A 57,671-nucleotide genomic window follows, 5' to 3' on the forward strand; every position below is an offset into this window, starting at 1 on the left:
CTGGTATCAACTAATATGCTACGAGAAAAATTATTATTAGTATTAGCATTTTCTTTAGACAAAGAACTGGCTGCCCGGTTCATGCCCAGAAACTCAAAAACCTCGCGTTTACGCATAACCATTATGGATACGCCTAGATAGCCAAATACAATGGCGCCTGTGACAGGCAGAATATTTCCGAGCAAGCCCGGTAATTGCGCGAGAGGGAAAGTAAGCAAACCTGCTACCACTAAACCTAAAGTCAGCCCAATACTACTGGCAATCAAATCTATGGCAGGTAGCATTTTTACCCATTTACGAGCGTAGCTGAAAGGCACAATGGTAAAATATGGGGCAGCAGTAGCGCCTATTGCCGCGCCAGCCAGCATCAGCAGTACAACCAACTGCCTTTGCTCCGGCGCTTGCAATTCCTGTGAGATGGCGCTGCCCAGTTGCCAGCCAAGTATCCCAAATACCACCATTCCTAACAGGCGGAAAAAAAAACGGGTATTCATGGCTAAGACTCCGTATAATAACAGCGCCCTCGATGGTCAGGTTCATCGGAGTGTATATAAAACTTAAGATAAATTTGAATAGCGCATTTAATAAAGACTGCATTTTCTTTGTTTCCATTTTCCGAAACGCGACCTGACCTCTACCAAGGGCGTTTTTAAAAAATAGCCAGTGACCTGACGGCTCTCCCAAGTTACAATTGTGTCTATTTTGGGAGTTAAACTTTGTCCGAGTCAAGTCGCTATGTGGCAGAAAAAGTCTAGTATAATATTACCATTCACATAAAAGGGTGTCAAAGCCTTATCGTAGTATTTAGAAGGATGCTATGTCGAAACCAAAGGTTTTAATTTTAGTCGTATTTATTGTTTGCGCTTTAATTCTGAACGGGTGCGGCGATTCAATACAAAGTGTATCTCAGCCTACCACTACCAACGTAGTGATTACCACAACTTCAATTTCTGCAACGATACCTGCCACGACTCCAGCATTTGCCACATCCGGTCAGTCTCAGCTTACTGTTTCTATGGCTGCAATTCGCAAAACTAACGGCGAAGAAATAAAAATGACAGTCGAGTTAGCGCGTACTTCAAGAGAACAGGAAACAGGTTTGATGGGAAGACAAAGCTTGCCAACCGATAGGGGTATGCTTTTCATTTTCCCAGAGACCGGAAAATATAGCTTCTGGATGAAAGATACGCCATTGGCACTTTCTATTGCCTTTATCACCGCTGACGGCAAATTGGTAGATATCCGAGATATGAACCCGTTATCAGAAGAAATAATAACGCCCAAAGCTGAGCATCTTTATGCGCTGGAGGTAACACAGGGTTACTTCACGCAAAAAGGAGTCAAAGTGGGCGATGTTTTCAAATTAGGCTAGTTCTGGGAGAAACGTTTACCAATATTGAAGGCAGAACGGCGACCTGTACCATTTTCCACACCATGTTCAGTTTCTTCCGAGTGTTGCATAATCTTGTGCAGAAACTCGGTTTCACTAATAAGCAAAGTCAATTCATTGTGCAAACGTTTATAAGGGTCTTCATTTTCTAAAAGATTTTGTTTGTCTTCCAAACTAATTTGGGGCAGCCAATGTGGTATAAGGTAGGAAAGCACTGCTGGGTCTTCAGGAATATCCAAATCCTCGATGCGTTTATGAGCAATATTCATAAGCACATCTAGGTAATTCTGGAAAACCTGTGTAACGCGCCCAACTAATTGGTCGGTTTCAGCAGAAGAGGCGCTAAGCTGACCATCGGGCCAAAGCTCAATATCGGCGGTTACATAGGGCTTTTCTTCATGATATTGAAGCAAACGAAATCGCTCAGTGCCGATTGTGCTGATTAGCATGCGACCGTCATCAAGGCGGGTAACATCGGTGATTTTCGCCAAAGTGCCTACACGATGCAATGGCGGTAAGGAATCTTGCAATTTATTGCCTTGCATATCTTCCTTCGCGTCCGAAAAATCACCATCTATAAGCACAATGCCAAAAGGTTTATCATCACGCAAGCACTCATTTATCATTAAACGGTAACGCGGTTCAAATATTTGTAAAGCTTGAAACATCTGTGGGAATAACACAGTGTTCAGCGGAAAGAGCGGTACATCTTTTATAATCATTGCCTGTTGTAATCCTGACTAAGTAGGTCTTATATGACCTGAATAGCTTAAAGACCTTGCTATCAGAAGTATAGGAATAAAACTACCTTGTCGCAACACATGTGATGGTAAAGGGCTGTGAAAATTGTGTTAGCACTAAGTAAAACCGGGCGCTATCGAACTTGCCATATAACGGAAATGTAACTTATAATATTAATAATTAAGTTAAAAGGTAGTATAAACAGTTACATTTAGCCTTAATAGAGTTTGTCATTATAGAAAAGGTATAGTTACCGGAGTAATCTTAGATAATAGGGCTAAATAGTCGTTGATATAGGAAGCATTTCAGGTTTTGTATTTTGGATAAACTCAAATCAGAATCTTGAAATTTCTTTTTTTAATTTTCGAGCTTGGAAAATAGGCGCAGGAGCATAGAGCAGAACATTCACAAGCTTTTCTACAACGCTCAAATAGCGGAAGGGTAAGCAGTACAATAGCAGAGCTGCTTAAAATCTCATTCGGCTAAAGGAACTACTATTAATAAATGTTCCATCTGTTTTTCAGAAAATAATTTGCCTCCATATTTCAATATAATTGTTCTTTTAATGGTACAAGTTTGAATGACTAATTCATTACAACCACCTAAAATTCTCATCATTGACGATAGCGAAGACAATGTCGCGTTGCTACGAGGCTTACTTGAGCGTGAAGGTTATAAAATAGAGACTGCCAGCGATGGTCTGACTGGGTTGGATAAGGTTCGCACCACCGACCCTGACCTTATACTTTCGGATGTTATGATGCCCGGTTTGAACGGATTTCAACTAACTCAGCGCATTCGTGCCGACAAAACGTTAAGCTATATACCGATTATTCTGATAACTGCCCGGAACGATAATAATGATAAAATTCGCGCACTCGAAACCGGCGCAGATGATTTTCTGGTTAAACCTATCCAACGGCTCGAATTAATCGCACGGTCACGTTCGCTAATTCGCTTAAAACGTACCACCGACCATCTAAACCATACCGCTGTAGAAAAAGAATATCTCTATAAGCAAGCAGAACAACGCGCCCTTGAACTTGTCACACTCAATGAAACCTCGTTGGGCATTGGTTCAAAAATCAGCTTGCAAGAGCTATTGAAACTGGTGCTGGCTAAAAGCTGTGAACTGATAAAAGCGCAAAGCGGTATTATGTATCTGGTCAATGGTGAGGAAGGCAAGTTACAGATTGCAGCCATTCATAACCTTGACTACAAATATCTGGGCGAGAGCATTATGTACGGTGAGGGTGTTGCCGGTTTGGTAGCAATTACCCAGAAACCGATGCGGATTAATAATTATTACGATTGGTCAGGCAAAGCCTCGCTATTTTCAAACGACTCTAGCATAACCGCTGTACTTGGCATGCCCTTAATCGCTAATGGGCGAACGGTAGGCGTTCTGGAAATACTCGACGATTACCGCAAACATGTTTTTACAGATGAAGATGTACGTCTGCTCAATTTGCTTGCGCCACAAGCTGCCACTGCCTTGAGCAACGCGCTACTATATGAAGATGTGACTCGTGAGCGCGACCGCTTGCAAGCATTGCTTAACTCGGTTAAGGACGGCATCTTGATGCTGGATCGTAACTATTCGGTAGTGCTGGCAAATCAGCGATTCAGCGAATTAATGGAACTTCAAAGCGAGCAAGTTACCGGGCATAGTATTAGCGAAGTTGCCGATTTGCTGGCAGATGTGTTAGAAGCAGAGCCACCTTTTAGTAGTGACAATATGAACCGTATTTTGCGCGAGTTAACCCGCAATCCAGAAAAGGGCTTTACGCGCAAGATAACTATAACAGACCCGAAACTGCGTAATATTGAATGGAGCGGTGCGCCAGTTCTCGATATAAACCGTGAACCGATTGGCTGGCTCAATGTTTTTCACGATTTTACGCAACAGCGGGAATTGGAACAATTGCGCGAAGATTTCATCAATATGCTGGTGCATGACCTCAAAAGCCCGCTTACCGGCGTTATAGGTGGAATTGAACTGGCAGACAGCCTCTTTTCCGAAGAGCCGCAGCCCGACTCCGAAGTCCCACAACAGCGTGAATTCCTGCAAATGGCTAGTAATAACTGCCATAGTATGCTCACGATGGTCAATACCATGCTTGAAGTGAGTAGGCTGGAAGCGGGTCGTATGCCCTTGGATATGAAGCTGATTAATACAGAAGATTTGGTACAAGCCAGCCTTGCAGACCTTGAGCTAAACGCTCGCGAGAAACAAATAAACCTACGCCGCAAGCTGCCACATGAACCGCTATGGATGAAAGCTGACATGTCGCAAATGAAACGGGTGCTTATGAACCTGCTTGCAAATTCTATCAAATTCAGCCCAGAAGGTAGCGATATACTGGTAACGGTACAGGTTGAGCAGGGCTTCCGGCGGCGTGGTACCACCAGTAGTCTCGATACCGGACACATACGCCCAAGTGCTACCCAACTTTTGCGCGAACGCGCCGAAGACCCTAAGAAATCTATTTTGATTACCGTAGCAGACGAAGGTCCCGGAATACCACCAGAAGACCTCGGCAGAATCTTTAACAAATTTGTCCAACTGCCTAACAGTCGTGGCAAAATTGGTAGTGGGCTTGGACTAGCCCTTTGTAAGTTGGTAATTGACGCACATGGTGGGCGTATTTGGGCTGAAAGTAACTACGGTCAAGGCAGCACCTTCTACATATCCTTACCTTACACCGAATCCGAATGAGCAAAATTAAAAAAGACGGGCGCTATGCCCGCCTTTACCTGAATTTTAGCTTTGAATCTTTGGTTCTTCCAAAGCATTCAATACAGCCGATAATGGCGCATTATCACTAGCCAATTCCGATTGATGAGCAAACAGGATTGTACCATCGGTATCAATAACGAAAGTACCGCCAAGTTGCGCTACATCACCTTCGGGAATACCCAAACCGTATTTAGAAGCTACCGAAATAGATTTGAATATTTCGCCTGCGGACTTTACCGGGTTAAAAAGGTCGCCAGTTTCAGTAAAACGCTTCAGTCCATACGCCCGGTGTACAGCATTTCCACCGCTACCATATACCTTGAAGCTGAATTTACGATCGGTCAAAAATTCTTTAACCGCACTCTGATTACCCATCATAATCGCCGCTACGTTCGCGCCTTTTTCACTGAAACGAGCATAATTTTTTTGAAATTCGCCTAAATACTGGCGGCAGAACGGGCAACCTTTGTGGCGGGTAAACACCAACACTAGCGGTTTTTCTTCCCACAAATCAGACAGTTTGAAAGCATTGCCGTCTTTGTCAATCACACGGGCGTTGGGGGCTTTATCCCCAACTCGCACATCACTTTTACTCTGGGTAGCCATTTTGCTTACTCCTATTTTATTTCAGGAGGAAATCCTCCACAAAAAATGTATTAGATTTGCCGAAATACCCTTCTATTTTAATATACCAGTAAAGTATGTTGAAATTACAAATAAAAGACTAACAAGCGGTGAATATTCGGTTAAGCTATTGAGTATAGACAATTTAAACAATGATTTTTTGTCTGTGTTGTGCTTTTAGACACTTGCATGCCTTTTACTCAGGGTGTTATACTTTACAGAGTCTTTTTAACGTGCATTTTGCACAATTCTATTAAGAAAAATACCAGCTAGGTATAGCTTATAGCTCAAACCCTAGGAGCGTAAATAGTGGCTGACAGCGAGAACATGTCAAATGGTGGGCAGCCGCCAAGCCAAAATGTAGGCAAAATAAACAAATCAATTGATGCTACCAAGACGGATAAAGCTACTAGAGTCGAAAAATTGGAAAACGACGAGGTAATTGCACGCGCCCGTGATATCGGAATCCGTTTCATTGACATGCAATTTACCGATATTTTCGGCTCGGTAAAAACTGTAACAATACCCATCAGTCAGTTAAGCGCGGCTCTAGAAAATGGCGTATGGTTCGATGGCTCTTCGATTGAGGGTCTAGCGCGTATTGCTGAACATGATATGTATCTAGTGCCGGATACAAGCACCTTTACGGTATTGCCATGGAGTGACCCAGAAATACGTGTTGCTCGCCTTATTTGCTGGGTGTACACCCCTCGCGGTGAGCGTTTCCCCGGTGACCCACGCCATGTATTGGATAAACTCCTAAAAGAAGCTGCCGCTCTGGGCTATTTGTACAACACCGCGCCTGAGCTAGAATTTTTCCTCTTTAAAAAGGACTTGGTAGGCGGTTTGCCGGTAACCGAAGAAAACGATCGCGCTGGATATTTTGACCATTCAAACGATAGCTCTTCTAGTATCAAGCAGAAAGCCGCCTATGCGCTAACCCAAATGGGCATAGAGTTTGACAGTTTTCATCATGAAATTGCGCCGGGACAACATGAGCTTGATTTTTCAGTTAACCAAGCTTTACGCTCTGCCGACCATGTGATAACCGCGAAAAGCGCAATCAAAGCGGTAGCGCGACAAAACAATCTACGCGCCTCTTTTATGCCCAAACCACTGTTTGGTATTCCCGGTAGCGGGATGCACACCCACCAAAGCCTTATTTTTAATGGTGAGCAAGGGCAGCGCAACGGCGCAAATAAAGTTATTCCTGCCCCTTCCAGTGAAAATGTTTTCGCCGGTTTGACCGAACAATACGGGCTTTCACCGGTAGCACGCCATTTCATTGCCGGGCAACTTTATCACGCAAAAGGCATGGCGGTAGTGTTGGCTCCCATAGTAAATTCTTACAAACGGTTGGTAGCCGGTTATGAAGCGCCGGTATATATCAGTTGGGCGCGAGTCAACCGAGGCGCGTTAATCCGCGTTCCCCACAGCGGACCCGGACCCAATCACAAATATGCAGCCCGTCTTGAATTGCGTTGCCCTGACCCCGCTTGTAATCCTTACCTTGCTTATGCGGCAATGCTGAAAGCAGGACTAGATGGAATCAAGCGTAAATTACCCTTGCCTGAACCGGTTGAGGAAAGCATCTACCAGTTTGATGCCAGCGAACTGCGCCGCCGTAATATTGAAACCTTGCCCAGCACTTTGCGAGAAGCATTAGATGATCTCAAGCACGATGATGTAATACAGGAAGCGCTGGGCGACCACGTATATGAGAATTTAGTTGAGGCAAAAATGGAAGAATGGGCTGAATTTAGAAGGCATATCAGCCCTTGGGAAGTTGATCGCTATCTTGACTTATCATGATTACATTCGCTGAACTATATCAAAAAGTTTTGCCCCCGCAAGCGGTACTACTGACTGAAAACGAAGACCTCGGACGTGAGGTTTCGTGGGTAGTAGTCAGCCGTAGTCGCACGCCCTTGTTCGATGACCTCAAGGGTGGTGAATTAGTATTAATCAGTATGCGCTCGCTGCGTCTTATTGACGAAGAAATAGATATTGACCGCCTTTTTGGTTATCTGGCAGAAAGAGGCGTTAGCGGCGTAGCCATAATGGGGCAAATAAACGACTCTGCCATTTCTACTGCTAAGGAATTTGCGCTACCATTGCTCAGTTTGCCGGAAGGCACAAGTCTCAGCGAACTCGAAAGATCGCTCACGAAATATATTGTTGAGCATCGCCAGATATTGCAACAGTGGACTCAGGATGTGATTCGCCAATTTACCGAATTGGTAATCGAAGGCAAAGGTCTTGCAGCCATTGCCGAAAGGTTGTGCCAACTAACTGAGAGCGCTGTTATAATCGAAGATAGCTCATTCCGGCTACGCGCCCGCAGTTTGCCCGATTTAAGCCAGCCAATAGCGGCAAATAATAGCCGCCCAAAAAGCGGTTACACCAGTGGAAATAGCCAACTGATTTTTCCAGAAAATTACGTTTCAGGGTTACGAGAACATGCACAGTCGGTGCGTGAATGGCTAGCCAGCAAAGATTTGCGTGCAGCCGACCCGCCACTGCATACCTTTGAAAACGGGGCGGGGCTGCTGCAACTTACTGCCCCAATTATTGTGCAAGCGACTATTTCCGGTTATGTATCTATTCTTGGCAAAGATTTTACCAACATCCACCGGGTAGCAGTAATTCGGGCGGCTTCTGCCTGCGCTATTGAACGCTCCCGTGAAATTGCAGTAAGCGCAGTGGAAGACCGTTTCCAAGCAAACGTGCTGGATGAAATCATTGATGGAACTTTCACTAATGCAGATGCGGTGGTAGAGCGCGGCAAACGCCTAAGCTACAATCTTAACTTACCATATTGCGTTATCACGTTTGCTTTCAGGAATAGTGAAGCCAAAAATCGCAAAAAACCCCTCACAATTGTCCTAGATGGTCAAGAATTGGAACTTGACTTGCCGATTAGCGAAAACATGGCGCGTGAATTACAACGGTTGGTTGAGCAAGAAGCGACACGCCGCCAATTAAGCATTATCAGCCGGGTTCGAGATGACCGTTTTGTGCTATTTTTCGGTTCAGGCAAAGATAAAGCCAATCATATCGAACTAAAGAAAAACGCTAAAATCTTCCACGACCGGGTGCAATCACATTTCACCGAAATGTCGGTCAGCGCAGGGTTGGGGCGTTTTTACGAAGGCATCGAAGGCATCAGCCGGAGCGCACAGGAATCAGAAAAATCGGTAACGATGGGTTTGAAGCTCTTCGGCGCGGGCAACCTCACCTATTTTGGCGATTTGGGGGTTTATCGTCTGCTGCTAACCATTAGCAACCAGAAAGAGCTACGCGAATTTTATCAGGAAGTATTGGGCAAACTGCTAGAGCATGATTCGCGCAATGGCGGAGAACTGATGCAAACCCTTGAGTCCTATTTCAAATATCACGGCAGCCCCAGCAAAATGGCAGAAGGGATGAGCCTGCACCGCAACACCTTGTTATATCGCCTGCGTCGAATCCAAGAAATTCTCGGCGTGGAATTTGAAGAGGATGCCGAAGCGCGACTGGGCTTGCATTTGGCATTGCGTATTGGCGAAGTGTTAGGCGAGCGCCGTTAAGCCCAACCCCATTAATGATATAATGCACCCCGGTGATATACATAGCGCTTTAAATTAACCTGATTGGTATTATTTCAAACTAAAATGAAAATTGAAAAAATGAGCTTTGAAGAGGCGTATCAGCGCCTCTCCGAAACTGCTGCCGCGCTTGAGAACGGCAACCTGTCGCTAGATAAATCGCTGGCATTATATGAAGAAGGGGTTGCTCTGGCAGAACGCTGCAAAGAACTGCTGGATAAAGCCGAGCTACGGGTAAAACAAATTTCACCCGTAGAGCCTGAGCGGGAAACCCGGCAGGCTACTCTTGATTTGGGTGAAGACGATGACTTTATTTAGCCGTTAAATCACGGTTGGTTGGTATGTTCTCAAGTTGATAGCGACCGTTATAGCCTTCGCCTTCCGCCAACGGTTCAGCCAATTCCCAGAAGCAAAGCTGAATAATTCGAGCATTGCGAGAAATAGTCATTCCAAAAGGATTATGCACTACCAGCAAAACCTCACTGCGCCCGCTATAACCCGGATCCCATAGTGCCGTTACCACCGAACCGCCGCCACGCGCAATAGTAGAGCGCGGACGCGCCAGACCTACAAGGTTGCGGGGAATATGCACAATCTCGTTCAAAATAACCTTATAAGGTCCGGGCGCAAGGTAAACCTTGCCTTCCGAATCCCATTCCAGTTCTTTATAATCGGGCAGTTTCGTTTCTGCCTGTGAAAAGCCGATAATCGCACCATTGGTAGGCGCAAGCACTTTTTGCACCGATAGGTCGATTCCGGCAGGCTGCACCTGCACTTTAGGATCGAGTAACCCTTCCACCAGCGGCAAACCGCTTTCAGGCATAAGTAAGGGTACAAGCTGGTTTCTGGTTAGAAACGAGGGCAGGTTATCCGGCAAAATTATTCTCCTATTCCACTTCTAAAGTTACTTTGCTTGGTCCCGGCAAAGTTTGTCCCGCATACTTGTTGCCGGGTTTAAGGCGATACGGAACTTGAGCAGGCGAGGTAAGTTTTTCAAAATGGAAAGAGCAAATACGCATGCCGGGATAAAGCGCCACCGCTATTCTACCCAGATTGCCCAGTTCCATAGTAGCTGTACCAATCCAACCCGGCTCAAACAAGGCGGCGGTACTATGCACGATAATGCCCAAACGAGCAAGGCTGCTGCGCCCTTCCAACCTACCGACTAGGTCATCCGGCAATTCGAGAGTTTCAACGGTGCTGGCAAGCACAAAATCGCCCGGATGCATCATAAAAGGTTCGTTATCTGCTACGACAATTTTACGCATAGATTCGGCGATGGAAACCGGGCTGCGCGGGTCAATAAAGCTGAAACGGCTATGCTCAAAAACCATGAAAGTATTGCTCAAGCGGAAATCTACCGAGCAACTACTCAACGCTTTATCGTAATCAGGTTCGGGCGTAATGCGAATCTTGCCCTGCTTCAAATGCTCAACAATATCACCATCGCTTAAAACCATCAGCAAATCTCCCCTTTTACAGCATAAATGGTAGTTTCGGGAATTTTCGCACAGTTTCATGGGGTCGTCAAATCTAAAACTTGAAAGCCTTGCCTTGCTGTGCTACACTCGATTTATGGTAACTAGCTCAACAACTGAAATGCTTCTGCGCCTGCTATTTACTGTAGTCATATATCCGGGTTTCTTTTTCATTGTTATTATTGGGCTGCTGGTAGAAGGCTTGCGCCGCATGTTCCAAGCGCGTGTCGAAGGCAGACTTAGCCCGCATCTTTTACAACCTCTGTACGACCTGCTAAAGCTTTTTAAAAAACCGACTCCGGTTCCAGCGCCTGCGTTACCGCCTAACGAAACATATGTAACCGACTATGCGCTAAATATGCAACGTGCCACCACTTGGCGTACTCTCCAATTTTTTATGCCAGCTTTGGCGGCGCTGGCAATAGTTGTAGCGGTGGCGTTCATTCCAGCCCCCGGTAATCTCTGGACGGCGCAATTTGAGAATGAGAGCAAAGGTCTGGGAGCGGATTTACTGGCGGTAGTATTATTGCTGGAATTGCCAGTGGCAGTTAGCATTATATTCGGCGCGATGGGTCCCTCTATCTACACGCAGGTTGCCGGTTCGCGCACCGCTCAACTGGCAATTTCTTACTTGTTACCTTACGGAATAGCGGTTTTTGGTCCCTCGCTGGTGTTAGGCAGTTTGAATCTTAATAAAATTGCCGCTGCAAACCAGTTCGTCTATATCCCGGTAAAACTGGTGTGTGGCTTGCTTTTTCTGGTAATGTTGCCACCCAAATTGCGAATCAGCCCCCTTGAAGCAGGACAGGGCGAAGCGTTGGAAGGTATAACTACCGACCTTAACGGACCGCCACTTGCTTTCTACCGACTAATGCAAATGCTAGAACGAGTCGCCGTTGCAATACTATTCTCGGCTCTATTCGTGCCTTTTGGTAACAATCCGTTGGTTTTTGCCGGGGGCGTATTGCTATGTCTAGGCTATACTGGTATTGCAGAAGTATTATTCAGCCATGTAAAATTAAATATAGCTTTAAAATTTTATCTGGTATATGCTGGTGCAGGAGCGACAGTTTGGCTATTGATACTTGCTTTTCTAGTTAAAGTGTAAGGTATGTTCGATTTTCTGCAAAACGGGCTTCCGGCGCTTGCGCTGTGGGTTATAAGCGGGATGGCAGCGCTCTACGGGCTGGCATATTTGATAACGCATATCACACATGGCGGATTGGTACGGCAGAACCTTTTACGCTTAAACCGGGTGCAATTGCCAGAACTAGCTAAGAATGCCGCCATCTCAGGTAGCGGCACAGGTGATGAGACTACGCAAGCGTTGGTTATGTTGCCATCACAAGGCTTGGGACCAAGCGAACGAGGCGGTATTATTTACCCGGCACAAGGGCGCAACGGCTTGAACTTTAAGCCGGGACTCTGCACTGGTTGCGGTTTATGCGTTTTTGTTTGCCCTGCTGCTGCCGTTTCCACCAGCCCAACTACCAAAGGCTACTTGCGAAAGTTTGACCTAGGTAAATGCGTGTATTGCGGTTTATGCGAAGCGGCTTGCCCAACTCAGGCGATTCACCTTACCATTCAAAATCGGGGAACAAATGACCTCTCCGAATTTGTAATCGAAGAGGAACTGGAATGGGAGAAATGCGCCGAATGTGGCGCAAAAATACCTGCTCTCAACTTGTTTTCGGCACGCATCTACGACCTAGAAACGGCTAAACCAACAAGCAAGAAAAAAGGCAGAAAAAGTAGGCAGAAATGCGAGGAATGTACCCGCCGGGTGCTGGCAGCGGAGGAAACGGTATGCGAGTAGTGGTAACGGGTATAAACGGTCAGTTGGGTAGCGCGGTCTTGAAAGCGGCAGAAGAACGCGGTTTGGAAGCTTGGGGTATGTCGAGGGAACACGGCGATATTACTAACCGCACTGGCGTTATGAACTTCATTATGCACCATTCGCCCGACCTTGTGATTCATCCTGCCGCCTATACCTATGTTGACCAATGCGAAAGCGACCCGGATACCGCCTACAGGGTAAATGCGCTCGGCACCCAAAACCTCGCTTTGGCTTGCGCTAAAAGCGGCGCGACCTTACTATATGTCAGCACCAATTGCGTCTTTGACGGAGAAAAACCCTATCCCTATGAGTATTACGAATACGATGCCACCAACCCAACCAGCGTGTACGGACGTAGCAAATTAGCGGGAGAGTGGTACACCAGCAATATAGCTCACAAATTTTACGTGGCACGCACCGCTTGGGTTTTTGGTTCAAAACCTGTGCCGGGAAAAGTCAATTTTGTACAGCGCATGCTACAAATCGCCGATGAGCGAGGGGCAGCAACGGTAGTTGAAGATGAACGAAGTAACCCTACCTATGCGCCTGACCTAGCAGAAGCCCTCTTGGACTTGGCAGAAACCGAAGCATATGGCATTTACCATTTGACCAACACAGGCGTAGCCAGCCGTTACGAATTTGCACAGGAAATTTTTCGCCTGAGCGGACGTAATGTGCCGATTACCCCTACCAGCTTAAAGGACTTCAAACGTCCTACCCCACCTCTTTACAACAGTGCTCTTAAAAACTTCGCCGCAGCCAGCCTTGGTGTAAAGATGCGCCCTTGGCAAGAAGCATTAGAGCAGTATATCCGGGAAGCAATCCTTAACTAAATCAAGCTAAATAGTAGCCAGAAACGAGTGTGGTATGCGAACGGTAAACTTACATTCTAAAGAGGAAATCGAACACTTCCTGAGAAAAAACCAAGCTTTGCGAGTCTATGAACTAGGCGACCTTGATGATTTTTTCTGGGAAGATACCGAGTGGTACGGTTTGAAGGAGGATGGGGAGTTACAGCAGGTTTTGCTGCTATATTGTGGCTCAGACCTTCCGGTGTTAATCGGACAGGCGAACGGCAATGTGGCGCAGCTGAGCGAATTGCTGGAAGCCACGCGCCCACGCTTGCCTTCTCGCTTTTACTCTCACCTCAGCCCCGAAGTTGTTACAGTGTTACAAGAGGATTACCAGATTGAGTATCACGGGGCATACTATAAAATGTCGCTTCAGAATCAGGCACTTTTGGGAAAATATGATAAAGCCCACTTAGTGAAGTTAAGCTGGCAAAATCTGGAAGAAATTGAACAACTTTATATTGAAAGCTACCCGCAGAATGGGTTTGACCCACGCATGCTGGATACCGGATTCTACTATGGCATTTGGAATAATAACAAGTTGGTAAGTATAGGCGGAGTGCATGTCTATTCGCCACAATATAAAGTAGCGGCGATAGGCAATATAACTACCCACCCGGAATATCGAGGGCGCGGCTTTAGCCTTGGGGTATGTTCTCATATATGCCGCGAGTTGCTTAAAACAGTTGATACCATTGGGCTGAACGTAAAAGCGGACAATCCGGCGGCGTTGGCGGCTTATCGCAAACTGGGCTTTGAAATTGCCGGAGAATACGCCGAATACACGCTGGAGTTGAAGTGAGCTTTACTTATTCTATTATCATACCTAACTACAATGGGGCAAAGTTGTTGGGAGCATGTCTTGATTCCATCGCCGCACAAACGCGCCAGCCCCTTGAAACGATTGTAGTGGATGATGCCAGCCACGATAATTCGATAGAATATCTTACCGAGAATTATTCATGGGTGCGGCTGATAAAACGTGAGCGCAACGGCGGCTTTACTGCCGCTTGCAACAGTGGCTTCGACAAGGCGAAGGGTGATGTTATGATACTCTTCAACAACGACGCGGAAGCCGCCCCCGGCTGGCTGGAAGCGATTGATTGCGCCTTGCAGCAACGCCCTGAAATTGACATAGTGGCATGCAAGATAATGCTGCGTGATCGCCCTAATGTTTTCCATGCAGCAGGCGATTTTTACCGGCGCAACGGCGTACCCGGCAATCGGGGAGTGTGGGAGGAAGACAAAGGACAATTCGATAAAGCAGAAGAGATTTTCGGACCATGTGGCGCGGCGGCTGCCTACAAACGCGAGGCACTGGACGAGGTGCGCCGCGACAATGAGGACGGCAAAGTGCTGGACGAAAGCCTGTATATGTATCTCGAAGATGTTGATTTGAACCTACGCATGCACCTGCGCGGCAAACGCTGCCTGTATGTTCCCGATGCGTTGGTATATCACCAATTGAGCGCGACAGGTGGCGGCAAACGCGCCGCTTATCAGTGTGGGCGTAATTTTCTATTGGTGGCGGTAAAGGACTTGCCCGGCGGGGTTTTGCAGAAATGCTTGCCCGGTATAATTAAAGCGCAATTAGGTTACGCCCTAAAATCTCTCCGGTTAATCAGGCTGGATACCGAGCGAGCGCGTCTGAAAGGGCAATGGCACTCCCTCAAAGCATTGCCGCGCACGTTGCGACAACGCAAACGGGTACAAGCCTCTTGCCGGGTTAGCCGGAATTATTTTGAAAAGCTATTGCAGGATTAGGCAGTTTGAGCAAAAGCAAACCTATTAAAAAAATTCTGGCGATAAAGCTGGCGGATTTGGGGGATACGTTGGCAATTACCCCTGCCCTCCGCGCTCTACGCGAGGCTTACCCCGATGCCACCATCGAAGTGTTGACCACCAACGGCGGAGCGGTGTTGGAAGATTTGCCCTATCTCAACCGGGTAATCTATTTTAACAAATACCTCTTTGACGAACCGCGCCAAGCCTTAAAACCCAATAACCTGTGGGTAGCTTTTCGCTTTTTGCTGAGCCTGACTCTGGCGCGTTACGATACGGTTATCCTGTTCCACCATCTCACCTTGCGCTTTGGCGTGCTAAAATACGCCGCGTTGCTGCTTTCCACCCTTGCAATGCGCCGGGTTGGGCTAGATAACGGGCGAGGTTGGTTTTTAAACCTGAAAATTGCTGATAGGGGCTTCGATGCTGCTACTGAACGAGCGTACTGGCTGGAAGTGGTTAGCATGCTGGGAGCTAAAAGCGATAATACACGCCCGGAAATCCCCTTGAATGAGAAGCATTACCGGATAGCTTCCGAACTGCGCGACTCAATTATAAGTCAAGAGCAAACCCTACTAGTGGCAATTCACCCTGGCAGCGGTGGCTACAGTCTGGCAAGACGTTGGCAACCGTCTGGATTTGCGGGGGTGGCAGATGCGCTGGTAGAGCGGTTTGGCACTAAAATTGCTCTAGTGGGCGGTTTGGAAGAACATGAACTTTGCGAACAAGTAATAAAGCAAATGCGCTTTTCAGATAACGCCGTAAATCTGGCGGGTAAAACAGGGGTACGTGAAGTTACCGCCTTCCTCGGCATGTGCGACCTTTTTATCGGCAATGATGCTGGACTGATGCACTTAGCGGCAACCGTAGGCGCACCGCTAGTTGGGATATTCGGACCAACCAATCCGCAAGCGTGGCAACCATACGGCACACAGGGGCATGAACTGGAAAGCGAAACAAAAGCAAGGCGCAGCGGGTCTATCATTGTGAGAGCAGAGCTTGAGCTACCTTGCCGCCCTTGTCTGTATCGGGGCATGGAACTGGGAAGCCGCACCGGATGCGCCCCTCGCCCCTGCCTGAGTGAAATCAAAGTGGAACAGGTAGTAGCAGCAGCGCAAGCTCAACTTGAAAAACATCTTCAAGTTTCTATGAAACCTGATGCCCAAACCAGCGTATATAGCTGAGATGAGCGGGAAAATTCCCCAATGTTTGGAATTATTATCTATAGCAATGGCTTTCCAAATTTGCTAAAATATGAAAGCACGTGCGTTAAACTGGAAAAACAAACGGAAGGCATAAGGACGTACCCGGCACGTCCATACAGCTATTCCCGTAGTAATAATTAATAATAATCTAAAAGCTTTTAGAGGAGGCTGAAATGGGCATTCTCGACCGAATTTCTACTATTCTCCGTTCGAACATCAATTCGGCGCTTGATAAAGCCGAAAACCCGGAAAAGATGCTCGACCAAATCATCCGGGACATGTCGAGCGCAATTGAGGAAGCAAAGGGGCAGGTTGCTGGAGTTATAGCGCAGGAAAAACAGACCGAAGCCGAAATGAACAGTAATTTGCGCCAGTCGCAAGAATGGTCGGATCGGGCGGAAAAAGCGGTTAAAGCAGGTCGGGATGACCTTGCGCGTGAAGCATTGCGTCGCAAAAAAGACCTTGAAGGAATCGCTACTACTTACAAGCAGCAATTTGATACCCAGCACCAGATGAGCCAGCAGTTGCGAACCCAACTCGATGCGCTTATTCGTAAATATGAAGATTCGGTGCGAAACCGCGATGTGATGTTGGCACGCTATCGCACTGCTCAGGCGCAGCAACAAATCAACAAGCAAATGTCAGCGATGAGCGGTTTGGATCACAGCAGCGAAATTGGACGCATGGATCGCCGCATTCGCGAGATGGAAGCCCGCTCCTCTGCCGAAGCCGAACTCAACAAGGGCAGTAGCACGCTAGAAGACCAGTTCGCGCAGCTTGATGCCACCGATGACATGGACGATGATTTGAAAGCCCTCAAATCCAAAATGGGCATGGGTGGTAACGCCTAGTACCCATCCTAAACAAAACATCCGTTTCAGGCAAGGGGCGGCTTAAGCCCCTTGTTTTTTTATTTTAACGCTGCTTTGAGTTTATTCAGTTCCAGCGTATTGAGTATATCAGAGGCACGCGCCGCGCCCCTTCGTGCCGTCAAAACCCCGTATTCAAGGTGCGCCAATGCTTGAGGTGAATGCGCCCCGCTTGAAATCACCAATTTAGCCTTTTCTTCCAACGCTTGCCGGATATGCTCCGATTTCAGGTCAAGGCGATCAGGATTGCCATTAATTTCAAGGACAGTACCTGTCTCACGCGCTGCCACAAAGATTTTCAGCATGAAAAGGTCAGCGGGTTCACGCAAGTTCAAAATTCGTCCGGTGGGGTGCGCCACTATATCTACATGTGGATTTTGCATGGCTTTGATTAAGCGTTCGGTAATTTGCTTGCGTTCTTGGTGTAAGCCGGAATGTATAGCCGCAATCACAATTTCCAGTTGCGAAAGTATCTCGTCCGGCAGCGAAAGTGTACCATTGGGCAAAATTTCCACTTCCGCGCCCCATAGCAAGCTAAAGTTATAGCCCTCTTGCGCCAATACATCGTTTACCCTGAAAATCGCGGCGCGTTGTTGGAGCAACTTATCAAGATTCGTACTTTGCCCGGCGTGGTCTGCCAGTAACAGGTAGCGATAGCTCCTTTTTGCCGCAGCACGCGATATTTCCTCGATAGAGGCGCTACCGTTACCCCAATTTGAGTGAGCATGTAAATCGCCCTTGATTTCCGCGAGCGTTACCAAATCAAGCGACATTTCACCCTTCTGGATAGCTTCTATTTCGCCGTTGCCGTTACACAATTCGGACGGGATGTAGGGCAAGCCCAGATAGCGAAAAACCTCAGCCTCATCTTTGGCTGGCCAAACGTCATCCCGTTTCAGAAAACCGCCCAGACTGAGTTCGTAGCCGTATTTGTAAGCAAAATTACGCAACTGGGCGCGGTGTTCATTTGTGCCGGTAGTAAGCACCCATGCTGTAGCGAATTGCTCAGGGAAGCAAGTTATAAACTCTAGTCTAAGACCGTTTTGCAAAGTTACATCAGCTTTGTAATCCCGGCGCTTTCGCACCTCGACAATTTCAGGCAATTTCAGGAAAGCTTCAAGGGTATCGTAGGTATCGTTGCTTACCGCAATCAAGCTAACCTGTTCCACCAGTTCTTCGGCACGGCGCAAGGCTCCGGTAACTTCAATACGCACAATGTTGGAATCAAGCGCACTTATTTTTTCGGCAAATTCTCTTGCACGTGCCAACGCAGAACCTAGCGACATACTCTTGGTTGCTTGCCAACGTTCCAAATTCTGTTTTAATTCGTGCAGGTCGAGGTCGGGCAACATTTCCAAACGCCCCTCCTGTAACGCTTCAAACAATTCAGTCGCGCCAAGTATTCCCGCTTTTTGTTCGAGCATGGCAGCAACGTTCTGGCGGATACCGGGCAAAACGCTCAAGGGCAAGGGTTCGTTTGTATTTATATTTTCGAAATTATTATCATTATTCATAACCAATCTCCTGAATGAGAAACTATACAACCATTGTATGTTAGCATACGTGGCGTATTCTGGTTGTTATTTTCAAGCTGTTTGCTATAATCTTAATTAGACATAGCAAAAATTTTAATAATACATTGGGTTGAAGAAGTGATTAATACGCTAATTGGAGAACATTTTTTAATAGAACAAGAGTTGGGGCGAGACCAGTTTGGTCTGGTTTATATGGGGCGAGATACGCGCTGGAGCAAGGAAACCAAAGCGGTAGCAATTCGCATACTGGATCAAAGGCTCTGTATGTTACCGGGATTTGCGGAAAGGTTCGCAGAAATTGCCCCCAAATTGGCAAGTTGGGATCAGATTTATATAAACCGAATACTGGCACAGGGCGTTAGCCGAGATGTACAAAGCGGCACAACCCTTCATTATCTCGTAAATGAACCGCCCGGAACTGAAACTCTTTACACCTATGTTCAGAGAGTGCGCTCCCAACTTTCGCCCGAACTAATAGCAGTTTTAATTGAGCAAATTGCCGCCGCACTGGAATATGCCAACCGCCAGAATATCCTACATGGCAACCTAAACCTGTGGAATATTACCATGCGTGAAAGAAGTGGCGCTGCCAGCATCGAGGTTGCAGATTTCGGACTGGTGCAGTTGCTTACGCCTTTTACCCAAAAAGAGCAGGAGCAAATGATTGGCTGGAAAGTACCGGCTGGTATTCCTGAATTTATCGCGCCGGAAAGGTTCAGGGGTGAACCACCCGCCAAATCCAATGATGTGTACGATTTTGGAGTGATTCTCTACTTTATCCTGAGCGGACGTTATCCCTTCACCGGCACTTACGAGCAATTGATATTGGCGCACAGTTACCAGAATCCACCATCACTGGGTCCGCTAGTGCCGCATGGACCTGAAATCCACACTATGATGATTCGATTGCTCTCCAAAGCCCCCCTTGACCGTATGAGCGTGCAGGACGTGTGTATCCGTTATCGCCAGATAAACAACTTGCCTCGCACGATGCTGCCAATATTCGACTCTCATAATCCCCTGCCGGTTCCACCCCCTAAAGATAGTGGCGACATGAAGAAAAAAAGCGGATGGTTCGGTCGGTCATAGATATAGTTTCTCAATAAACTAAACAAAAAAAAGCCCCCTCCTTGAGCGGAAGGGGCAAGAGCGAGTTTTTTCTAGCTCTCTTTGGTTTCCTCAACCACTATTTCGGCATCTACCACTAACGGTTTACCATCAGGTAGTACAGGCACAGCAGCGGTCAGTGGCACGCTAGTAATAGCCAATTCGGCATCTTTAGTTTCAACGAGTACCCTGTGGTTGGGCAGAACACTGCCGGAGAGCAAACCCTCTGCCAGTTTATCCTCAATCTCGTTTTGGATAACACGGCGAAGCGGACGAGCGCCATAGGTTTTATCGTAACCCTTCTCAGCAATCCAGTCCATCGCTGCTTCGGTTATTTCCAGCGTAATTTGCTGCTCAACAAGTTGGTTTTGTACCCGCTTGAGTAACAGATTCACAATCTGGCGAATTTCCGGTTGGCGCAGCGCGTGGAATACGATGATGTCATCTACGCGGTTCAGGAACTCAGGGCGGAACATTCGCTTGAGTTCTTCCATAACCTTAGATTTCATCTCATCGTAATCAGTTTTGGCGGTTTTATCCGCGTCGCCTTTTTGCCGGAAGCCGAGCGTAACCATGCTGCGATTAATGAACTCCGCGCCCACGTTGGAGGTCATAATGATAATGGTGTTACGGAAATCAACCCGGCGACCCTTCGCATCGGACAGATAGCCGTCATCCAAAATCTGAAGCAGCATATTGAAGGCTTCAGGGTGCGCCTTTTCAATTTCATCTAGCAGAATCACGGAATAGCTTTTACGCCGAACCGCTTCGGTTAGCTGTCCGCCTTCTTCATAGCCAATATAGCCGGGAGGCGCTCCAACTAGGCGACTGACGTTGTGACGCTCCATGAATTCGCTCATATCAATTTTGATGAGCGCTTTCTCATCGCCAAACATAAATTCGGCTAAAGCTTTCGCCAGTTCGGTTTTACCAACACCGGTAGGGCCGAGGAACATAAACGAACCAATCGGGCGTTTCGGGTCTTTCACCCCGGCGCGACTGCGCTGTACGGCTTTGCTGACGCGCTGTATTGCCTCTTCCTGACCGATTAGGCGCTTGTGAAGTTCTTCCGCCATATGGAGTAAGCGTTCGCTTTCCTCACCCGCAATACGCATCAAGGGGATACCGGTTTGCATCGAAACGATTTCGGCAATATCCTCTTCGGTTACGTAAGGGCGCTCGTTTTCCTGAGCATTCTCCCACTTGTTTTCCATCTCGGTGATGCGTTCGCGCAGACGGTCTTCACGATCCCGCAAGTCGGCAGCAAGCTCAAACTGCTGAGCCGCTATGGCAGCGTCTTTTTCCTTGCGGATACTGTCAAGACCACGCAACGCCTCTTTTAGAGTGGGCGGGCTACTGCTACGGTGCATACGCACGCGGCTGGAAGCTTCATCAATCAGGTCAATCGCTTTGTCAGGCAAATAGCGGTCGGTAATATAACGCGCTGCCAATTCCGCCGCCGCCTTAATGGCGTTATCGGTAATTGTCAAGTGGTGATGCTCTTCGTACTTGGACTTGATACCTTGCAGAATGAGGACGGTTTCCTCCACCGAAGGCTCTTCCACCTGAACTGGTTGGAAGCGGCGTTCGAGAGCAGCATCGCGCTCAATATACTTGCGATACTCATCAAGGGTGGTTGCGCCGATAGTTTGCAATTCGCCACGGCTAAGAGCCGGCTTGAGGATGTTAGCGGCATCCACAGCGCCCTCGGCTGCGCCTGCACCTACCAGAGTGTGCAACTCGTCAATGAAGAGGATAGCGCCTGTATTTTTCACCTCAGCTACTACCTTTTTAAGGCGTTCTTCGAACTCGCCGCGATACTTAGTACCGGCTACCAAGGCGCCGATGTCAAGCGCCAGCAAGCGCTTGTTGAGCAAATTTTCAGGAACATCACCGCTGATAATACGCTGGGCAAGACCTTCAACGATAGCAGTTTTACCAACGCCGGGTTCGCCAATTAAAGCGGGATTGTTCTTGGTGCGACGGCTTAAAATCTGGACTACACGCTCAATTTCTTTTTTGCGCCCGATAACAGGGTCAAGTTTATCTTGGCGAGCTTGCTCTGTCAGGTCAACTCCCATTGCATCAACGAAAGGGGTCGAGCTAGTCTGTTTAGCCGATTGGTTGCTATAGGTGCTTTGGTTTAGCACCTGAATAACCTGCTGACGCACTTTCTCAAGGCTTACGCCCAAGCTTTCCAGCACACCAGCAGCAATGCCTTCTCCTTCACGTACCAGCCCAAGCAACAGGTGTTCGGTGCCGATATAGTGGTGGTTGAGGCGGCGGGCTTCATCTACAGCCAGTTCAATCACCTTTTTGGCACGAGGAGTCAAGCCGATTTCACCTTGAGGAGCGCGATCACCACGCCCTATAATGAATTCAACGGCACTGCGTACTTTATGGAGTTCTACACCCAAGTTGTTGAGAACGCGGGCAGCAACACCATCACCTTCACGCACCAAACCGAGAAGTAAATGCTCAGTACCTATATAATTATGGTTAAAACGCTGCGCTTCTTCCTGTGCCAGCGTCAAAACCTTGCGTGCGCGTTCAGTGAATTTTTCAAACCTGTCAGACATTATGGTTTCTCCCACTAAACTAAACTGAGTTTTGCCGCAACTCTCTATAATCGTGTGACTTTATTAGTAGAGAAACGACCTTGCTGCCCCATGCCATCTCAGTTTTATTACTAATAAATCTACAATTCTGGTGTAATTGGGTCTATTTATAGGGGCTTAATAAGTAGTATGGTTTTTTATAAAAGATTTTTTTAAGTATTATATACATAACGGGGACTATCATGTTAAGTATAATCCCCGCAGTAAGGCTATTTTACCATACTTGCCAAATAAGGGTAGTATCTTTTGCGTTAGTATAGTGTATGAATCGACCCAATTTTTACCTCATTTAGATTTAATCAGATTCGTCCAGTTCTTTATCTAATTCTTCGGGAGTTTTACCGGTTATGCCTGCTACTATTTCCAGCACCTCATAGGCAGTTACCGGACTCTCGCGGATTTCTTTTAACACATCTTCTTTTCCGTTTTTCTTTAGGATTGGTTCACGCCTAAGCGCAACCATCGCACAAGCTTCATCTAACAAATCCATTGCTGCACCCGGCTGTACGCGGTCGCTAATATATTTCTCAGAAAGCAGCAAAGCCATTTCCAGCGCAGCATCGTCTATAAATACCTTATGGTGTTGTTCATATAACTTGTGGGAGGAGCGCAAAATCTGCATGGTTTCAACTTCATCCGGGGCTTTGACCGCTATAGCTTGGAAGCGACGCAACAGTCCGGGGTCTTGCTCTTTGATATTGTACATTCCGGAGGGGGTTGTAGCAGAAATAATTCTTACGCCATGCCGATTTACCAAGTCATACAGTGCGGCAAAAAGGCTGAAGTTTAGCAGACCATCCGGTACATACAAGATTATTTTTCCGTTGCCGATATCCTGTTTCCAGCGCATTCCCGGCAGCGATTGCGCTAAGAAAAAGTGATTTACTTGTATTATATCTACTCCTTCAAAACCATGCGGTGGCTCTTCGGCAAGGCGCAACGCCACGCCGTTTACCAGAGCAGTTTTGCCTGAGCCGCTTTCTCCGACCAATAATACATGCGGATCCTGTCGCCGCAATAAAAGTCGGAAAATACGCGCTATTTCCTCATCACGCCCTACCAGAGGGTCGAGTTCCCCCGCATGCGCCCGCTCAACTAGGCTAATTCCGGCAGAGTACATCGTACCACGCGCGGTAGATTTTGAGAGCATAGCTGTGTCATCTTGGGCTTTTTCGGGAGTATTAGGATTGACTTTATTGCCGAAATCCATAACCTGTTCCTTCGCTTTCTGAGGCGATAAACCATAACCTACAAGAGTTCTATCGCCAACACAAGAAGTTAATATTATCAAATGGTGGTGCATTTTACCAGTTCAAGCACCTATCAAAGCAACGCCAAGCTTGAACAAAACTTATCCGGCTTTTTCATCAGCGCGTTCTTTCAATAATATGTCCGATGTAGCAGTGGTTAAAACGGTAGGCTTCTACTTAATACAGCATGTTCATTAAAGCTGGGGTATTTGCTGGACATATTATAATTTTAACAGGACAGGAGTGTATATCTAAAATAAGCAAACGAATTTTTCGCCGGACGCTTACAGGTTGATTTTAACCCGAATCAGCACGCAAATTTGTACCTTGTACTACAAACAAGGTGAGCCATACAAATTATGCATAGCTCACCTTGTTTTTTTCTCTTTTCCGATTGTTAGGTAAACGCCGAGAAATTATTCCTCTGTTGGCTCAGCTTCCTCATCTTCCGAAGAGTGAGATTTGCGGGGGTGGCTGCCCTCGTCTTCGTCATCAATGAGGCTACCGGCGTAATCGGGCGCGGCGCGTTTGAGGCTAAGACCCATGCGCTTGCGCTGCGGGTCAATGCGGATAATCCGCAACTCTACTTCGTCGCCTTCCTTTACTACGCTGCGTGGGTGCTGAACCCGACCTTCCGCCAGTTCGCTAACGTGTATCAAACCTTCGATACCATCGGCAATTCGGGCAAAGGCTCCAAAGTTGGCTAACTGGGTAATCACGCCTTTAACCAATTGTCCGGGCTGGTAATTCTCCATCACGGTAGACCATGGCTCAGCTTGGGTACGTTTAATCGAAAGCGCGACTTTCTTGTCGGCTTCGTCAACGCTCAGTACGAACACTCTAACCTTATCGTTGACTTTGAGAATTTCGCTGGGGTGATTGATTCTGCTCCAGCTAAGTTCGCTCAAGTGAACCAGACCGTCTGCGCCGCCGATGTCCACAAAGGCACCAAAGTCACAGATGCTAGTAACCATACCTTCGCGTACCTGACCGGGTTCAAGTTCCTGCATCAAGCGATCTTTTTGGGCATCGCGCTGTTCTTGAGCAGCAAGACGCTCACTCAAAATCAAGCGGTTGCGGTGCCGATTAATTTCGATAATCTTGAGAGGTAGATGAGAGTTGACCAACCGGGTCATTTCGCTCTGTTTGGCAGCTTCATTGGTGGTAGCCAAGCCGGATACTTGAGAGGCAGGTACGAAACCGCGCACTCCTTCGAGGTTGACCAGCAAACCACCTTTGTTATAACCGGTGACTTCTGCTTCAATAATTTCCCCACCCTCGAACTGCTTCTGGAGTTTTCGCCAGCTTTTCTCCATCTTGGCTTTATCAATGGAAAGAACGGCATGCCCTTCCTGATTTTCAGCCTGTACCACGAAAACCAGAATTTGATCTCCAACCTTTATTTCGATCAATTCCTGCTGAGTAAGAGTTTGCAGTTCTTTGTTTGGTACGATGCCTTCGCTCTTTGCGCCTATATCAACCAGTATCTCGTCACGGTCACGATGCATGACGATACCTTCGATGACCTCACCGTAGTGCAAGGCTTTGAGGGCGCTGCCCGGCTCGCTTAAAAGTTGTTCCATCAACGAGAGGGGAGTAAGGTTTTCTACCGGAGTAGCAGCTTCAAGTTCTTCACTTTCAGCATCCTCAGATGCGTTAGTTGACTCGGTAGCAACTTCAAGTTCTTCAGCTACTTCTTGAATGGTGCCGTTGCCATTGGCATACTCGGCTACCGCTTCTGTTTCGAGGTTTTCAGGATTCTGTTCTGCCACAATAGTCATACCGTGCTGTTCGACAGCCTCACCTCCTACCTCGCTACCTTCAATTTTGTTTCTTTCGACGTTTTCTTCCATATGCCTTCCTTAGAAAAGAGAGTTAGACCGACCTTTGCCGAGAGGATTTCTCTCGCAACTCTTTCCAAGTCTTAATATAAGGCTTGCAGATGCGATTGAATAAATTTCGGGTAGGCGTGTCTCAGGCGGTATTATAATGCTTATGTGGAAAAATTGCAAGTGGAGTGAACTAAATTATCCGCAAACATAAAGATAGCGTCGTACAGTTGTATTCACAGAGTATAGCTTACTCCGAGAATCAACTGTGCGTCGGTAAAACCTGTGATAAATAGTCTCAGGTTTTCAGGCTTTTTCTTGAAGACTAATTAGACCTCTTCTTCTTCGTAATCGAGAAGTGAGTCTTCGGTATTTTCTGCATCGAATTCCTCTTCGAGAAATTCATCGTTGAAAAAGCCAACCTCTTGACCTTGGTAAACCCATACGTTTAGGTCATCTCGTTTGACGGTAGCAGTAACCACCAAATGTTCGTCAATTTCCTCAATTATGTGGGCTACTTCGTTTTCAGGCAATTGCACTTCCAGCACTACTGTAGCGTACACGCTTTCGCTGGCGTAATGCAAATCTACCCGACCGATGCGCTGGCTATTTTCGAGAATGAGGAAACCCTCGCTGCTGCTGGTGCGAAACTGCCGTTGAAAGTTAAGACCTTGCAATTTTCTGTTTCCTTCCGCAATACCAGACATAAAACTGAGAGTTAATACAGTGGTCTATCTCAAAACTGAAATTTATATTAGCACGATAGCATGACCATGTCAACGCAATTTTGACAGCCGTTACCAATAAAGGTCGTTGCCGGGACCGCGCTTTTTGCGGGAGGCGCGTCTGGATTGTCCTTTCTTGCGGGTAGAATTGTTCCAGCCTGAATCTTCGCTATCGTCATCTTTTTTCGTGGGGGAAGCAGGGTGGCGTTTTATCATGCCGGGGTTTGCGCCGCTCAATCCAACGGTCATACGCAAATCGTTATCGCGGGTAATGACCCTCACCTGATTGGCTTGCGGGTGAGCAGATACCATACGTTTGATTACATCGTCCGCCGACTCGCCCAATTTGCTGTAGATAACGGTGATGCGCCCTTTTCGCTCTACCGTTTCGCGCTCTTTTCCCTCGTGATGTCCATCAAATACAATCGTGATGCTGACGGCTTTTTTGAGTCCGGCAGCGCTATTCACCCGTTTTATCACCGCTTCACGAGCAAATTCCAGCCCCGCTTTCTGATATAACGCCAGTTCAGGGTCGGTTTTCATCAGGTTGTAGCCATCCACAAATACTATCATTTTCTACGTACTCGCTCATCCCCCACACGCTGGGTTAGTTTAATTTCGTCCAAATGCTCTAGCAAGCTTTGTACATATTTGCGACTGTTTCCGAACATATCGCGCCCCTCCGCCAGTGTAATTTTACCCTGCTCGTCCAACCGCTTCAAAATAAGCGAAACCATAGTCTCATAAGCTTCGCTGGTAAAATATAATGTGTCCGAAACCTTTTTGATTCGCCCGTTATCAACCAACGCAGCAACAATATTCAAGTCAGCGCCGAGTTCAGAAATGCTAGGCGGCGAATAGGGATTTTGCCGGAACGCTGACAGCAAAGTATCTACTTGCTTTTGCTGCGCCGGGTTGAATTGAACCACAAATCCCGACAAGCTCAAAGCCACTCCTCCGCCACCTTTACCCTCACTCTCCATTAATAACTTCTCTGAAATTAATCGCGACAGCAACAGGTTAAAGATTTTGGGGCTGCCGATTGCCAGTTTGCTTTTCAATTCTTCGCGTCCCATACCACGCTTTAGCGGAAACTGGGCGTGGAATTGGCGCAGCAACACTACGCTTTTATCGGCAATTTTTTGCCATGCAGCAAGCCCTGTATAAAAAGGCGCGTTAGTATCGCCTAACAACAGTACGCTATTTTGCGCCAACAGTTGCGTTAATGCCTCTTGAAGAACTGGACTCGGTAATTTGGTAGCTTCTGACAAGGCTTTAAGGTCGCGTGGCAAGCCAGAATCGCTATTCAAAGTTTGCAATAGCATTTCGGCGGGTGTGCCTTTCTCCAGCGTTTGCAAAGTCTGGATTACTTGTACCTGAAAACGCTTGTGACGGCGTGGTTGCGGGTCAATTACGATGCCACCGCCAACCGTTTGGCTGGGAGAGGGAAGGCGCAGGATAAAACGATCATTTTTTGCCAGCGCCAATGGCTCGCTCAAACGCAATTGTAGCAAGCCCTCATCACCCGGCAAGATTTTTTCTTTATCAAGAATGGTGACTCCGGCAAGCGCTTCCGCCGCGCCGCTGAAAAAATCAAAGCGGCTGTTCTGAGTAATTTCTACGGGCGAATCAGGTAGCAAGTGCAAGCGCACATCCACCAAGTCGGTGGCATGCAACCATGCCGGAACGGTCAATACCATGCCACGCCGTAGGTCAGTCACTTCAAGTCCGGTCAGGTTCACCGCTACCCGATTACCGGGAGCAACAATTTCGGCTTTGGTTTTGTGCATCTGCAAACCGCGTACCCGACTTTTCAGATTTCCCGGCATAATTTCAATTTCCTGACCCACTCTTAAGCTGCCGTCCACCAATGTACCGGTAACTACCGTCCCGAAGCCTGTCACGCTGAAAACCCGGTCAATGGGAAGGCGAGGCTTGCCTATATCAGGGCGAAAGGTGGTATTTTGTAGAATTTCTTCCAGTTTCACCACCAGTTCTTTAAGACCCTGCCCTGTACGCGCCGATACAGGTACAATAGGAGCGTTTGCCAACACACCCCCGGCAAGTTTCGCTTTCACCTCGTCCGTCACCAGTTCAAGCCATTCCGCAGCCACCATATCGCACTTGGTCAAGGCTACCAGACCGCGCTCGATTTGTAACAAGTTGAGAATAGCGAGGTGTTCTTCGGTCTGGGGCATAATGCCTTCGTCAGCCGCAATCACTAAAAGCGCTGCATCAAAACCGCCCACTCCCGCCAGCATGTTCTTGATAAAGCGTTCGTGACCAGGCACATCCACGATGCTAATTTCATTGCCGCTTGGTAGCTTGAGCCAAGCAAAGCCCAAATCTATGGTCATTTCACGGCGTTTTTCCTCTTCCAGCCTGTCCGGGTCAATGCCTGTCAGAGCTTTAACCAGAGTGCTTTTTCCGTGATCTACATGTCCTGCCGTACCTACCACGTACACTTGCACAATCCCCCATTGTATATAAGACCTGAAAAAGCTTAACGTAAATCCGGTTTCCGGGCAAGCCATTATACCCCTAACCTTGCCGCAATTTTTACGTATAACATGCGACAAAAAGAGTCGAAGAAAAACGCGCTTCTGCTATAATATCTAAGGGTTTGAAAGTGAGCCAGCCCTTACTTAAAGTGAAAAGGATTAATTTAGAAGTATGGAAATCAAAACGGCGAAAGAAATGGGTTTCTGCTTTGGAGTACGCAAAGCGATAGAATTGGTGGAAAAAGAAGCCAGTACCCGCATAAACGCCAACATCACCACCTACGGCGCGGTAGTGCATAATCCGGTAGTAGTGGATAGGCTGTTGGGGTTGGGCGTAAAGTACACCGAGCGCGAGATGCAGGAAATATCCGGCGGAACGATTGCCTTTACCGCGCATGGCGTTGCGCCAGAAGTGATTGAAACCGCTCTCCAAAAAGGGCTGGAAGTGCTGGATGCCACTTGCCCGCTGGTTACGCTTATTCAGCAATCCGCTATGGAAATGGTAAAGGATGACTATTTTGTTTTTGTTTACGGCGACCGCAACCATCCTGAAGTAATCAGCATTCTGGGTTGGGCTGGAAAAAACGCGCTTGCCACTAAAGATTTTAACGATGTTAAAGACATGCGCCCGCCTAAGCGCATCGGAATAGTATCCCAAAGTACCACCATCCTGAAAGAGTTCAAAGAATTTGTCTTAAAGGTAAACGAGCATTTTCTGGGCAAAACAAAGGAAATCAAGGTACATAACACTATTTGCGCCCCTACCACTCGCCTGCAAAGCAACGCAGAAGAACTGTCGCAAGAATGCCAAGTCATGGTGGTAATCGGCGGCAAGAAAAGCGCCAATACGCAACACCTCGCCGATTTGTGCCACGAAAACGGCGCGATTACCTACAAAATCGAGCGTGCCGATGAAATAGACCCGGCGTGGTTTGAAGGGGTCGAAAGCGTGGGCGTAACTGCCGGAGCCAGCACGCCCGATGAGAGCATCGAAGAAGTGGTCGCTGCCCTACGTGCTATTGATTTGAAACAGCAAATGAAAAGCAAACCTGCGGTATAAATCAAGCTCTCACCACGGTTTAAATCTCCGGTGGTGAGAGACTTTTTATTTAACGGATAGCTTTGAGAAATTCAAGAGTGCGGGGCAACACCAGTTCGGGAAACTCGCGCTGCGGGTAATGCCCGGAATCGTTCAATACTTCCACCTGCGCCTGCTTGATTTCCTGCTGCATCAGTTTCGCTTCTGCTTCTGGCGATTTGAAGTCAGGGTCTTTACTCCCGAAGAAAATCAGGATAGGAACATTGATATTACCGATAATGTCATCAATACGTTTCGCTCTAGTCATGCCCGCGATGCTTTTCAACGCACCCGGCAAAGCCATCTGTTCTTTTATATGCGCCAGATAGTTATCGTCAACTTTGCGGGTCGGATAAAGCGATTTGAAATAAGATAGCCACAAGCCCTTGCCGATTCCCGGTGTACCGATAAGACCCGCTACTAGCATGGTCATCAGGCGTGGACCCGTGTGTATAATTGGGTTGAACATTATCAGCCCTGCCACTCTTTCAGGGTAATGCACCGCGAAATATCCCGCCGATGCGCCCGATACCGAACAAGCCACCAAAAACGCTTTCTCTATCTTTTCCGCGTCCAGAATGGCTTTTATATCGCTCGCCAGCGTGGGAATATCATGTTTTTTGAATTTTCCGCGCGATTTGCCCATTCCGCGCAGGTCGGTAGTTAGCACCCGGTAGCCCTGTTCCACCAATTCTGGCGCAAATTTTTCATATTCGCGGCGAGTATCACCCAGACTGGGCAAGCACAGCACTGCTATTCCAGCGCCAGTAATTTCGTAGGAAAGTTCGCCACCCTCTATCTTAATGCTTTTCTCAATTGCACTATTCATGGTTTTCATCATATACTCCTTTATAATTTATGTAATCACCGAACGTTCGGTCATTTATTAAATGAAAAAAAATATTACTCAGCTAAAGGAACAGACTCGGAAAAAAGAATACCAAAGCACATTTCCATTAATTGCCTGACCCGTTCCTCGAAAATAACGTTTCCAAAAGATTCCTGATCCACCACTGCCTTGCTAATCAAACCCACCATCATGCTCAGAAGGGCGGCATCGGCGACATGTCGCACCGGGTAGCGCGTCCGTAACTCTTTGAGCAAATCCATCATCATGGTATATTCACCCGATGGAGTTTCACCGAGATAAGCGTATTCCCCGCTCATCAGCTTTTCCTGCTGCACCCTTAAGTACCGGAAAGCATATTCACGGGGGTGATTCAGCGCCCATTCTATGAAGGCACGCCCCACTCTGGTAAAGCGTTTGAGGGCTTCAGGAGATGCGCCGTTATAAGCCGCCGTTAGCGTTTTGCTGAGTTCGGCTTCACACTTTTCCTGCAAAGCCTTCGCCACTTCTTCCTTACCCTTGAAATGGGTGTAAAGGCTGGCTTTTGACCTGAACCCTGCCGCGTTTCGGATGTCGTCAATGGAAGTACCGTCATAGCCCTTGCGAGTGAAAAGCTCTAGCGCGACATTCAGTATTAGACTGTAGCTATCATGTGTTTGTTGCATTATCGTTTTGCTTTTATGTAATTATCCGAACGTTCGGACACTTTGATTATATGGGATGCGGTAAAGCTTGTCAATACCTATATCGCTTTTGAGTTTATAAACCCGAAAAAAGAGGTTAGTATAGGCGGGTTATTTTGAAAGCTTTTCAGGTCGCCCCCGTTGACGGGTAAGTACACAGGAGAGGAAGAATGGACTCATTCTGGATAGATGAAGGCAACGATATGTTCCAGCCTACTATTCATACACAAGGTCCGTGGGATGCGCGTTTCCAGCATGGCGGACCTCCCGGCGCGTTGCTGATACGCCAGTTGGAAAATTGCTCGCCTCGCCCGGATACCGTGTTGGCACGTATCTCAATAGATATTTTCGGTCCTGTACCGCTTGCCCCTTTACGCGCCCATGCCCATTTGGTCAGACCGGGACGCAGCGTGGAAAAGCTCGAAGCGTTGCTGGAATATGAGGGACGCACGGTGATGCGAGCCACCGGTTGGCGTATCCGCATACCGAACGAACGCCCTACGCAAGCCGAAGAAGAAATCAAGTTGCCGGAGATTGTAGGGCTGCCCGAGTCAGCGCCGGAAACCGACCCAACCCAAGCGCCCGGTTGGGGTGGAGGCTTTATTAAAGCGATTGAGTGGCACTTTGTACATGGGGGGTTGGAACATCCCGGTCCCGCCACCGTCTGGCTGCGGATGCGCTACCCTTTGTTAGCAGGTGAAGAAACCTCCCCAATGCAACGGCTGATTCTTAGTGCGGATTCCGCCAATGGGGCGAGTGGTCCGCTCGACATCAGGGAATGGCAATTCATTCCGCCCGAATTGACCATCCACAGCCTGCGACCACCCACCGGCGAATGGATTTGCCTTGAAGCCAGTACGCTGATTCAAACCGAGGGAGTAGGGCTGACCAACGCAAATCTATACGACTTGCGTGGTCTGGTAGGGCGTTCCGCTCAAGCACTGCTCATAGCACGAAAAGAGAGTTAAGAATTCTCTTGGGAAAGGCTAGGGCGTTCGGTTTCTTCTTGCCGCACGTGTGCAAGCAATTTACGCTCTTTTTTGTCCAGTTCAGGCTCAACTTGCGCCAGCAAATCGGGGCGGCGTTGCAAGGTACGGCGTAGCGATTCTTTGAACCGCCATTCCGCCACTTTAGCATGGTGTCCTGATACCAACATATCAGGTACTTTCCAACCTCTGAACTCGGCAGGGCGGGTGTAATGGGGATATTCCAGCAAGGGGCGAGTGTGTGACTCTTCATGCGGGGATTCTTCTGCCAGTACACCGGGCTTGAGACGTGCCACCGCGTCCACAATTACCATCGCCGCCAACTCACCTCCCGTCAGCACATAATCGCCGATGCTCAGTTCGCGGTTAGTGGCATAGCGGGCAATACGCTCGTCAAAGCCTTCGTAATGACCGCAAACCAAAACTATACGCGAGTGATTCGCCAATTCTTGCGCTATTTGCTGGTTAAACCTTTCACCTTGCGGTGACAATAATATCACCGGAAAATCTACCGTCAAAGGGTTTTCGGAGGAAAGGGGTTCGGGTAGTTCCAGCACCGCTTCGAGGCAAGCAAAAAGCGGCTCAGGGCGAAAAACCATGCCCGCACCGCCACCATAGGGGTAATCATCCACTTGCTTGTGGCGACCCAAACCCCAATCACGAATATTATGAGCTTTTGCCGCAAACAAGCCCTGTGCTTGCGCTCGCCCTAAGATACTTGCGCTAAGGGTTGCCTCGAACATTTCAGGAAACAGAGTCAGAATATCAAATTGCATTTAATGCCCGCACTATTGGAAAGACTCGGCAATTTTCTGGAGTTCTTCCACTGCTAAATTATCGTCGCTCACCAATACTAATACCACACCTGCGCGTCGCCATACAAGTGCGCGGGCAGATTTTACAGTATCGGGCGCATGATATTCAAGAAAGCCACCACTAGGTTGAGCATTACGGTAGAAATTAAGCGGAAAGCCATTCAAAGGCAAGGTAGAAGCATCATCGCTTTTATCGGTATTAGCGCGTCCTCCAAAGCCGATTTTCCAGTTATTATCTTCGATTAAAAAGCCCCGAACACCTTGTACAACCTGTTCTTTATACTTATTGGTACGACCTGCCATATTGAACATCATATTGGTAATTCGTTCGCGTGCTTCTGGTGGCAGGTTTTGTATCAATTCGGATTGGTAAGCTTCCAGCAAGCGCGAAGAATTGGTTTTGTATTTGAGTTGCAGCGTAGGAGCGATTGCCGGAAAAGCAGGGCGTATCCCCAGATTACGTGTTGAAGGCTGAAACAGGCTGGCTTTATCCGGGCTATAACCAGCAGGTAGATAAGTTGGCTGTGTAGCCTTAAAGCCAAGCTGAGTATTTGCATCCTGCAAGCTTAATACTTTGTTATTTGCAGAGTCGTTGATAGAGGGCAGAGTTTGGCTGACATTATTCGCCACCGCTGAAGGGTTATCGTTAGTTGAAGAAATCGCCACACTTACCAATACAACCACCGCAGTAGCAATAGCGCTAAAAAGCAAAGCCACAGTAGCCAATTGCCAACCACGCAAAGCAGGTAGGCGCAACCAACCTTTTCTTTCGGTTTGAGCGGCGGTTTGCGCTAGTCCTACCATTAACTTACGGCGTAAACGCGCTTGATTCTCAGGAATCGGCTCGAAACGCCAATCAGTTTCGAGGTGACGGGCAAAGGCGGTATCTCGCTTCAATTCGGCGGATTCGTCTTTACCATATTCAATATGGTCAAAATCTCCCTTATTCATTCTCTTCTGCCTCAAAGAACCCGCGCAATTTTCTTACTATGCGTCCAAGTCTAACCGTCACGTTCCCTTCGCGCATGTCCAGCAATTCGCCAATGCGGCGATGCGGCAACTCTGCTCCGTAACGTAGCGCCAGCAATTCTTTTTCACGCTCACTCAGTCGCCCTAAATAACGGCGCAAGCGTTGTATGTCTTCTTGTTCAACCACAAACTCGCTTAAACCGGACCCAAGTTCAGCGGCGAAACCATCTTCCAACGGTAATTCAGGGTGGCGGCTCAGATAACGGTGTCTGTTGGATAAAATATGCCGAGCAATGGTGAAAACCCAAGCATCTAGGCTACCACGTTTGGAATCAAAGGTATGGAATTTACCGATAATGCGCTCAAAGACCGCTTCAACTATATCTTCAGCTTCTTCGCGGGTTGCGGTTCGATAGGAAAGATAGCGGTAGAGGCGCGGGAAATAACTATCATAGAAACGCGCAAACTCATCGGGAGAGAGAGCTTTTCCCTTGTTAAAACTCTCTGGATTGCTCGATACCACGCTAAATTCTTGTGGTTTTTCTACGGCTTTACGTCCGAACAAATTTACCTACCCGACAAAGCCTCCATACCGTTAGAGGCGGCTACTAACCGCCTCTAAATAATAGCACAGGAACGTGAGTTAAGAATTAGCCGTTGCTAACTGGACCTGTACCATTACTATTACCGTCCGGTCTCATTTGACCGCCCTGACCTCTACCGCCCGGTCTCATTTGACCACCGGGAGCCATCTGACCGCCTTGACCTTTGTCAGAACCCATCTGACCGCCACGCATAAAGCCATTGCCGATAACTACGTCAGTTGCTTTATAGCTACCGTCAGCCTGTTTGGCGCCGCGTACCATTACGGTATCATCCACTTTAAGATCGCTCAAACCTTTGATAGAGCTACCCAAATATTTGGTAGTTGAGTCAACCGTAATTTTCTCATCGGTATTGTTTTTGGTAGCAGGGTCGGTATGCGTTACTACAAAACTGTTTCCGGCAATATCAATACTCTTGATTTTGCCGTTAGTGAAATCCCCCAAAGCAGCCATAACCGGACGACCCTGAGTAACGGAACTCGCCAATATAGTATGGGCAGTTTCATCCGCTTTACCGACTACATTTATCTTCTCAGTATTTGTGAAGTCGGTTAGCTTGGCTTCTTTCCCATCCTTGTAAACCTTAGCGTTGGTGTCAAGTGTTGCAGTCCACTCTACGTTGTTATTCTTGAACTTCAATGTAGTAGCGTCTGCCGATACAAAATCACCGACCAAAACCTTTGGCAAAGCGGGTAAGCGGATTAAGGCTTTGGCAGTAATAGAGTTATCGCTCTCAACCTTGCCTACCACTACCACGCGCTCGCCTACCTTAAGGGTATCTTTGGTGATAGCACCGTTAGCATCTGCCAGCACAGCATCAGAAGCTAGGTTTATTATTTTTTTAGTGTTAAGGGTGAGCTTCGCCCCGCCGTTTTCAACAGTTGAAATAGTGCCTTGCGCTTCTGGCACATTGGCAAATTGCCGAATTATCCCCGCGCCTCCGCCCTTTCCAAGCTGTGTCATCACATCATTCAAGCCAGCAGCATAATTGAAATCTTCTCCAGTAGCCTGCTGTATTGACTGATCAGATGGGGCTGATTGTTGAGCGGTATTTGAAGTTGAGGGAGTGTGCGGAGTAACCGTGCTGACGCTGAACACCACGCTCAAAATCAAACCTAACGCCATCGCTGTAAAAGTTAGCAGACCGCCTGCTACAATCAGTTTAACTTTCCGTGACATGTTATATTCCTTTCTTTATCCGTACAACCGAAAAATAATTGCAAATTCCGGCTCACGAATAACCTGATATTCTGTCATATATTAATACACCGCTAGAGGGCAATACCTAACAACCAATTAAAAAAATCTTCAAATCATGTTTGCTATAATATTTATCCTAGAAAGGAACAACAGTGGAATTAGCGTATTTTGAAACCGAACATCTGAATCTGGAATATACATTAGAGTGTGGGCAGACTTTTCGTTGGAAGAAAATGGCGGATGGTTTTTATTATGGCGTAATGGGCAATACCTTTGCGCGGTTACAACAAAGCGGGAAGCGCATTTATTACGAAACCGCACCACAGCAGGATGATTTTGAAACGCTTGCCGCCTATTTCCGGTTGGAAGAAGACGAACAATACCGCGAAATTACCAGAAGAATTAGCGTTGACCCTTTTATCGAAAGAGCGGTAAAACAATATTATGGGTTGCGGTTGTTGCGCCAACCTGTTTTTGAAACTCTGATTTCTTTTATCTTATCGGCAAATAACAACATTCCAAAAGTAGCGCGGGCAGTCCAAGCTATTAGCAAAAAATATGGGCAAGCAATAACGCTGGGTAAATATCGAGGCTACGCTTTTCCAATAGCCGACATTTTGGGAGAGGTAAAACAAGCCGAGCTTGAGCAGGAAGAAGGTATTGAATATCGCGCCAAATATGTGCTACAAACTTCTAAGCAAGTAGCTGCACAGGGCGGCAATTTGGATAAATTAGATGAGTTGCCTTACGATTGGGCAGTTGGTCAATTAATGGCTTTTCCCGGAGTTGGGCGCACCGTTGCCGATTGTGTTATGCTCTTTTCATTGGGCAAATACGAAGCCTTTCCGCTGGATTCGTGGGTGCAGCGAGCAATGGAAGCCGCTTATTTTGAAGGCAAAAAAACCCAACCGCGTGATATTTATTTGCGAGCAGCGCAGAAATGGGGCGAATTTGCCGGATATGCCAATGAGTTTATTTATATGAATGCCAGAAACAAAGTATGAGAGAGTCGATTATATGTTAGCGGTTTATGCGTTCAAGTTAGTAAGCTGGATAAGTTATTTAAGCCCCGATTGGCTACGCTACGGGTTTGCGGCTATTGGCGGAGAAATTTATTACTGGGCAGCACGCGGACACAGCCACTACTCCGACCTCAGCATGCAAATTGTGCTGGGCGAGCCAAAAATAAACAAGCGAGTAAGGATGATTTCGCGGCGTTGTTTCCGTAATTACGTTAAATATATGACCGATTTTTTCAGGGTAAATCATCTTACCGGAGACGATTATCACAAAGTTACCGGCACTGGTGGTTGGGAATATATTGAACAGGCAATAGCTCCGGGCAAAGGGGTAATGCTGGTAACGCCTCATTTTGGAAACTGGGATGTTTCGGCAATGCTAGTGGGGAAGCGTGGTTATAAGCTCACTTCGGTGGCAAATGACTTTAACCCGCCTGAACTTAATACACTGATTCAGGATTCACGCCGCAAGCAAGGACTGACAATCTATTCGCCAAAAGAAGCCTTACGAGGGCTTTATACTGCTCTGAAAAGAGGTGAAATCGTAGTGCTATTACTAGACTCGCCGCTGCAAAGTGAAGACAGCGAGTCGGTGATAGTCAATTTCTTTGGCAAACTCGCCCGCTTCCCGGTTGGTCCCGCCCGCTTGGCGCTAAAAACCGGCGCTTCGATTATGTTTGGGTATGCCGCCCGACAACCCGGAAACAATTACTACTATGGCTTATGGTCGCCGCCTCTCAGCTATGAGGTAAGCGGTGACAAGGAAAAAGATGTTCTGGGAATCACGCAACTTTTCGCTGCTGAAATTGAAAAGCTGGTAAAACGTCATCCCGATCAGTGGTATATGTTCCGCAAATTGTGGTTGAGCGAGGAGGAAGTTGCGCTATACGAACAGCAAAAACGGGATGCGACAGAGCGTAAAACGGCACGCGCTAGAAAAAGCGCCGGAATAGCACAGGAGTGAAATGAATACCGTTCGTTTATTCCGCTTTGGCGCAAGGGTAATGCCCTACATTCCGTACCGGGTCATTTATGCGGTGTGCGGGTTTGTGGCTTTCCTGATTTATTATCTGATAGGACGCATCCGAGAAAATGTACTGTGGAATCTGTCGCATGTTCTACCCGATTACACCCCTCAAGAGCGCGAAAAAATTGCCCGCCGCATAATCAAGAACAACCTGTGTAATTACATTGATATTATGCGGCAGGGCAAAATGACCACGGAGCAGTTCAAGCAACAGGTCACGGTAAACGGGATAGAAAATATTTACAAGGCGCAGGAACGGGGCAAAGGTGTAATTATGGTTTCCGGTCATTTGGGAAGCTTCTCATTTTCGATGCAACGCGCCAGCAGTTATAACGTTGATTTTAATCTGGTAGTTGAGCCTATCGAGCCACCCGAAATGTACGATTTTATCAAGAAGCAGCGACAAACGGACAATGGAGTCAAACTGATTCCGATGGGTGGAATGGAAGTACGTGAAATTTTCCGGGTACTCAAACGAAATGCGGTAGTTTGCATGGCGATTGACCGTGATGTGAACGGAGAAGGTCACATGATGGAATTTTTCGGCGCAGACGCACCGATACCGCTTGGAGTCGCCGAAGTAGCCTTGCGAACAGGCGCGGAAATAATTTTCGTCCATCCATACCGCACCTCCAACAGTAAGCATATAATAGATATATTACCCGGCTTTTCTCCCGAAACCAACGCCCCTAATAAGCAGGAAGCTGTCCGTGAATTGACCGCTCGCATGTTGCGCGAAGTGGAGAAGCTAATCCGGCGCACTCCTGATAATTGGATGGTACTACAACCGATATGGAAAAAAGAAAAAGCCGATAGCTAAAGCTTAGTCACATAGCAATGCTAAGCAACAACCGCTTACCTGTTAAAAAATACAGGGTGAGCGTTTTTCTTTTTCATACATTCCTCCACAAATTACCGGACTCCTTTGTAACATTGCCGAAATAGGCATAGGGTTGTATATTTCAAACTAATCTCACGGACATTGAGGAAAAATAGTTTTATTCGAGGAGGAATGAAAAGAATGGGTGACAGAGCTTGGAGCTATGTGAGCGGCACCAGCGAAAAACCGCTTTTAGGCAGCACAATTGGTGATTTGTTCGATCAAATTGTTTCGCAGTACCCCGACAACGAAGCGTTAGTTTCGCGCCACCAGAATATCCGTTACACGTACCGCCAGTTCCAGCAAGTAGTAAACCAATGCGCCCGCAGCCTCATGCATTTGGGCTTCAAAAAAGGTGAGCGTCTTGGCATCTGGGCACCCAATATGGCGGAATGGGCGATAGTGCAGTACGCCACCAGCAAAATTGGGGTCATTCTAGTTAACATTAACCCTAGCTACCGCCTACACGAACTTGAATACGCCTTGCGCCAATCCGGTTGTAGCGCGATTGCCATTGCGCCGCAGTTTAAATCCTCCAATTACACCCAAATGCTTTATGATATTTGCCCGGAATTGAAAGAGAGCAAACCGGGTGAGTTGAAATCGGCGAATTTACCCTCTTTGCGTGCCGTGATTCGCTTGAGTGAAGAGCGCATGCCCGGCATGTTAACATGGGGCGATGTATTGTCTGTGGCAGAACATGTCAGCGAAGCCGAACTTGCCGTCCGGCAGCGCGACCAAGAATTTGACGATGCAATCAATATCCAATACACCAGCGGCACTACCGGCTTTCCAAAGGGCGCAACCCTAAGCCATCACAATATTCTGAACAACGGCTATTTTACGGCTGAGTTGATGAATTTTACCGATAAAGACCGTCTCGTTATCCCGGTTCCGCTCTACCATTGCTTTGGAATGGTGATGGGCAATCTGGGCTGTTTGACACATGGCGCAACCGCTATTTATCCCAATGATGGTTTCGACCCCAAAACAGTGCTAGAGGCAATTCAGGCAGAGAAAGCCACTGCCTTATATGGTGTGCCTACCATGTTCATTGCCGAACTAGACCATCCCGATTTCAGCAAATATGAGTTCAGCAGCCTACGCACCGGACTCATGGCGGGTTCACCTTGCCCGATTGAAGTAATGAAGAAGGTCAACACCCTGATGCACATGCCCGAAGCGGAAATAGCCTATGGCATGACCGAAACCAGCCCCGTGAGTTTCCAGACTCGCACCGATGCACCGCTCGATAAGCGCGTAAGCACCGTAGGATTGATTCATCCGCATCTCGAAGTAAAAATAGTTGACCCAACCAACGGCAAGGTCGTTCCCGTAGGCGAAAAAGGCGAATTATGCACCCGCGGCTATAGCGTAATGCTCGGTTATTGGAACAACGAGGAAGCCACCAAAAATTCCATTGACATTGCGGGCTGGATGCACACCGGCGACCTCGCCGTAATGGATGACGAAGGCTACGTCAATATTGTAGGGCGCATCAAGGATATGATTATACGGGGCGGCGAGAATGTGTACCCGCGTGAAATTGAGGAATTTCTCTACACCCACCCGAAGGTTTCGGACGTGCAGGTTATCGGCTTGCCCGACCCCAAATACGGCGAGGAAATCATGGCGTGGGTGAAACTGCGCGAAGGTGAAACTGCCACTTCCGAAGAGTTGCGCGCCTATTGCAAGGACAAAATCGCTCACTACAAAGTGCCGCGCTACTTCAAATTTGTAGAAGCCTTCCCCATGACGGTCACGGGCAAAATCCAGAAATATCTAATGCGGCAAGAGAGCATTAAGGAATTGGGTCTTGAAACCGCCGCCTCTATCCAAATGGCTTAAAATTCTTTCTCTTATTTCCCCCTTCCTTGTATCAAGGAGAGGGGGATTTTTAATTTTCTTCGCTTGGCTTTGCGCTAAAAAATTGCCCCTTATTTCCTGCCTGTGATAAAATTACCTCTGTGATTATAAGAAAAAAATTTCCAAAGAAACTGGCAAGAATATGATTCCCAATCGCTTAACCCTGAAAAATTTCCTGTGCTACCGCGATGCCACCCTTGACCTCGAAGGCGTGCATCTGGCATGCCTTTCCGGCGACAACGGCGCGGGCAAATCCAGCATTCTCGATGCTATGACATGGGCGCTGTGGGGCAAGGCACGCGCCGGAGATGATGACCTAATAGCGCAGGGCGAGGTTGAAAGCGAGATAGATCTAGAGTTCAAAGTAGGCGATGACTATTTCCGGGTAAACCGCCGCCGTACTCGCAAAAGTTCTGGGCATACCGAGTTAAATTTTTATGTTCGCAAGCTAGATGGCAGTTGGTCTAATATCGGCGAACCAACGGTACGCGCTAAAGAGAAGCAAATCGCTACCATCATTCGCACCAGCTATGAAACCTTTATCAATAGCGCCTTCTTGCTGCAAGGTCGCGCCGATTCCTTTACCGTAAAAACAGCCGGCGAACGCAAAAAAGTGCTGGCAGAAATCCTTGAACTGAGTCGCTACGACGAATACGAAAAGCAGACAAAAGAGCGGTCACGAGACGCAGAATCGGAAAGGCTACGTTACGAAAACGAGCTAAAAGATTTAACCGATTTTCTACGCCAGCGCCCGGAATTTGAGCGGCAAAAACAGGAAATCGAATCACGGCTTGAGATGGAGCGCGACCCGTTACGCCAGCGCGAAGAACAGCAAGTTGAACTTAAAACACGCAAAAATCGCCTTGAAAGCAGCCGCGCCGACCTAGAACGGGTTAGCAAAGAAATTAACGCTAACCGCAAAAACCTCGAAACGGTAAAAGAAGCATTGGCAGAATCAACACGCAGCCTGAACGTGGCGTTGGCAGTACAGAATCGGCGCGAGGAAATAGAAGAGAGTTATAGCAAATTGCAGGAAGCCCGCAAAATAGAGGACTCTTTTAACGAGAAGTTGCACCGCTTGAACGATTTGAACTCAAAACAAACCGCATTGGAAAATATAATCCAGCGGCAAAAGATGAGCCTACAAAACAAATTGGAGAGTATCGAGCGGGATTTAACAACAGTGCGGCGCAGCGCAGGTTCACTACCTGACATATTAGCGCACCGCGAGCAGACTCTTTCTGAATTACAAAATGCCGCTAATACTCGTATAGAATTAGAAAAGCTCAGAACCGAAATTGCTGGAGTACAAGGTGATATAAGACAGGCTGAACTGGAAAGTAAACGCTTGAGCGGGGAATTGCCTAAAATCCATGCAAAAGCCAATAATGTGCCAAAAGAGGGCGACCGTTGCGACCAGTGCGGCACGGTGCTGGAAAAAGACGCACGCGAACACACTGTCGAAGAATATCGCAAGCAATGGAAAGAGACTAAAGAACGAGCGCAGGCGGAAGAATCTAGACACAATAAACTAAAAGAGCAACTGAAAGAGCTTAACGAACAGGCGAAAGTATTAGAAAGCAGGGCAAAACCCTACGACGAGCTAAACGTTAAGAAAGCAAGGCTAGATAAGGAAATAGAAACGGCGCAAGAGTCTGAACGGCAAGTTTTGCGGCTGGAGCAAGAAAAAGAGGAAAATACCCGCAAGCTAAAAGCGCAAGATTACGCTGTACAGGAGCAACAAAGTTTGCAGGAATTGAAGCAAGTTATCGCCACGCTGAATTACGACCGGGAAGCCCATCGCCAAGCCAGCGAGCAGCGCAACCAATACGCCCGTTACGAGGGCGAATACCAGAGGCTGGAAATGGCAGTAACCACCATTGCGCGTGAAAACAAAAACCAAGAACGTTACACCACAGAAGAAGAAAATTACCGGAATGAGATAGCTCGTAAAGAGAACGAAAAGAAACGGTTAGAGGCGGAAATTCAGGATTTACCGGAGTTGCTCCAAAAGCTCACCGCGCTAGAAAAAGAAATAAAAGAAAGCCGGGATCTCCAGAGCTTGTTGGGAAAGCAAAAGATGCAAGCGGAAATGAAACTGGCTGAATGTGATGTAAAAGCTAAAAAAGAAATTGAAGTAGAAAGAGCTTTCCAGAGTGCCGCCGAAGACCGTAAAATATATAACGAACTGGCGGAAGCCTTCGGCAAGAAGGGCTTACAGGCAATGATAATAGATGCCGCTTTGCCGGAAATCGAGGAAGAATCCAATCGTTTGCTGGCGGAAATGACCGATGGGCGAATGAGCGTGCGTTTCGACACACAGCGCGAAGGGCGCAGAGGCGAGGCGATAGAAACACTCGAACTCTATATCTCGGACGAATACGGCGCACGCCCTTACGAGCTTTTCAGCGGTGGCGAAGCATTCAGGGTCAATTTTGCGGTCAGGATTGCGCTGAGCAAAATGCTAGCAAGGCGAAGCGGCGCACAATTGCGCTCCCTCTTTATTGACGAGGGTTTCGGTAGTCAGGACGGACAAGGGCGCGAACGAATTGTGGATGCAATCAGGGGCATTGAAAAAGATTTTGACCGGATTATAGTAATCACCCATATCCAAGAACTAAAGGACGTATTCCCCACGCGCATTGAGGTGGTAAAAACGCCCGAAGGTTCGCAAATCACTTTGGTGTAGAAAGGCAGTTGGCAGTGGCAACCAGAGCAATTAAAAACAAGGGGACAGTGGCGCTGCTTTCTGCATTTGCAGGGCTGGCATGGGCAGGGGTCATCGGGTTTGGGGTCATCTACAACGTAGGGGCTTACGGCTTTTGGTTTCCGGGACGCTTGCTAGTCTATGTTTTGTTACTGGCAGCACCCGCGCTGACCTTTATGCCGATTGGGCGTATGCTGAGTGCAAGTTGGTATGGTTGGTTAGCAATTACCGGTTGGTTTATATTCGGCTTCATGTTGCTCTTTACCCCGCCCAACCCTACGCAAAGGTGGCAAGAAAACTTGCCCAGTATGGTACTATTTCTGCTAGGTTTGTTATTGGTAATATATAGCATTAGCTGGCCCGCCTTTTACCTGCTAGGTTTCCGCCTATATAAAACTCGCGTGGCGCGTTACAATATGTTGCGACCTCACCGCGAAGCGGCTTTCCTTTCGATTTATGTAATCAGCATTTTTACAATGGGCGCATTACGCCTTCTGAATAGCACCTTCATTTTTGCTTTGTTCCTGATTTTTTTGGCGATAGAACTATTGATACTAAGCAGGGGCAAACAAAACTCATAAATAGAGGTTGGTAGATGAGAATAGCAATAATAGGGCTGGGGTTAATCGGCGGCTCATGGGCGTTGGCTATAAAAGAATGGGCTAAGTCTGAAGAGGGGCGAACCGCCGGAATAGAAGTGGTTGGCTTTGATGCCAAAGGTTCGCAAAGAGCAGAAGCCAACAAACGCAAAATAGTTGACCACATGGTTGCCACCCCTATGGAAGCAGTTAAAGGGGCGCAAGTGGTAATTGTGGCTACTCCGGTTATGGCAGTGCGCGAAACCTTTGAAGATATTGCGGCTCATCTTGAGAAGGGCGCGATAGTTACCGATGTATGCAGCACCAAACGACAGGTAATGCGTTGGGCTAAAGAATTATTGCCCGATAACGTCAGTTTCGTTGGTGGGCATCCTATGGCTGGCAAAACCGCCGGGTTGGAAGAAGCCGAAGCTACACTATTTCAAGATTGTACCTACTGCCTGATACCCGCTCCCAATGCCCGGCAAGAAGCAATTGAAAGCGTACTGCGGTTGGTAGAGATTGCAGGAGCTAGACCTCATTTCATAGATGCGTATGAACATGACTCCTACGTGGCAGCTATAAGCCACTTACCCTATCTGACCGCTACCTCGTTGATAAATCTGTCCTTTGAAAGTGACGGTTGGAAAGAAATCTCGCGTGTAGCCGGCACGGGTTTTCAAGATACCACTCGCCTTGCCGATGGAAGCGTTCAAATGTGGCTGGATATTTGCCGTACCAATAACGACGCGCTGATTAACTGGATAGATCGTTACCAGCAAATGCTGTCACGGGTGCGGCACATGCTGGAATTAGCCGGGCTTCAGGATGAACAGGGTAGGTCGCGCCCTGTCGAAGAAACCGAACCTGAACCACTCCGCGCATTTCTTGAAAACGCCCGTGAGGGTCGTAACCAGCTATTTCAAAACAAGCGGAAATTCCAGCTTGAGTCCAATTTTGGCGATTCCAGCATGCCGAACTCGAAAGAAATGAAGGCTGATATAGGCAGAATGTTTGTAGGTGGAATGTTCAAAAAGCCTAAAAAAGATGAGGATAACAAAAACTAACTCAGCGTTTGCTATTGCCTACCAAGTATAAATCCCACCCTTTCGCAGTCACAGGAAGCAATGGTCAATTGCACATAGCGTTGAACACCCTCCAACGCCAAGTGTGCATTGGCATGTTTATCTGAAAAAACTGCTATTTTTAGATACTCCGACATCAGGGAACTAAACTCCAATCTACCGGTAAGCGGTAAAAGAAAAGTCGCTCAGAAGGAATACCGTTTTCAAAATAGCGACCTCTGTCGCTGCGTTGAAGCAAACCAAAGCTGTTTTGTACCTGAATGATACGCCGAGCGCGTAAGTTAAAAATAACCAACCCGGAGCTTATAGGCTGTAGGCTTTCATTGCGGGTAGCTTCATCCATTACCCTTAGAACAGGGTGAGCAGCAAGGCGAGGCAAGCTAGAATTCTGTTGAAGGTTTAAGAGGTCAGCATAACCGCTAATACTAACTGGTTGTTCGGGGAAAGTAAGGTTATCCAGCACCTCGCGCAAATCAGCTTCAAGACGTGCATCCATTTTTACTTCAGGCTGGGCTAAATGCTGGTCAAAAATTTCCAGACCGCTTAGTACATATTGCTGCAACCCGGTATCATATTTATTTGCGTTCTCTAAAAGCTCTAGGAGGCTTGTAGGGGTAGGCTTTGCGCTACATGCGGCTGCTAATGCCTTTAAAACATTTCCGGGCGCTAAAAAGCTTGCCGTTATTTCCGGGTCTATTATGGTATAGCGCATAAGGGACATTGTTTTCAATCCTCAAATTTCTGATGCAAAGCTTGCTTCTTGCCGGATACTCCAATTTATAACATGGTTTCATTTTTTTCGCCGATTGGGCTTTTGTGTATAACTCTTCTATTTATATTCTTATTAATAATATTAATATTTATAGAAGTATATAGTAATAGAGGAGGTGGAAATGTGGGAAAGCAGGTTTTTAGCCTCAGATTCCACAAGAATCTATACTCATGAGCGGTGCTAAACCTTGTGGATAACTAGCGATTTATTCACATTGCTTAGTGACTAACGTGTATAAATAGGGTTTTAGGCATTACTTTTCCACCATGGTCACTCCTCCTCCACATGCGGTTATGCACACATGGTGAAAAGTGCTTCAAAACCTCCCAAAATTACACACAATTTATACACTTTAAAACTCATATTTTTGCACTTTTCATGCACTGCTTTTCCACAAAATTATAACTTTTTCTGAGCTTTTTCCACACCAAAATAACAAATTCTCCACATGGGAATTGCAATTTATCCACATTTTGTGTAAAGCTGTGTATAACCTAGAATCACTGTATCGAGGAAACAAAAAGAGCAGGTTTTTGCCTGCTCATGTTTGTCAAAGGGTTTCTGTACTGAGACTGCACCCAGCCCTGCTATGCTTAACGCATCGCTCCGCCTTCAGAGTAGAGCAACTGGATTATGGTATTAACCTGTTGGCGAAGCTGCTGATTGGTTTCCATTTCGCGCTCAATTTTCTCAATTGCATGCATCACAGTAGTGTGGTCACGCCCGCCCAATTCCTGTCCTATTTCAACTAAACTGGTATCGGTTTCCTCACGAGTGATATACATCGAAATCTGGCGCGGTAAAACTATATCCTGACTCCGGCTGCGCCCCCGCAATTCTTTAATGTCCATATTAAAGAACTGGCTTACCACTTCCACTATTCGCGCCGGTGTCAAAACCTTCTTACGGGTGTTGTACATGACATCATGTAGGGCTTGCACAGCTAATTCTACCGTTAGGTTTGTCCTATTATGTAGGGCAAAAGCTACCACGCGGGTAAGCGCTCCTTCAAGTTCGCGAATGTTGCTCTGTATATGCCTAGCAATATGTTCTAGCACTTCTTCTGGAATCGGTATTGCCTTCAAACGTGCCTTATTTCGCAGAATCGCAAGGCGTGTTTCGTAATCCGGTGGTTGGATGTCCGAAATTAACCCACCCTCAAAACGGCTACGTAAACGATCTTCCAGAATAAGCATCGCTTTAGGTGGTCTATCAGAACTGATGACAATTTGCTTGTTGGCATCATGCAGGGCGTTAAAAGTGTGGAAAAATTCTTCCTGCGTGCTATCCTTGCCGGCAATGAATTGAATATCGTCAATCATCAAAATATCTATATTACGGTAACGATTGCGGAAATCCTCCATACTACGTTCGCGGATAGCGTTAACCATTTCGTTGGTAAATTTCTCGCTGGAAACATAAAGTACATTTAGGTGAGGGCGTATGCGTAAGGCTTCATGACCGATAGCATGCAAGATATGGGTTTTACCCAGACCCACATTTCCGTAAATGAAAAGAGGGTTATAGCTGTGTCCGGGATTTTCAGCAACATGCCGCGCTGCTGCTACTGCCATGCGGTTGTTATTGCCTTCTACGTAATCCCCGAAAATATAACGCGGGTTAAGGTTAGCAATCTTGGCTTTTTCACTCAGCTGCGAATCAGAAGTATAACGGTCAGGGAAACTGTAGTGCGGTTCTCCGGTAACTTCATCAATGTAATCAACCTCTTCTTCGTAAGAAGATTTTTGAAGTAAGCTAGGCGTGTCAAAGCTATTTTGAGCAGTAGCATTGTAGTTTTGAGGTTGGTTACCGTTCAAACCATTTGATCTATAATTAGCATTTTGTGCAAATCTCTGATTATTATACTCTTTTGCAGGTTTATTATAGTTATAACCGTTGCTAGGGGAAGCATTAGCCGAAGCAATCGTTTCTTCTTGATGTTCCTGTTCAAAAAATCTGGTTTGGGCGGGTTGTTCGACTATGAAATGAATTTCAAGAGGTTCGCCAATTACACTGGACAACGCTCTTTGAATTGGAAGGCGATAATCCTGCTCAAGTATAGTTTTGGCGAATGAAGAAGGAACACCCAGTATGGCTTCACCCTTAACTCTGTCAATTGCTACGAGGTTAATAATACGAACCCATGAGTCAAAAGCTCTGCTGGGTAGGGTAAGACTCAATTCGTGTAAAGCGGCTTGCCAGACCTGTTTTAGCTCTAGTGTACGATTCTGCCGAGCCTGTTTATTTTGGGAAGGTTCGTTTTCCGTCATATCGAAAACTCTCCAAATTTATAAATTTTTTACAGGTTTGCTGACCTGCCAACTACTGCGTGCTGTTAACTCTAACCCCTAAAACTGCAATCTCAATTTTCAGACAAAACTAAGCGCAACAGCAACCTTAGGCTTCTGTAAATGGACGATCCGGTTAATAGCACCTACACTAACCCAGAGAGTTGAGTTTTATAAATGAGATGTTCAGAAAGGGCTGGGATAAATTTATTATCGCCGGAGACACAATCGAACTATCTGTTCTTAAAGGGGTCTGTCCCTATATCCTCTAAATTGCTCACTAGATGGCTTGAATCATAACAATAATTACCTAACATGGCAAGCATGAAATTTCCCATTTCGTATAAGCATTATTTATATATTTAACTCATATTTAGCTTTTTGCAGCCTTAATTATCCACCATGAATCCAGATTTTGTGAATATAAGTTATGCACTTATCCACATAAAATGTGTATATCTACATTATTTCTTTATAACGCTATCAAAAAACCCTCAATATTCTGCAAAATATAACACTGGTTTAAATTTATACACCATTTTCCACAATTTGTGGAATAAAATGGGTAATGCTAACTTATCCCCATATATCCACATTTTGTGGAGTCATACTGGTAAATTATCCATTATGTAGGATATTTACCGCCTATCTATGCTTTTTAATCCACAATTGTCCACATTATGTTGAAAAACTCTTAGAAGCATAAAAAATATTTAATAACTAGCAAGTATTTAATAAGTGGACAATTGTGTGGATTACATGTGGAAAAGTGCCGGAAGTTTTCCACACGAAAATTTGCATGCAATAAATATTTATTTATGCTGTTTTGTTACTACTGTTTTTTTCTGCGAAAATAGCTTTATCTTACCTTTGTAAAAGACAAACCATTCCAGCATTAACAAGATTAATGCTATGAGCGCCAGCGGCTGCCAAGCTCCATGTTCGGTTTTTACCTTTACATTATTTTGCGCTCCGAAATTTGTACCCTGTAAACCCAAATCATCCAACGGTTTGATGTTGCTTACGGTAGCGCTGAAGAGATTTACCACAAAAGATTCATTTACAATGCGCGGGCGTGTTGTGGCGTTTCCGCCATTATCAAGCTGTCGTGCTACCTGATAAACGCCTGTCTGAGAGGTATCGGTAAAGGAAGCCACATTGTTAATAACTTTCAGGGTTTGTGCGCCGCTGCCCGGCGGTGTAACGCTTATTTGCTCGTTGCTGCTGCCTACCACAAAACTAACAGGTTCTCCCGGCGATGCTTCCGAGATTGCATCTATCGCGCCTTGCGGTTGAATCCACCCTAACGTATTGACCATTAAAATAGGCCACGAGACGTTTAAAGCCAGATTGCTGTTGTGTAGGTTGAAGGATAGCGCTGCAATACGTTGCCCCTGTCTCTCACCCGCAATTATCAAAGGAGTTCCATCACCCGCCGCTGCTACTACATGCGCCCAACTCGGCATCTCGAATTGTTGCGCTTCGGCAATTTCGATTGAACTTAGGTCGGTATAGCGTAAGATTGGGTCGTTTTGTTCCAACCGCCCCACTATAGGTTCTTTGCTGCTTCCTGTTATAGGCAAGCTAGGCGAGTTGTTGGGTCCTATAAGCCATACTCCTGCGCCGGACGGTAATTGATTAGGGGCAAATTCATCAAATATAAAAACGTTGTAGTCGGATTTATTATTTAGAGCCTCATACTCAGTTGGGTCAATTTTTGAGACTTTATAATTGGGCATGCGTGTCAGCAACGTACTGAGAAAGCTGTTTCCCGTAGTTACCAGCAATATTTTCTGGGGGTCTCCTGCGTTACGTACCGTCCATGCCTGATTATCAACCTCAAGAAAATCCTGTGTTCCGCCTACGGGCTTGATGAAAGCGTTTACCACTCTTGTTGTAGAGGGCAAATTGGTTAATGTAAGTTCAAACTTGTCGTTTGCTCCAATAGCTACCTCGCGAGTATTAAACACCTTGCCTTCTACCGTTACCTGTAAAATAACTTTAGCAGGTTTTTCTGCGTAGTTACTTAGTCTTACAAATAATTGAGGAGCTACACCCGATTCACGCAATCTCAAACCTGTAATTGCTTGGTTGCTATCACTTTCTCCAATTTTGATATAACGTACTTTGGCGCGTAGCGGTGGCAAGATTTCTGCGCGGGTAAAACTGCCATTGCTGACCACAATAACAGTAGCGCCGGGGGTGCGGTCTGCATTGTTGGCAACCAGTGTAATTGCGCCTTTAGCGTTAATAGCTTCGTTGGTGACTTTGGCTTTATCCAGCGCATTTCTCAATTCGGCTTTGTTACTTGAAGCGGTAGCAACTACTTCGGGGAAACTTCGTATCAACACCAGAGTCATCCTGTCGTTGTTGCCCATCTGGTCAATAAGGTTTATAACTTCTTGCTTGGCTTTGGAGAAGCGGTTGGGCGCAACATCAGTAGCTTGCATAGTTGCGCTGCTATCCAGCAACACAATAATATTACCGGAGGCGGTTGCCTGACTTTCAAAAAATGGCTGGCTCAACACCACCGTCATTATCAACAATAAAAGCAATTGCAAAAACATCAGCCAGTTTTTTTGAAGTTTTTGCCATGGCGCGTTAGCTTGGCGGTCTTGTAAAACTTTGCGCCATAGTAAATTGCTGCTTACCGTCATTTCTTCGCGCCGCAGTTTTAGCAGGTAAAAGAGGATAATCGGAATCGCCAATAGTAGAAACAATAAGCCTAGAGGAAACAAAAACCCCATAACGCAACCTCTCTAAGCCACCAAGCCACGCTGTCTCATATAGTGCAAAACTAAAACATCGAACGGCACAGTTGTATCCACTTGGATATAGTTAATAGCTCGGCGCTGGCAAAAATCTATAATCTCGCGTTGCCACAGATTAAATTCTTGGCGGTACATTTCCAAAGCCTTGCTATCTATACTTACTTCCTGAACTTCGCCTGTTTCAATATCCACCAATTTCAAATCGCCACGCAAGACCGGGTTTATTTCGTCAGGAGAAAGCACATTTATCACATTAACTTCAAAACCAGCGTTTTGTAGCGCACGCAAACCTTCAAAACACCCGTTCGGTGTAAGCAAATCCGAAATCAGAAATACCAATCCGCCATAGCGAATCTGGGAGGCGTAATTTCGTAGCGATGTATTCAAATTTTCCACTCCACCCGCTTGTAGCTTTTCTACAAAGCGAATCATGCGTACAGTCTGATTTTTACCACGAATTATGGGCATACGTAGCTCATTGCTATTGCCCACCGCGCTTAAACCCGAAATAGTAACGCGATCCATCGCTGCCAGACCCATGTAGCTAATAGCAGCGGCTACTCTTTTGGCATACCATAGCTTGTTATAAGCCGGATTCGCTCCGCCCTCACCCTCTAACAGTTCGCTATCGGGACCGCTCCAATCCATTGAACGGCTACAATCCAGCAATATGTGTACGGTCAATTCTTCTTCTTCCTCGAATAGTTTGATGAAAACCTTTTCAAGGCGTGCGTAAATATTCCAGTCCACTTGGCGCAGGTCATCCCCGTGTGTATAATTGCGGTAATCGGCAAACTCTACCGAAGTACCGCGTTTAACGCTTCGCCTTGCGCCTTTCAGGCTACCCATACGCATGCGTTTGCTGACCAACACGAGGCGATCTATTTTTCTCAAGAAATCCTCATCTAGCAAACTTGGCATAAATTTCATTCTCCCCTAGCCTGAGAGCTTAAGAATCCTTATTAGCCAGCGATTTTTGCAGATAACTCACTCCAGCCCCAAGTTGCGGGTCACGTCCCATCGCAAGGTCTTCTACCGTCAAATCCACCTTTATTTCCGGCTCAATACCCAAACCGTTCAACTTTTCGCCGCCCTTTGACTCATACTCCCGGATAGTAACGCTAATCGAAGTGCCATCGCCCAGTTGAAATTCTTGGGTGTACCCAAGCGCCCCGGCTGAACGTGTCCCAATCAACGAGCCTAGTTTGTAATCGCGCATAGTGAGCGCAAAAATTTCGCTGGCAGAGGCGCTACCATCGTCTATCAAAACTGCTATTGGCAGCAATGGGCTGAAAGCCTTGCCCTTGTTGTTGCCCGTTGTCCCTCCATTGCTGACTCTCACCTCGCTCCGGTTTGTACGGTCATAGTCGTAACCTATCACTTGACCGTTTTCCAGAAATCTCCCCGCCAATTGGTCGAAATTGATACCGCCGGGATTGCCCCGCACATCAATTATCCATGCTACCGCGCCTTTTGCGTATAAATCGCGCATCGCTTGGTCTGTTTCGTCGGCAACATTTTTAAAAAAGTCGCGAATGGCAATATAGCCGATATTTGCATTTACCATGCGGTATTCCACTGTCGGCATGTTATAACGTGCTTTTACCACGTTAATAAAGAGCAAATTAGATTCGCCTATTCGCTGTATCGTAAATTTGTGATTTTCATTTTCTTTAGCATCTCGCACAATTTGCCAATTTTTGGTAGAAAGCATTACATCGTCATACGCTGCAATCTGGTCACCGGCACGCAATCCGATTTTACCGGCGGGCGCAGTCGGGATTACTCGCGAAATATAAACCTTATCGTTATAGAATACTGGCACAATCCCGAAACCGATTTGGCTATTGTCGCCTGCAAAAAGGTTTTGGCGATTTTGCGTGGCGGTTTTGTTCATAAAATAGGTATGCTCATCGCCTACCGCATAAGCCATTTCAATTATCAGGCGGTGCGCCAAATCCCCTTTAGGGTATTGCCAGCCTTTGGCAATAAGAACATCCAGCGCATTGTTATAAGTTTCACTGAATTTGTTCCAGCTTTGTTCCGGCGTACCGGAGAAAGCAGGAATGTTAATCTCTATGCCTGTAATACTTCTCAATTCCTTTAGAGTTACCGTCAGAATTGCGCTGTTATCAGGTTCTTTAAAAAGGTGTTGGTTGATATTGTCATAAGCTTTTTTAAGCAAGCCAAGCTCATAATTTTTATCTATAGGCTCTGGCGTACCGCTTAAAGTGGGAGTAACAATGACCGGATGTGTGGGGGACGGTTTGGGTGTAGGGATTGACACCGGAGTTACGGTAGGTTGCTCTGAGGAGACTTTAACCGGAGTTGAAACATTGTCGGAACTTACAATAACGCCTCCGTTGTGGTCAACTTCAATTGAAGGCAAAGCCACCACACCCTGACCCGGTTTATTTGCAATCCCGTTATTTGAGGAGCAAGCTATCAACAGCGCTGCTAACAGTACCGCTATCAGCAACAATTCTAGTTTTCTGAAAAGATTCGATTTTGGCATAAAATTATTAGGGTGTGAAATTGAATATAAACGCATTAGGTGTGTATAAACCTGTATTGCGGTAATATACCGAGGAGCGAAGGCTTATTCTCCACAATCAGGGCGGCACATAGCCTGAACAAATTTTACTCTTTTTTGTCTTAAAAGAGTCTGATAAACTGTAAAACTAATGTAAAAAATCAACGCCCCGCTTACTTGCTCCTTTTATCTTCCGGCACTGTTTTGAGAATTTCGTCAATAACCTTGTCTGCATCAATACCTTCTGCCTCGCCTTCAAAGTTAAGAATAAGGCGATGGCGCAGCGCATAGTGTGCTACTGTGCGAATATCTTCAAAAGCCACGTTAAACCGCCCATCCATAAGCGCCACAATTTTTGAAGACAGCATTATTGCTTGCGCTCCACGCGGACTGGAGCCGAAACGCACATATTGCTTTACGAAGGCGGGCGCACTGTCGCTATCCGGGTGGGTTGACAACACAATACGCGCTACATAATTCTGAACGTGAGGGGCGACCGGGATGTGGCGTGCTAGTTCGCCCATTGCCATAACTTTTTGCCCGTCTGCTATTTTGCTTAGCTTGGGCTTATCGCCTCCGGTGGTGCGTCCTAGAATCTCCATTAACTCCTCCTCTTTAGGAAAGTCCACCTGCAATTTGAAAAAGAAGCGGTCTAATTGCGCTTCCGGGAGCGGGTAAGTACCTTCCATGTCTATAGGGTTTTGCGTAGCCAGCACGAAGAATGGACGTTCTACCCGGTAAGTTTGGTTCGATACTGTTACGGTACGTTCTTGCATGGCTTCTAGTAGCGCGGATTGCGTTTTGGGAGTAGCGCGGTTGATTTCGTCTGCCAACACCAGATTGGCAAAAATTGGACCGGGCTGAAACCGGAATTGCCTACCGCCATGTTGGTCTTCCAGCAATATATTCGTTCCTACAATATCCGCTGGCATCAGGTCGGGGGTGAACTGGATTCGGCTGAATCGCAGTTCCAGCACTTCCGCCAGAGTACGTACCAGCGCGGTTTTGCCCAATCCCGGCACGCCTTCCAGCAACACATGCCCGCCTGATATTATACTTACCATTACGTAACGAACAATATCTTTTTGCCCAACGATAATGCGTCCAACCTCTTGTTCTATGCGGGTGGTTATTTCGCGGAATTCTTCCGGAGTCATTGTGCCTTGAATCGCAGTCGCCATGTTTCCTCGTATATTAGTTAGCCCACTATGCGCTAGGAGCGATTATTCAAGTCGTCAAAATACTGTTTGATAATATCTTTCAAGGTAATCGGCACATTGTTTTTGTCCAGAGCCTCAGAAGCGGCACGTGAGTAATCCTCGATTACCTGTGTATAAGGCACTTGGGTATTACCTGCTGCTCCACCGTTATTGGTGTTGGTACTTTGAGTGGGACCATCGCCATTCTTGCCGCGCAAGTTCTGTTGAGTACCATTTCCGTTGCGTTTGGTTGGGCTTTGGTAAACGTTATCAACACTTCCTTTACCTGCCCCTTTACCTTGTCCCTGCCCCTGATTGGAGTTCTGGGTATCCTGTCCAACGCCTTTACCTTGCCCCTGCCCTTGCTGGTTGCCTTGCCCGTTGCTGCCGTCACCTACTGCTTGCTTGTCGCCTTGCCCATCACCTTGAGTTTGACCATTACCGCTTTGCTTTGATTGATTACCCTGTGACCCTTGTTGTTCTTGCCCTTGTTGCTGGCTTGCTTGTTGCTGCCCGTCCGTTGAGGTATCGCCGTTTTGGCTACTATCGCCAAGTTGACCGAGGTCTTCCTGATTACCGAAATCTTGTGCTTGCGTACCGGGTTTACTGTTAACATTTGTACCATCCTGATTTTGCTTGCCGGCATTCGATATTGCCTGTTCACTTTTCTGGAGTTGGCTTTGGGCTTGCTGTAATTGCTCTTGGAATTGCTGATTCTTACCGGCTTGTTGCGTCTGGTTTGCCAAATCGCGTAAAGCTTGTTGCGCCCCTGCCGGGTTCTGTTTTAAATTATCGCTGCTCAATTGCTGAGCGGATTTGTTCAGGGCATCTGCCATAGCTTTGTCGCTATTCTCAAAGTTTTTGGCGTTCTGTGCCAATGAATCGGCTAACGTTTGCGCTTGTGCCGGGTCATTTTTTAGCTTATCTATATTAGCTGCCACTTTTTGCAATTGGTCGGCGGCGTTATCAAAACGGCTTGGGTCATTGGATTGGCTGAGGGCGTTACCGGCAGCGCGAGTGCTATCGTACTTCTTTAAATCGTTTGCAAGCGATTCAAAGGCGGCTTTCTGTGCAGCCTGATTAGTGTCGCCTAATTTTGAAAGCTCTTGATTGGCTTTATCAATGCTCGCCAACGTTTGTTCCCTGTTGAATTTATTATCCTGAATATCTTTTTTCGCCGTATCCAATTGCTTTAATAATTCTTGCAACTTTGGGTCAGATTCGGACAGGTTGTACTTTTTGGCTTCTTCCTTGATTTGGTTTTTCAAACCCTCTATTTTTTGCGCTTCTTTGTCCACTTGTTGACCAAGAGCTTCGTTTTCTTTGGCAAGAAGCGCCGCCGAGTTGGGTAGGAAAAGCGCCAAAGCCAGCAAAGGTATTAACGCCAATGCAAACAATCCCGATTTTTTCTCTACTCGTAGCGGGAAAGCTTTCCGAAGCTTGGTTTCTTCCAGAATAGTTTTGGCATCTTGGAATTGGCGTACTCCCATAATGACATAGTCTAGTTTCTTGGGAGAGTTATAGCCTTCCAGCGCGGTGCTAGTACGTTCTTTCAAGCCCAGCATGCGGTCGGCGCGTTTTGCTGTGTCCAGAATGGTACGTGGTCGGAAAAGAGCGTAGCATATACTGCTTACCAGAAATATCAGAAGCGTTGACTCCGCTATTATTAGAGCCTGTTCAACTGTAAAGGAGGGTATAACCCTGCTGTAGAGCGCAACTGCTAAAGAGGTGCCGCCACCAATTAAGAACGCAAAAGGCAGAATCCGTACCATTTCCTGAATCCGCATACGGAACTCAAAGCGTTTGAGACGCAGCACCAGCGCCTTGTAATCTTTCTCGGAGATTTGCTGTTCTAGCTGCTCTTTTTCAATTACTGCCATTGGATATACTCCAGATGTGTACTACCGGAAGCCAAGAGAGGAAATGACCGGACGTTCTCTATTGTACAGGCTTATAATATAACTGAGAAATCACATCACTTGAGGAAAGACGCAGTAGTGAGAAAATCTTATGTTTTCCAGTCTCCGAACAAGGGACGACCTTCTTTAGCTCTTCGCCTTTTAAGCTCATCATTCTTGGCAAAAAAGTTGTAAATCATTTCTGTATTGCGATTGTCTTCAATATCTTCTCGCAGAATCTTGGCATCTTCTATGCGTTCGTTAACAAGGTCTTCCACATCTTCTGGATTAGGCACATTTTCAAACTTAAGCGGTTCGCCTTGCCCTGCTGTCGAAATAATAACCGTACCAAAGCCCAACAGGTTGGACATGAAACCGGGTTTATCCGATTGGACATCCTGTGCGTTCATAGCTTTGACAACTCCCACCGATTGGTCAAAACCGAAAGGTAATTTTGTCATGCTCAAAAATTCATCGGGGCGTATTATATAGCGGTCATTTCGCCAGTTTTCGTATTGAAGATATACTTTGAAGCCTAAACCGCCCAACGCTACCACGAAAACTACCCACAATATTATAGTTACCACACCACCAATTTTTGGGAAAATAAACCACTGCATCGGAAGCAGATAAATCAGGAAGAGCATAACCATAGCCAGCGCCCAACCTATAGTGGTAGTAAAGAGGAACCAAGGATGGGTGTGCCAAGTGTAAATTTCACGCCCGCGCTCGTCATGTGTAATGATTTTGCGGGTTGGTAGGAAAATCTCCCAGAAGGTGAGTTTATCTTCTACCGGCTCACCTTTAGGCTTTTCTTCTTTGCCATAGTATATCTCGCGCAATCTTTTTTCAATTCGCTCGGATGCACGTTTTTTGCGAGCCTCGTTATTATAAATGCGCCACCGCATTATTAAAGAATCTATTTCTTGTCTTAGCAATTCGGGATATTGGACGTGGTTAAATACTATTTTGCTTCTGCCCATGCTGGTTATGGTGATGTTTCCGGTTTTGTAAAGCCACTCCAGCGGGTTACGTGCCGTTTCCAGTCTTACTTCTTGGGCTTTATCCAATCGGATTTCGGTGGTATCCCTTTTAAAGAACATGACTTTTTCCACCTGTATTACTCGAATACTGGTGACGATCAAGCGATCATTGCGGTAATCCACCCAATACCACACCAACCCCAAAATATCCAG

At 46.8% G+C, this 57,671-nt stretch carries 49 protein-coding genes (2 of these 49 running past the window's edge); 22 read left to right on the plus strand and 27 right to left on the minus strand.

Annotated features, from left to right (window positions below; genetic code table 11):
* Positions 1–494: the beginning of a PIN domain-containing protein gene (locus WCK19_RS00780; RefSeq protein ID WP_342395435.1), read on the minus strand. Its footprint begins 580 nt before the window's first position; only the first 494 of its 1,074 coding nucleotides appear in the window; its start codon is at positions 492–494; its stop codon lies off the left edge, out of view.
* 323 nt (positions 495–817) lie between these two features.
* Between WCK19_RS00780 and WCK19_RS00785 the strand changes: the two genes are divergently transcribed.
* Positions 818–1,372 carry a DUF192 domain-containing protein gene (locus WCK19_RS00785; RefSeq protein WP_342395436.1) on the plus strand — a complete coding sequence of 185 codons (555 nt, stop codon included), beginning with the start codon at positions 818–820 and terminating at the stop codon, positions 1,370–1,372.
* Here WCK19_RS00785 and WCK19_RS00790 read toward each other — a convergent pair.
* Positions 1,369–2,112 (minus strand): LON peptidase substrate-binding domain-containing protein, encoded by a 744-nt coding sequence (locus WCK19_RS00790; RefSeq protein WP_342395437.1) that lies wholly within the window; start codon positions 2,110–2,112, stop codon positions 1,369–1,371. The genes WCK19_RS00785 and WCK19_RS00790 overlap by 4 nt on opposite strands.
* A gap of 599 nt (positions 2,113–2,711) precedes the next feature.
* Between WCK19_RS00790 and WCK19_RS00795 the strand changes: the two genes are divergently transcribed.
* Positions 2,712–4,850: a response regulator gene (locus WCK19_RS00795; RefSeq protein ID WP_342395438.1), complete on the plus strand. Its 2,139-nt coding sequence runs from the start codon at positions 2,712–2,714 to the stop codon at positions 4,848–4,850.
* Positions 4,851–4,895: 45 nt separating this feature from the next.
* Here the strand turns inward: WCK19_RS00795 and WCK19_RS00800 are convergent, their stop codons facing one another.
* Positions 4,896–5,477 (minus strand): peroxiredoxin-like family protein, encoded by a 582-nt coding sequence (locus WCK19_RS00800; protein ID WP_342395439.1) that lies wholly within the window; start codon positions 5,475–5,477, stop codon positions 4,896–4,898.
* Between the two features lie 327 nt (positions 5,478–5,804).
* Here WCK19_RS00800 and glnA point away from each other — a divergent pair, with 327 nt between their 5' ends.
* From glnA to xseB, 3 genes are all read left to right on the plus strand, one after another.
* The gene (gene glnA / locus WCK19_RS00805; RefSeq protein ID WP_342395440.1) at positions 5,805–7,307 is read left to right on the plus strand and encodes a type I glutamate--ammonia ligase; all 1,503 of its coding nucleotides are present in this window, start codon (positions 5,805–5,807) and stop codon (positions 7,305–7,307) included.
* Positions 7,304–9,064: a helix-turn-helix domain-containing protein gene (locus tag WCK19_RS00810; RefSeq protein WP_342395441.1), complete on the plus strand. Its 1,761-nt coding sequence runs from the start codon at positions 7,304–7,306 to the stop codon at positions 9,062–9,064. Before glnA ends, WCK19_RS00810 begins: the two co-directional genes overlap by 4 nt.
* Positions 9,065–9,148: 84 nt before the next feature.
* Positions 9,149–9,400: an exodeoxyribonuclease VII small subunit gene (xseB, locus tag WCK19_RS00815; RefSeq protein WP_342395442.1), complete on the plus strand. Its 252-nt coding sequence runs from the start codon at positions 9,149–9,151 to the stop codon at positions 9,398–9,400.
* Here xseB and WCK19_RS00820 read toward each other — a convergent pair.
* Positions 9,393–9,959: a deoxyuridine 5'-triphosphate nucleotidohydrolase gene (locus tag WCK19_RS00820; RefSeq protein WP_342395443.1), complete on the minus strand. Its 567-nt coding sequence runs from the start codon at positions 9,957–9,959 to the stop codon at positions 9,393–9,395. The two genes, xseB and WCK19_RS00820, sit on opposite strands and share 8 nt — an antisense overlap.
* Before the next feature lie 10 nt (positions 9,960–9,969).
* A complete protein-coding gene (dcd, locus tag WCK19_RS00825) occupies positions 9,970–10,542 on the minus strand; it encodes a dCTP deaminase (RefSeq protein ID WP_342395444.1) in 573 nt (190 codons plus the stop codon).
* Between the two features lie 58 nt (positions 10,543–10,600).
* Between dcd and WCK19_RS00830 the strand changes: the two genes are divergently transcribed.
* The 7 genes from WCK19_RS00830 to WCK19_RS00860 all read left to right on the plus strand — a co-directional run bounded on the left by WCK19_RS00830 (position 10,601) and on the right by WCK19_RS00860 (position 17,086).
* The gene (locus WCK19_RS00830; RefSeq protein WP_342395445.1) at positions 10,601–11,668 is read left to right on the plus strand and encodes an NADH-quinone oxidoreductase subunit H; all 1,068 of its coding nucleotides are present in this window, start codon (positions 10,601–10,603) and stop codon (positions 11,666–11,668) included.
* A gap of 3 nt (positions 11,669–11,671) precedes the next feature.
* Positions 11,672–12,376 carry a 4Fe-4S binding protein gene (locus WCK19_RS00835; RefSeq protein ID WP_342395446.1) on the plus strand — a complete coding sequence of 235 codons (705 nt, stop codon included), beginning with the start codon at positions 11,672–11,674 and terminating at the stop codon, positions 12,374–12,376.
* A complete protein-coding gene (gene rfbD, locus WCK19_RS00840) occupies positions 12,322–13,230 on the plus strand; it encodes a dTDP-4-dehydrorhamnose reductase (protein WP_342395447.1) in 909 nt (302 codons plus the stop codon). The genes WCK19_RS00835 and rfbD overlap by 55 nt, the downstream gene beginning before the upstream one ends.
* A 34-nt stretch (positions 13,231–13,264) precedes the next feature.
* On the plus strand, positions 13,265–14,050 hold the full coding sequence (locus tag WCK19_RS00845; RefSeq protein WP_342395448.1) for a GNAT family N-acetyltransferase: 786 nt from the start codon (positions 13,265–13,267) through the stop codon (positions 14,048–14,050).
* The gene (locus WCK19_RS00850) at positions 14,047–15,012 is read left to right on the plus strand and encodes a glycosyltransferase family 2 protein (RefSeq protein WP_342395449.1); all 966 of its coding nucleotides are present in this window, start codon (positions 14,047–14,049) and stop codon (positions 15,010–15,012) included. Before WCK19_RS00845 ends, WCK19_RS00850 begins: the two co-directional genes overlap by 4 nt.
* Positions 15,013–15,017: 5 nt before the next feature.
* Positions 15,018–16,214 (plus strand): glycosyltransferase family 9 protein, encoded by a 1,197-nt coding sequence (locus tag WCK19_RS00855; protein ID WP_342395450.1) that lies wholly within the window; start codon positions 15,018–15,020, stop codon positions 16,212–16,214.
* A gap of 194 nt (positions 16,215–16,408) precedes the next feature.
* Positions 16,409–17,086, plus strand: a complete 678-nt coding sequence (locus WCK19_RS00860) for a PspA/IM30 family protein (protein ID WP_342395451.1) — start codon at positions 16,409–16,411, stop codon at positions 17,084–17,086.
* A gap of 59 nt (positions 17,087–17,145) precedes the next feature.
* Here the strand turns inward: WCK19_RS00860 and WCK19_RS00865 are convergent, their stop codons facing one another.
* Positions 17,146–18,618, minus strand: coding sequence for a hypothetical protein (locus WCK19_RS00865; RefSeq protein ID WP_342395452.1), 1,473 nt, complete (start codon positions 18,616–18,618; stop codon positions 17,146–17,148).
* A 138-nt stretch (positions 18,619–18,756) separates the two neighbouring features.
* Here WCK19_RS00865 and WCK19_RS00870 point away from each other — a divergent pair, with 138 nt between their 5' ends.
* Positions 18,757–19,728: a protein kinase gene (locus WCK19_RS00870; protein WP_342395453.1), complete on the plus strand. Its 972-nt coding sequence runs from the start codon at positions 18,757–18,759 to the stop codon at positions 19,726–19,728.
* 71 nt (positions 19,729–19,799) lie between these two features.
* Here the strand turns inward: WCK19_RS00870 and WCK19_RS00875 are convergent, their stop codons facing one another.
* From WCK19_RS00875 to selB, 6 genes are all read right to left on the minus strand, one after another.
* Positions 19,800–22,325: an ATP-dependent Clp protease ATP-binding subunit gene (locus WCK19_RS00875; protein ID WP_342395454.1), complete on the minus strand. Its 2,526-nt coding sequence runs from the start codon at positions 22,323–22,325 to the stop codon at positions 19,800–19,802.
* A gap of 334 nt (positions 22,326–22,659) precedes the next feature.
* Positions 22,660–23,574 carry an AAA family ATPase gene (locus WCK19_RS00880; protein WP_342395455.1) on the minus strand — a complete coding sequence of 305 codons (915 nt, stop codon included), beginning with the start codon at positions 23,572–23,574 and terminating at the stop codon, positions 22,660–22,662.
* 456 nt (positions 23,575–24,030) lie between these two features.
* Positions 24,031–25,467, minus strand: coding sequence for a 30S ribosomal protein S1 (gene rpsA / locus WCK19_RS00885; protein ID WP_342395456.1), 1,437 nt, complete (start codon positions 25,465–25,467; stop codon positions 24,031–24,033).
* Between the two features lie 305 nt (positions 25,468–25,772).
* Positions 25,773–26,120: a hypothetical protein gene (locus WCK19_RS00890; RefSeq protein ID WP_342395457.1), complete on the minus strand. Its 348-nt coding sequence runs from the start codon at positions 26,118–26,120 to the stop codon at positions 25,773–25,775.
* A gap of 120 nt (positions 26,121–26,240) precedes the next feature.
* Positions 26,241–26,741, minus strand: a complete 501-nt coding sequence (locus WCK19_RS00895) for an NYN domain-containing protein (RefSeq protein WP_342395458.1) — start codon at positions 26,739–26,741, stop codon at positions 26,241–26,243.
* A complete protein-coding gene (gene selB / locus WCK19_RS00900) occupies positions 26,738–28,702 on the minus strand; it encodes a selenocysteine-specific translation elongation factor (RefSeq protein WP_342395459.1) in 1,965 nt (654 codons plus the stop codon). The genes WCK19_RS00895 and selB overlap by 4 nt, the downstream gene beginning before the upstream one ends.
* A 139-nt stretch (positions 28,703–28,841) precedes the next feature.
* Between selB and ispH the strand changes: the two genes are divergently transcribed.
* Positions 28,842–29,729 carry a 4-hydroxy-3-methylbut-2-enyl diphosphate reductase gene (gene ispH, locus WCK19_RS00905; RefSeq protein WP_342395460.1) on the plus strand — a complete coding sequence of 296 codons (888 nt, stop codon included), beginning with the start codon at positions 28,842–28,844 and terminating at the stop codon, positions 29,727–29,729.
* A gap of 49 nt (positions 29,730–29,778) precedes the next feature.
* On the opposite strand, the gene WCK19_RS00910 is transcribed toward ispH, so the two are convergent.
* Both WCK19_RS00910 and WCK19_RS00915 read right to left on the minus strand, forming a co-directional pair.
* Positions 29,779–30,588 (minus strand): alpha/beta hydrolase, encoded by an 810-nt coding sequence (locus WCK19_RS00910; protein WP_342395461.1) that lies wholly within the window; start codon positions 30,586–30,588, stop codon positions 29,779–29,781.
* A gap of 62 nt (positions 30,589–30,650) precedes the next feature.
* On the minus strand, positions 30,651–31,259 hold the full coding sequence (locus WCK19_RS00915) for a TetR/AcrR family transcriptional regulator (protein ID WP_342395462.1): 609 nt from the start codon (positions 31,257–31,259) through the stop codon (positions 30,651–30,653).
* 188 nt (positions 31,260–31,447) lie between these two features.
* Here WCK19_RS00915 and WCK19_RS00920 point away from each other — a divergent pair, with 188 nt between their 5' ends.
* Positions 31,448–32,245 (plus strand): thioesterase family protein, encoded by a 798-nt coding sequence (locus WCK19_RS00920; protein WP_342395463.1) that lies wholly within the window; start codon positions 31,448–31,450, stop codon positions 32,243–32,245.
* Here WCK19_RS00920 and trmD read toward each other — a convergent pair.
* The 4 genes from trmD to WCK19_RS00940 form a co-directional block, all read right to left on the minus strand.
* A complete protein-coding gene (gene trmD, locus WCK19_RS00925; RefSeq protein ID WP_342395464.1) occupies positions 32,242–33,039 on the minus strand; it encodes a tRNA (guanosine(37)-N1)-methyltransferase TrmD in 798 nt (265 codons plus the stop codon). The two genes, WCK19_RS00920 and trmD, sit on opposite strands and share 4 nt — an antisense overlap.
* A gap of 12 nt (positions 33,040–33,051) precedes the next feature.
* Entirely contained in the window at positions 33,052–34,029 is a 978-nt protein-coding gene (locus WCK19_RS00930) for a hypothetical protein (protein WP_342395465.1), read from the minus strand.
* Complete coding sequence (locus WCK19_RS00935; protein ID WP_342395466.1) at positions 34,022–34,612, minus strand: sigma-70 family RNA polymerase sigma factor; 591 nt, start codon at positions 34,610–34,612, stop codon at positions 34,022–34,024. The genes WCK19_RS00930 and WCK19_RS00935 overlap by 8 nt, the downstream gene beginning before the upstream one ends.
* Before the next feature lie 85 nt (positions 34,613–34,697).
* On the minus strand, positions 34,698–35,831 hold the full coding sequence (locus WCK19_RS00940) for a DUF5666 domain-containing protein (protein ID WP_342395467.1): 1,134 nt from the start codon (positions 35,829–35,831) through the stop codon (positions 34,698–34,700).
* 173 nt (positions 35,832–36,004) lie between these two features.
* Here WCK19_RS00940 and WCK19_RS00945 point away from each other — a divergent pair, with 173 nt between their 5' ends.
* The 7 genes from WCK19_RS00945 to WCK19_RS00975 all read left to right on the plus strand — a co-directional run bounded on the left by WCK19_RS00945 (position 36,005) and on the right by WCK19_RS00975 (position 44,996).
* Positions 36,005–36,856 (plus strand): DNA glycosylase, encoded by an 852-nt coding sequence (locus WCK19_RS00945; RefSeq protein ID WP_342395468.1) that lies wholly within the window; start codon positions 36,005–36,007, stop codon positions 36,854–36,856.
* On the plus strand, positions 36,837–37,835 hold the full coding sequence (locus WCK19_RS00950; protein WP_342395469.1) for a lysophospholipid acyltransferase family protein: 999 nt from the start codon (positions 36,837–36,839) through the stop codon (positions 37,833–37,835). Before WCK19_RS00945 ends, WCK19_RS00950 begins: the two co-directional genes overlap by 20 nt.
* A gap of 1 nt (position 37,836) precedes the next feature.
* Positions 37,837–38,718, plus strand: coding sequence for a lysophospholipid acyltransferase family protein (locus tag WCK19_RS00955; protein WP_342395470.1), 882 nt, complete (start codon positions 37,837–37,839; stop codon positions 38,716–38,718).
* Between the two features lie 201 nt (positions 38,719–38,919).
* Entirely contained in the window at positions 38,920–40,626 is a 1,707-nt protein-coding gene (locus WCK19_RS00960) for an AMP-binding protein (RefSeq protein ID WP_342395471.1), read from the plus strand.
* 160 nt (positions 40,627–40,786) lie between these two features.
* Positions 40,787–43,333 (plus strand): SMC family ATPase, encoded by a 2,547-nt coding sequence (locus WCK19_RS00965; RefSeq protein WP_342395472.1) that lies wholly within the window; start codon positions 40,787–40,789, stop codon positions 43,331–43,333.
* A gap of 14 nt (positions 43,334–43,347) precedes the next feature.
* A complete protein-coding gene (locus tag WCK19_RS00970; protein ID WP_342395473.1) occupies positions 43,348–43,932 on the plus strand; it encodes a hypothetical protein in 585 nt (194 codons plus the stop codon).
* Between the two features lie 14 nt (positions 43,933–43,946).
* Entirely contained in the window at positions 43,947–44,996 is a 1,050-nt protein-coding gene (locus WCK19_RS00975) for a prephenate dehydrogenase/arogenate dehydrogenase family protein (RefSeq protein WP_342395474.1), read from the plus strand.
* A gap of 11 nt (positions 44,997–45,007) precedes the next feature.
* On the opposite strand, the gene WCK19_RS00980 is transcribed toward WCK19_RS00975, so the two are convergent.
* The 9 genes from WCK19_RS00980 to WCK19_RS01020 form a co-directional block, all read right to left on the minus strand.
* Positions 45,008–45,151 (minus strand): hypothetical protein, encoded by a 144-nt coding sequence (locus tag WCK19_RS00980; protein WP_342395475.1) that lies wholly within the window; start codon positions 45,149–45,151, stop codon positions 45,008–45,010.
* Positions 45,151–45,735, minus strand: a complete 585-nt coding sequence (locus WCK19_RS00985) for a hypothetical protein (protein WP_342395476.1) — start codon at positions 45,733–45,735, stop codon at positions 45,151–45,153. The genes WCK19_RS00980 and WCK19_RS00985 overlap by 1 nt, the downstream gene beginning before the upstream one ends.
* 644 nt (positions 45,736–46,379) lie before the next feature.
* Positions 46,380–48,056, minus strand: a complete 1,677-nt coding sequence (gene dnaA / locus WCK19_RS00990) for a chromosomal replication initiator protein DnaA (protein WP_342395477.1) — start codon at positions 48,054–48,056, stop codon at positions 46,380–46,382.
* Between the two features lie 830 nt (positions 48,057–48,886).
* Positions 48,887–50,821, minus strand: coding sequence for a BatA and WFA domain-containing protein (locus WCK19_RS00995; RefSeq protein ID WP_342395478.1), 1,935 nt, complete (start codon positions 50,819–50,821; stop codon positions 48,887–48,889).
* Between the two features lie 12 nt (positions 50,822–50,833).
* Entirely contained in the window at positions 50,834–51,766 is a 933-nt protein-coding gene (locus WCK19_RS01000) for a DUF58 domain-containing protein (RefSeq protein WP_342395479.1), read from the minus strand.
* A 28-nt stretch (positions 51,767–51,794) separates the two neighbouring features.
* Positions 51,795–53,396, minus strand: coding sequence for a S41 family peptidase (locus tag WCK19_RS01005; RefSeq protein ID WP_342395480.1), 1,602 nt, complete (start codon positions 53,394–53,396; stop codon positions 51,795–51,797).
* A 155-nt stretch (positions 53,397–53,551) separates the two neighbouring features.
* On the minus strand, positions 53,552–54,559 hold the full coding sequence (locus WCK19_RS01010; protein ID WP_342395481.1) for a MoxR family ATPase: 1,008 nt from the start codon (positions 54,557–54,559) through the stop codon (positions 53,552–53,554).
* Between the two features lie 32 nt (positions 54,560–54,591).
* Positions 54,592–56,457 carry a hypothetical protein gene (locus tag WCK19_RS01015; protein WP_342395482.1) on the minus strand — a complete coding sequence of 622 codons (1,866 nt, stop codon included), beginning with the start codon at positions 56,455–56,457 and terminating at the stop codon, positions 54,592–54,594.
* 128 nt (positions 56,458–56,585) lie between these two features.
* Positions 56,586–57,671: the 3' portion of a PH domain-containing protein gene (locus WCK19_RS01020; protein ID WP_342395483.1), read on the minus strand. 447 nt of this gene lie beyond the right edge of the window; only the last 1,086 of its 1,533 coding nucleotides appear in the window; its start codon lies beyond the right edge, outside the window; the stop codon is at positions 56,586–56,588.

It is taken from the genome of Candidatus Chlorohelix sp., assembly GCF_037138995.1.
Classification (GTDB): Bacteria; Chloroflexota; Chloroflexia; order Chloroheliales; family Chloroheliaceae; genus Chlorohelix.

Excerpts from the sequence above, each read along its gene's own strand:
- WCK19_RS01005 (WP_342395480.1), bottom strand. The coding sequence starts at position 53,396 with ATGCGTTTATATTCAATTTCACACCCTAATAATTTTATGCCAAAATCG.
- WCK19_RS00960 (WP_342395471.1), top strand. The coding sequence starts at position 38,920 with ATGGGTGACAGAGCTTGGAGCTATGTGAGCGGCACCAGCGAAAAACCG.
- WCK19_RS01010 (WP_342395481.1), bottom strand. The coding sequence starts at position 54,559 with ATGGCGACTGCGATTCAAGGCACAATGACTCCGGAAGAATTCCGCGAA.
- WCK19_RS00930 (WP_342395465.1), bottom strand. The coding sequence starts at position 34,029 with ATGAATAAGGGAGATTTTGACCATATTGAATATGGTAAAGACGAATCC.
- trmD (WP_342395464.1), bottom strand. The coding sequence starts at position 33,039 with ATGCAATTTGATATTCTGACTCTGTTTCCTGAAATGTTCGAGGCAACC.
- WCK19_RS01000 (WP_342395479.1), bottom strand. The coding sequence starts at position 51,766 with ATGCCAAGTTTGCTAGATGAGGATTTCTTGAGAAAAATAGATCGCCTC.
- xseB (WP_342395442.1), top strand. The coding sequence starts at position 9,149 with ATGAAAATTGAAAAAATGAGCTTTGAAGAGGCGTATCAGCGCCTCTCC.
- WCK19_RS00910 (WP_342395461.1), bottom strand. The coding sequence starts at position 30,588 with ATGATGAAAACCATGAATAGTGCAATTGAGAAAAGCATTAAGATAGAG.
- dnaA (WP_342395477.1), bottom strand. The coding sequence starts at position 48,056 with ATGACGGAAAACGAACCTTCCCAAAATAAACAGGCTCGGCAGAATCGT.
- WCK19_RS00810 (WP_342395441.1), top strand. The coding sequence starts at position 7,304 with ATGATTACATTCGCTGAACTATATCAAAAAGTTTTGCCCCCGCAAGCG.
- WCK19_RS00880 (WP_342395455.1), bottom strand. The coding sequence starts at position 23,574 with ATGGATTTCGGCAATAAAGTCAATCCTAATACTCCCGAAAAAGCCCAA.
- WCK19_RS00800 (WP_342395439.1), bottom strand. The coding sequence starts at position 5,477 with ATGGCTACCCAGAGTAAAAGTGATGTGCGAGTTGGGGATAAAGCCCCC.
- WCK19_RS00950 (WP_342395469.1), top strand. The coding sequence starts at position 36,837 with ATGCCAGAAACAAAGTATGAGAGAGTCGATTATATGTTAGCGGTTTAT.
- selB (WP_342395459.1), bottom strand. The coding sequence starts at position 28,702 with ATGGCTTGCCCGGAAACCGGATTTACGTTAAGCTTTTTCAGGTCTTAT.
- rpsA (WP_342395456.1), bottom strand. The coding sequence starts at position 25,467 with ATGGAAGAAAACGTCGAAAGAAACAAAATTGAAGGTAGCGAGGTAGGA.
- WCK19_RS00845 (WP_342395448.1), top strand. The coding sequence starts at position 13,265 with ATGCGAACGGTAAACTTACATTCTAAAGAGGAAATCGAACACTTCCTG.
- WCK19_RS00790 (WP_342395437.1), bottom strand. The coding sequence starts at position 2,112 with ATGATTATAAAAGATGTACCGCTCTTTCCGCTGAACACTGTGTTATTC.
- WCK19_RS00785 (WP_342395436.1), top strand. The coding sequence starts at position 818 with ATGTCGAAACCAAAGGTTTTAATTTTAGTCGTATTTATTGTTTGCGCT.
- WCK19_RS00965 (WP_342395472.1), top strand. The coding sequence starts at position 40,787 with ATGATTCCCAATCGCTTAACCCTGAAAAATTTCCTGTGCTACCGCGAT.
- WCK19_RS00940 (WP_342395467.1), bottom strand. The coding sequence starts at position 35,831 with ATGTCACGGAAAGTTAAACTGATTGTAGCAGGCGGTCTGCTAACTTTT.
- WCK19_RS00955 (WP_342395470.1), top strand. The coding sequence starts at position 37,837 with ATGAATACCGTTCGTTTATTCCGCTTTGGCGCAAGGGTAATGCCCTAC.
- WCK19_RS00985 (WP_342395476.1), bottom strand. The coding sequence starts at position 45,735 with ATGTCCCTTATGCGCTATACCATAATAGACCCGGAAATAACGGCAAGC.
- WCK19_RS00995 (WP_342395478.1), bottom strand. The coding sequence starts at position 50,821 with ATGGGGTTTTTGTTTCCTCTAGGCTTATTGTTTCTACTATTGGCGATT.
- WCK19_RS00895 (WP_342395458.1), bottom strand. The coding sequence starts at position 26,741 with ATGATAGTATTTGTGGATGGCTACAACCTGATGAAAACCGACCCTGAA.
- WCK19_RS00835 (WP_342395446.1), top strand. The coding sequence starts at position 11,672 with ATGTTCGATTTTCTGCAAAACGGGCTTCCGGCGCTTGCGCTGTGGGTT.
- WCK19_RS00915 (WP_342395462.1), bottom strand. The coding sequence starts at position 31,259 with ATGCAACAAACACATGATAGCTACAGTCTAATACTGAATGTCGCGCTA.
- WCK19_RS00865 (WP_342395452.1), bottom strand. The coding sequence starts at position 18,618 with ATGAATAATGATAATAATTTCGAAAATATAAATACAAACGAACCCTTG.
- ispH (WP_342395460.1), top strand. The coding sequence starts at position 28,842 with ATGGAAATCAAAACGGCGAAAGAAATGGGTTTCTGCTTTGGAGTACGC.
- WCK19_RS00860 (WP_342395451.1), top strand. The coding sequence starts at position 16,409 with ATGGGCATTCTCGACCGAATTTCTACTATTCTCCGTTCGAACATCAAT.
- WCK19_RS00830 (WP_342395445.1), top strand. The coding sequence starts at position 10,601 with ATGGGGTCGTCAAATCTAAAACTTGAAAGCCTTGCCTTGCTGTGCTAC.
- WCK19_RS00980 (WP_342395475.1), bottom strand. The coding sequence starts at position 45,151 with ATGTCGGAGTATCTAAAAATAGCAGTTTTTTCAGATAAACATGCCAAT.
- WCK19_RS00795 (WP_342395438.1), top strand. The coding sequence starts at position 2,712 with ATGACTAATTCATTACAACCACCTAAAATTCTCATCATTGACGATAGC.
- WCK19_RS00975 (WP_342395474.1), top strand. The coding sequence starts at position 43,947 with ATGAGAATAGCAATAATAGGGCTGGGGTTAATCGGCGGCTCATGGGCG.
- rfbD (WP_342395447.1), top strand. The coding sequence starts at position 12,322 with ATGCGAGGAATGTACCCGCCGGGTGCTGGCAGCGGAGGAAACGGTATG.
- dcd (WP_342395444.1), bottom strand. The coding sequence starts at position 10,542 with ATGGTTTTAAGCGATGGTGATATTGTTGAGCATTTGAAGCAGGGCAAG.
- WCK19_RS00920 (WP_342395463.1), top strand. The coding sequence starts at position 31,448 with ATGGACTCATTCTGGATAGATGAAGGCAACGATATGTTCCAGCCTACT.
- WCK19_RS00875 (WP_342395454.1), bottom strand. The coding sequence starts at position 22,325 with ATGTCTGACAGGTTTGAAAAATTCACTGAACGCGCACGCAAGGTTTTG.
- WCK19_RS01015 (WP_342395482.1), bottom strand. The coding sequence starts at position 56,457 with ATGGCAGTAATTGAAAAAGAGCAGCTAGAACAGCAAATCTCCGAGAAA.